At 71.5% G+C, this 57,671-nt stretch carries 41 protein-coding genes and 1 pseudogene (1 of these 42 running past the window's edge); 21 read left to right on the forward strand and 21 right to left on the reverse strand.

Translation table 11 applies throughout. The annotated features are described in order from the left end of the window. Window positions 1–4: 4 nt before the first annotated feature. From IE325_RS29745 to IE325_RS29765, 5 genes are read right to left on the reverse strand one after another with little or no spacing between them, the layout of a single operon-like run. Window positions 5–1,021, reverse strand: coding sequence for a serine hydrolase domain-containing protein (locus IE325_RS29745; RefSeq protein WP_190073179.1), 1,017 nt, complete (start codon window positions 1,019–1,021; stop codon window positions 5–7). Continuing rightward, window positions 1,018–1,938, reverse strand: coding sequence for a DUF6895 family protein (locus IE325_RS29750; RefSeq protein ID WP_190073180.1), 921 nt, complete (start codon window positions 1,936–1,938; stop codon window positions 1,018–1,020). Before IE325_RS29750 ends, IE325_RS29745 begins: the two co-directional genes overlap by 4 nt. Beyond that, window positions 1,935–2,885 (reverse strand): DUF6895 family protein, encoded by a 951-nt coding sequence (locus IE325_RS29755; protein WP_190073181.1) that lies wholly within the window; start codon window positions 2,883–2,885, stop codon window positions 1,935–1,937. The genes IE325_RS29750 and IE325_RS29755 overlap by 4 nt, the downstream gene beginning before the upstream one ends. Next, window positions 2,882–3,592, reverse strand: coding sequence for a hypothetical protein (locus IE325_RS29760; protein WP_190073182.1), 711 nt, complete (start codon window positions 3,590–3,592; stop codon window positions 2,882–2,884). The genes IE325_RS29755 and IE325_RS29760 overlap by 4 nt, the downstream gene beginning before the upstream one ends. Before the next feature lie 22 nt (window positions 3,593–3,614). Then, window positions 3,615–3,800 carry a hypothetical protein gene (locus tag IE325_RS29765; RefSeq protein ID WP_190073183.1) on the reverse strand — a complete coding sequence of 62 codons (186 nt, stop codon included), beginning with the start codon at window positions 3,798–3,800 and terminating at the stop codon, window positions 3,615–3,617. A 509-nt stretch (window positions 3,801–4,309) separates the two neighbouring features. On the opposite strand from IE325_RS29765, the gene IE325_RS29770 reads away from it, so the two are divergent. The 3 genes from IE325_RS29770 (at window position 4,310) to IE325_RS29780 (ending at window position 10,526) form a co-directional block, all read left to right on the forward strand. Beyond that, window positions 4,310–6,871 carry a helix-turn-helix transcriptional regulator gene (locus IE325_RS29770; RefSeq protein ID WP_190073184.1) on the forward strand — a complete coding sequence of 854 codons (2,562 nt, stop codon included), beginning with the start codon at window positions 4,310–4,312 and terminating at the stop codon, window positions 6,869–6,871. 3 nt (window positions 6,872–6,874) lie between these two features. Beyond that, on the forward strand, window positions 6,875–9,655 hold the full coding sequence (locus IE325_RS29775) for an AAA family ATPase (protein ID WP_190073185.1): 2,781 nt from the start codon (window positions 6,875–6,877) through the stop codon (window positions 9,653–9,655). Window positions 9,656–9,878: 223 nt separating this feature from the next. Further along, the gene (locus IE325_RS29780; protein ID WP_190073186.1) at window positions 9,879–10,526 is read left to right on the forward strand and encodes a helix-turn-helix transcriptional regulator; all 648 of its coding nucleotides are present in this window, start codon (window positions 9,879–9,881) and stop codon (window positions 10,524–10,526) included. 16 nt (window positions 10,527–10,542) lie between these two features. Here the strand turns inward: IE325_RS29780 and IE325_RS29785 are convergent, their stop codons facing one another. Together IE325_RS29785 and IE325_RS29790 are read right to left on the reverse strand one after the other, a co-directional pair. Next, window positions 10,543–13,407: an ATP-binding protein gene (locus tag IE325_RS29785; protein ID WP_229912105.1), complete on the reverse strand. Its 2,865-nt coding sequence runs from the start codon at window positions 13,405–13,407 to the stop codon at window positions 10,543–10,545. Between the two features lie 312 nt (window positions 13,408–13,719). Further along, the gene (locus tag IE325_RS29790; protein WP_190073187.1) at window positions 13,720–14,448 is read right to left on the reverse strand and encodes an alpha/beta fold hydrolase; all 729 of its coding nucleotides are present in this window, start codon (window positions 14,446–14,448) and stop codon (window positions 13,720–13,722) included. 187 nt (window positions 14,449–14,635) lie between these two features. Here IE325_RS29790 and IE325_RS29795 point away from each other — a divergent pair, with 187 nt between their 5' ends. Genes IE325_RS29795 through IE325_RS29815 form a run of 5 tightly spaced genes read left to right on the forward strand, consistent with a single transcriptional unit; the run spans window position 14,636 to window position 18,758 of the window. Further along, a complete protein-coding gene (locus IE325_RS29795; protein WP_190073188.1) occupies window positions 14,636–15,109 on the forward strand; it encodes a carboxymuconolactone decarboxylase family protein in 474 nt (157 codons plus the stop codon). Between the two features lie 51 nt (window positions 15,110–15,160). Continuing rightward, the gene (locus IE325_RS29800) at window positions 15,161–16,129 is read left to right on the forward strand and encodes a patatin-like phospholipase family protein (RefSeq protein ID WP_190073189.1); all 969 of its coding nucleotides are present in this window, start codon (window positions 15,161–15,163) and stop codon (window positions 16,127–16,129) included. Next, a complete protein-coding gene (locus IE325_RS29805) occupies window positions 16,126–17,349 on the forward strand; it encodes a macrolide family glycosyltransferase (RefSeq protein WP_190073190.1) in 1,224 nt (407 codons plus the stop codon). Before IE325_RS29800 ends, IE325_RS29805 begins: the two co-directional genes overlap by 4 nt. Window positions 17,350–17,352: 3 nt before the next feature. Next, window positions 17,353–17,841 carry a hypothetical protein gene (locus tag IE325_RS29810; protein ID WP_190073191.1) on the forward strand — a complete coding sequence of 163 codons (489 nt, stop codon included), beginning with the start codon at window positions 17,353–17,355 and terminating at the stop codon, window positions 17,839–17,841. Further along, the gene (locus IE325_RS29815; RefSeq protein ID WP_190073192.1) at window positions 17,838–18,758 is read left to right on the forward strand and encodes a hypothetical protein; all 921 of its coding nucleotides are present in this window, start codon (window positions 17,838–17,840) and stop codon (window positions 18,756–18,758) included. Before IE325_RS29810 ends, IE325_RS29815 begins: the two co-directional genes overlap by 4 nt. A gap of 9 nt (window positions 18,759–18,767) precedes the next feature. On the opposite strand, the gene IE325_RS29820 is transcribed toward IE325_RS29815, so the two are convergent. Then, complete coding sequence (locus IE325_RS29820) at window positions 18,768–19,670, reverse strand: UTP--glucose-1-phosphate uridylyltransferase (RefSeq protein ID WP_190073193.1); 903 nt, start codon at window positions 19,668–19,670, stop codon at window positions 18,768–18,770. Window positions 19,671–19,819: 149 nt separating this feature from the next. Between IE325_RS29820 and IE325_RS29825 the strand changes: the two genes are divergently transcribed. The 6 genes from IE325_RS29825 to IE325_RS29850 all read left to right on the forward strand — a co-directional run bounded on the left by IE325_RS29825 (window position 19,820) and on the right by IE325_RS29850 (window position 26,227). Next, on the forward strand, window positions 19,820–20,644 hold the full coding sequence (locus tag IE325_RS29825) for a class I SAM-dependent methyltransferase (protein WP_190073194.1): 825 nt from the start codon (window positions 19,820–19,822) through the stop codon (window positions 20,642–20,644). A 30-nt stretch (window positions 20,645–20,674) separates the two neighbouring features. Further along, window positions 20,675–21,571, forward strand: a complete 897-nt coding sequence (locus tag IE325_RS29830) for an RNA polymerase sigma-70 factor (RefSeq protein WP_190073195.1) — start codon at window positions 20,675–20,677, stop codon at window positions 21,569–21,571. 106 nt (window positions 21,572–21,677) lie between these two features. Then, window positions 21,678–22,175 carry an Ohr family peroxiredoxin gene (locus IE325_RS29835; RefSeq protein WP_190073196.1) on the forward strand — a complete coding sequence of 166 codons (498 nt, stop codon included), beginning with the start codon at window positions 21,678–21,680 and terminating at the stop codon, window positions 22,173–22,175. Between the two features lie 181 nt (window positions 22,176–22,356). Beyond that, complete coding sequence (locus tag IE325_RS29840) at window positions 22,357–23,580, forward strand: NAD(P)/FAD-dependent oxidoreductase (protein ID WP_190073197.1); 1,224 nt, start codon at window positions 22,357–22,359, stop codon at window positions 23,578–23,580. Between the two features lie 101 nt (window positions 23,581–23,681). Beyond that, window positions 23,682–25,382 (forward strand): FAD-dependent oxidoreductase, encoded by a 1,701-nt coding sequence (locus tag IE325_RS29845; RefSeq protein WP_190073349.1) that lies wholly within the window; start codon window positions 23,682–23,684, stop codon window positions 25,380–25,382. A 98-nt stretch (window positions 25,383–25,480) separates the two neighbouring features. Next, entirely contained in the window at window positions 25,481–26,227 is a 747-nt protein-coding gene (locus tag IE325_RS29850; RefSeq protein WP_190073198.1) for an SDR family oxidoreductase, read from the forward strand. A gap of 101 nt (window positions 26,228–26,328) precedes the next feature. On the opposite strand, the gene IE325_RS29855 is transcribed toward IE325_RS29850, so the two are convergent. Further along, window positions 26,329–26,994: a sigma-70 family RNA polymerase sigma factor gene (locus IE325_RS29855; protein ID WP_190073350.1), complete on the reverse strand. Its 666-nt coding sequence runs from the start codon at window positions 26,992–26,994 to the stop codon at window positions 26,329–26,331. Between the two features lie 196 nt (window positions 26,995–27,190). Here IE325_RS29855 and IE325_RS29860 point away from each other — a divergent pair, with 196 nt between their 5' ends. From IE325_RS29860 to IE325_RS29870, 3 genes are all read left to right on the forward strand, one after another. Beyond that, on the forward strand, window positions 27,191–28,039 hold the full coding sequence (locus IE325_RS29860) for a sigma-70 family RNA polymerase sigma factor family protein (RefSeq protein ID WP_190073199.1): 849 nt from the start codon (window positions 27,191–27,193) through the stop codon (window positions 28,037–28,039). Between the two features lie 74 nt (window positions 28,040–28,113). Beyond that, window positions 28,114–28,650 carry a sigma-70 family RNA polymerase sigma factor family protein gene (locus IE325_RS47110; protein ID WP_373315239.1) on the forward strand — a complete coding sequence of 179 codons (537 nt, stop codon included), beginning with the start codon at window positions 28,114–28,116 and terminating at the stop codon, window positions 28,648–28,650. Continuing rightward, on the forward strand, window positions 28,638–29,240 hold the full coding sequence (locus IE325_RS29870; protein ID WP_229912126.1) for an FMN-binding negative transcriptional regulator: 603 nt from the start codon (window positions 28,638–28,640) through the stop codon (window positions 29,238–29,240). The genes IE325_RS47110 and IE325_RS29870 overlap by 13 nt, the downstream gene beginning before the upstream one ends. 62 nt (window positions 29,241–29,302) lie before the next feature. Here the strand turns inward: IE325_RS29870 and IE325_RS29875 are convergent, their stop codons facing one another. Then, a complete protein-coding gene (locus IE325_RS29875; protein ID WP_229912108.1) occupies window positions 29,303–29,902 on the reverse strand; it encodes an LmbU family transcriptional regulator in 600 nt (199 codons plus the stop codon). A gap of 350 nt (window positions 29,903–30,252) precedes the next feature. Here IE325_RS29875 and IE325_RS29880 point away from each other — a divergent pair. Continuing rightward, window positions 30,253–31,380 (forward strand): annotated as a pseudogene (locus IE325_RS29880) (IS701 family transposase); the annotation flags it as partial. A gap of 14 nt (window positions 31,381–31,394) precedes the next feature. Here IE325_RS29880 and IE325_RS29885 read toward each other — a convergent pair. From IE325_RS29885 to IE325_RS29895, 3 genes are read right to left on the reverse strand one after another with little or no spacing between them, the layout of a single operon-like run. Beyond that, complete coding sequence (locus tag IE325_RS29885; RefSeq protein ID WP_190073202.1) at window positions 31,395–32,138, reverse strand: thioesterase II family protein; 744 nt, start codon at window positions 32,136–32,138, stop codon at window positions 31,395–31,397. Beyond that, window positions 32,135–33,385, reverse strand: coding sequence for a cytochrome P450 (locus IE325_RS29890; protein ID WP_190073203.1), 1,251 nt, complete (start codon window positions 33,383–33,385; stop codon window positions 32,135–32,137). Before IE325_RS29890 ends, IE325_RS29885 begins: the two co-directional genes overlap by 4 nt. Next, entirely contained in the window at window positions 33,382–33,693 is a 312-nt protein-coding gene (locus tag IE325_RS29895; protein ID WP_190073204.1) for a phosphopantetheine-binding protein, read from the reverse strand. Before IE325_RS29895 ends, IE325_RS29890 begins: the two co-directional genes overlap by 4 nt. Window positions 33,694–34,056: 363 nt before the next feature. Between IE325_RS29895 and IE325_RS29900 the strand changes: the two genes are divergently transcribed. From IE325_RS29900 to IE325_RS29910, 3 genes are all read left to right on the forward strand, one after another. Next, window positions 34,057–35,310, forward strand: a complete 1,254-nt coding sequence (locus IE325_RS29900) for a cytochrome P450 (RefSeq protein WP_190073205.1) — start codon at window positions 34,057–34,059, stop codon at window positions 35,308–35,310. A gap of 4 nt (window positions 35,311–35,314) precedes the next feature. Continuing rightward, on the forward strand, window positions 35,315–35,578 hold the full coding sequence (locus IE325_RS29905) for a ferredoxin (protein WP_308437692.1): 264 nt from the start codon (window positions 35,315–35,317) through the stop codon (window positions 35,576–35,578). Between the two features lie 183 nt (window positions 35,579–35,761). Beyond that, a complete protein-coding gene (locus IE325_RS29910; RefSeq protein WP_190073206.1) occupies window positions 35,762–36,604 on the forward strand; it encodes a DUF4097 family beta strand repeat-containing protein in 843 nt (280 codons plus the stop codon). Window positions 36,605–36,685: 81 nt separating this feature from the next. On the opposite strand, the gene IE325_RS29915 is transcribed toward IE325_RS29910, so the two are convergent. From IE325_RS29915 to IE325_RS29950, 8 genes are all read right to left on the reverse strand, one after another. Next, window positions 36,686–37,534, reverse strand: coding sequence for an ABC transporter permease (locus IE325_RS29915; RefSeq protein ID WP_229912112.1), 849 nt, complete (start codon window positions 37,532–37,534; stop codon window positions 36,686–36,688). Continuing rightward, window positions 37,531–38,475, reverse strand: a complete 945-nt coding sequence (locus IE325_RS29920) for an ABC transporter ATP-binding protein (protein ID WP_190073207.1) — start codon at window positions 38,473–38,475, stop codon at window positions 37,531–37,533. The genes IE325_RS29915 and IE325_RS29920 overlap by 4 nt, the downstream gene beginning before the upstream one ends. 126 nt (window positions 38,476–38,601) lie before the next feature. Next, the gene (locus IE325_RS29925; RefSeq protein WP_190073208.1) at window positions 38,602–39,453 is read right to left on the reverse strand and encodes a DUF4097 family beta strand repeat-containing protein; all 852 of its coding nucleotides are present in this window, start codon (window positions 39,451–39,453) and stop codon (window positions 38,602–38,604) included. Between the two features lie 37 nt (window positions 39,454–39,490). Further along, window positions 39,491–39,985 (reverse strand): hypothetical protein, encoded by a 495-nt coding sequence (locus tag IE325_RS29930; RefSeq protein ID WP_190073209.1) that lies wholly within the window; start codon window positions 39,983–39,985, stop codon window positions 39,491–39,493. 123 nt (window positions 39,986–40,108) lie between these two features. Further along, window positions 40,109–41,311, reverse strand: a complete 1,203-nt coding sequence (locus tag IE325_RS29935; protein ID WP_190073210.1) for a cytochrome P450 — start codon at window positions 41,309–41,311, stop codon at window positions 40,109–40,111. A gap of 14 nt (window positions 41,312–41,325) precedes the next feature. Then, complete coding sequence (locus tag IE325_RS29940) at window positions 41,326–41,550, reverse strand: MbtH family protein (protein WP_190073211.1); 225 nt, start codon at window positions 41,548–41,550, stop codon at window positions 41,326–41,328. Beyond that, entirely contained in the window at window positions 41,547–42,869 is a 1,323-nt protein-coding gene (locus IE325_RS29945; RefSeq protein WP_190073212.1) for a lysine N(6)-hydroxylase/L-ornithine N(5)-oxygenase family protein, read from the reverse strand. The genes IE325_RS29940 and IE325_RS29945 overlap by 4 nt, the downstream gene beginning before the upstream one ends. Before the next feature lie 42 nt (window positions 42,870–42,911). Continuing rightward, window positions 42,912–57,671 carry the 3' portion of a non-ribosomal peptide synthetase gene (locus tag IE325_RS29950; protein WP_190073213.1) on the reverse strand. It continues 93 nt past the right edge of the window, so 14,760 of the gene's 14,853 nt are visible here — the last part of the coding sequence; its start codon lies off the right edge, out of view; its stop codon occupies window positions 42,912–42,914.

A 57,671-nucleotide genomic window follows, 5' to 3' on the forward strand; every position in this document is an offset into this window, starting at 1 on the left:
CCGTTCAGTCGGCGGTGTCATCCGCGAGGAACGCGTACGCGGTGGCGATGAAGGCGTCGCGGGCGCGGAAGCGGCGGGTGCACAGGGCGGCCAGGGCCGTGCCGGTGTCGGGCCGGAAGCCCAGGAAGGCCTGCTGGCCGAGGGTGGCGCCGCTGTGGAAGTACATCGGTCCGCCGCTCGTGGGATGCCGGAACCACGCCGTCGTGTGAACGTGCCGGTGCCCGAGCCCCCGCCGCAGCACGGGCGTGCGCACCGACCGCAGTGCCCCGCCCAGCGGGGAGCCGGCCGGGTCGAGGTGGGCCTCCAGGAACGTGAGCAGATCGTGCGGGGTGGCGCGGACGGCGCCCGCCGCGGCGAAGCCTCCGGCGTCGAAGGCGAGCGTGGGTGTGCGCCCGTCCTTGCCGTGTCCGACGGCGTCCGTCTTCGGGTCCTCCGCCCGCAGGGCGGTTCCGGTCAGGCCGAGCGGACGCAGTACGTGTGCGCCGAGCAGTTCCTCCCAGGCCGTGCCGGACACGGCGGCGAGCGCGTGGCCGAGCACGGCGACGCCGAAGTTGGAGTACTGCCACCGGGTGCCTGGCCGGTGCCTCGGGCGGTGGCGCAGGAAGGCGCCGGTCACCCGTTCGGCGTCGTAGCGCCCGTAGGGGTTGGTCCGCCAGGCGGGCAGGGCGCGCGGATAGAAGCCGGGGGGCAGGGTCGGCAGTCCCGCCGTGTGGGTGACGAGGTGGGCAAGCGTCACCGGGGTCCTGTCGGTCCGGCGGCCCGGGTCCAGACAGGCGGCGGCCGGTTCGCCCCCGGTCAGCAGGCCGCGCTGGATGAGCTGGGCCAGCAGCAGTGCGGTGAACGTCTTCGAGGCCGAGCCGATCTCGTAGCGCAGGTCCTGCCGGTCGACCCGCGGGGGCGGGGCGGTGCCGCCGCAGTGCAGGGTGCGGTGCCCGGACCGGGAGACGGCGAAGACGACGTCGGGGGCGTCTACGGCGGCCACGGCACTCGCCAGCCGTTCCCGCACGGTGTCGTCGGTCATGGGGCCGCGTGGGTGAGTTCGCTGAGGGCGCGGGACGTGGCCAGTACGGATGCGAACGCGGCGACCAGCGTGGGGTGGTAGATCATGTCGAACACCTCGTCCGGCTCGCCCTCCGGCATTCCCCGTACGGCGGGCATCGCCCCGTCGGCCTGCTGTGCGGCGGCGAAGCCCTCCCAGGCGCGTTCGTCCAGGGTGGGGCGCGGCAGACAGGCGTCGATGACGAGGAGTTCGCCGAGGAGGTCCCAGCGCTTCAGGTCGAGCCAGTCGTCGATCCACACCGGCAGCCAGGTGGCGAGGTAGTCGGCGATGTCCGGCGGCAGGGCCTCGGGGTGCTCTCCCCAGTCGGTGAGGTGGAACACCGTGTGCGTCACGTCGTAGGCGATGTGCCCGCCGACCGTCCAGGGTTCGGGCCTGCGGGCCAGCCAGGTCGGCGCGACCAGGGCCGCCTCGGGCGGGCGGGGCGTGAGGCCGAAGCGGCGCTGGAACGCGGCAAGGCCGAGGCGTCGGGTCGGGTCCAGTTCGAGGGCCGACCAGCTTTCGAGCCGGTGGTAGAGGACGGTGGCGCGCTCCACCTCGGGCTCGCTGTAGCCGAGTTCCTTGTACGGCAGGTACACCTCGAAGGGGATGGGCGACATCGGCTCGATGCGCTGCCCGCGCACCAGCATGCGACCGCCGTCCAGGGTGTGCCGCCAGGTGTGGTCGAGGAGCTTGCGGGCGAGCTCGGCCTGCCGGGATCCGGCGACGCCCTCGCGGAACAGCACGCGGCAGATCAGGGCGAGTTCGCCGACCGGTTTGAAGCGCTCGAGGAAGCCCACTTCCGGATCGACGTCGGTCTCCAGGCGGAAGCCGTCGCGGTGGGCCCACAGCCACTCCAGGGCGCGGACGCCGACGGTGTGCATGAGACGGGTGTCGGTCATCCGGGCACTCCTTGGGGGCGGGCCGCCTCGGTGTCGTCGTCGGTCACGCCGGTGAGGCGTTTGAGGGTCTGTGCCGCGGCGAAGGCGGCCATCAGGGTGGAGTGGTAGCAGTACAGGAAGTCCGGCTCCACCGGGGCGTCCTCCTGGGGCAGCGCGCCGGAGTCGTGCTGCGCCCCCGCGATGCGGGCCCAGGGGCCCTGGAAGGTCGCGAGGTCCGGCGGCGTGGGCAGGCTCGCGGCCACGACCAGCAGTTCGCAGCCGAGGTCCAGCATCCCGGCGTCCAGGCAGGTGTCGAGCCAGGACGGCAGCCAGTGCGCCAGATAGGCGGCCACGTCGGTGGGGACGCCTTCGGGTGCGCGTCCCCAGTCGGTGAGGTGGAAGACGACGTGGGTGAGCGCGTACCCGGAGGAGCGCTCGAACGTCCACGGTTCCGGCAGCCCGCCCAGCCAGGTGCGCCGCAGCACCTGCGCCGACTCGTCCGGCCGGTGGATGCCGCTGCGCCGCTCGGCCTTGAGCACGCCGAGGCGGCGGGTGGGTTCCTGTTCGGTGAGCCGCCAGCCGCGGGTGCGGGCCGTCAGGGCGGCGGCGGCCTCGTACCCGGGATGGCGCAGTCCGGCGGCGGCGAAGACGGAGTAGACCTCCAGGGGGTACGTCGCGAACGGCTCCAACCCCTGGAGGCGGACGAAGAGTTCGCCCCGCCCGGTCTGCTGCCAGGCGAACCGCAGCAGGTCGGAGGCGTGGTCGTGCAGCGGGTCCGACGGCGCCAGGTGGGTCCGTACGCTCTGGCAGGTCTGGGCGAGTTCGCCGAGCGGCTTCCAGGTGGCGTCCACCTGGCCGTCGGCGGTGAACGCCTCCTCGTCCAGGGCGAAGTCGGCGCGGTGCGCGGACAGCCAGGCGAACGCGGCCGCGCCCACGTCACGGATCTCCTTGACGCCCATGGCCGTCATACGAGCGCTCCGGCGGCCCGCACGACCCGCGCCGCCTGGACCTGGAGGGCCACCCGGGGGTCGGTTCCGCCCATCAACTCCACGAAGTCCAGGCCCGTTTCGAGGCCGAGGGTGTCCGGCACCCCGTCGAGCAGGGTGAGCCAGCGTCCGGCTCCCGCCGCCTGCTGCCAGTCCCTGCGGCGGACCGCGCGTACGAAGCCCCGGGCCACGTCGACCGGGCGGCGCCGGGCCGCGAGGGCCACGGCACAGTCCTCGCCGGGCAGCGCGAGGGGCGTCAGGACGGCGAGTTGGTGGGTCAGTGTCTGCCAGGGCGCGTCGTCGAGCCAGCCGGCGTCGGGTTCGGGGTCCGCCGCCATGCCGGGCGGGCCGTTCAGGGGGGTGTCGAGCCGCAGCAGGGTGCGGCGCATGGCCCAGTGGCTCCACCTGACGGTGGGGGCCGCGTCGGGCCGTAGTGGGAAGGCCTCCACCGTCCTGCGGAAGACGGCAAGTACCTCCGGGGCGGGCGGAGTCGGGAAGAGGACGTGCGGAAGCAGGAGGTCCGCTCCCAACACCCGTACGGCCGCGAGGGCGAGGCCGCCCTCGATGTCGTCCGCCGCCATCGTGCCGGACATGCGCACGTGGTCTCCGCCCCGAAGGGCGGAGACCACGTCGGATGCGATGTCCTGCACAGCGCCCTGCAAGAGGGCCGAAGTGCCTGACTGCTCCATTCAGTCGCTCCCGTCGGTCCGCTCAGCCCTTCTTCGGGCGAGGGGTCGGCGGGGACAGCAGCAGCTTGGTGTCCGCGGAGAGCAGCGCCAGGGCGGCGCACTCGCGGCTGTCACGGAAGACGCCGTCGGGTTCTACGGGGTCGAGTGCCATCTCGAGGTCGGTCCGCACACTGGTCGTGTCGTGGATCGCCTTGTCAATGGAAGGCATATCACCATCTCCTCTGGGGTCAGCCATAGCCTCCACAACCAGAGCACCACACAGTCACAAAGCGCGCATCTTTTCGCACAGGGCGCGATAGGTCACTTGTTCAACATTCCGGGCGGCCGCAGCCCGGGGCCCCAACGGAGCCCCGTCCAGGGGGACGAGGCGGCCGCCGTCCGGGAAATTGCAATCGAGGTCGACCGAAAGAGCGTCAGGATCTATGCGCGTGGCGTTTGGATTCCCTTTCCCGACGCTGGGTAGAGATCGGCCCAACTATGCCCTGCGGCACGGGAATCGACTTTTCGCCACGCCCAAGTACATGGCCTGATCAGGCCGGTTGGTAGAAGGGGGGCCCGTCGACGGCCTTGTCGGCTTATCAACGCGTGTTGATTCCTCGGTAACCTCAAAAAAAGCTCAGGGATACCCGAGTGAGCCTGTAATGGCGGTGGCAGGATCGCTAATCTCCAATTCGAAGGTGGAGCCGGTCGCCTGCTGTCATCGGACGAGAGGTGCGCATGCGGAACCCCGCTCAACTCGTCGGCCGGCAGGCCGTGCTCGACACCCTCGACGTACTCGTGCACCGCCTCGAGGACGGTGTCTCCGACATCGCTGTCATCACCGGCCCGGTGGGCTCCGGCCGCAGCGCCGTCCTCGAATGGACCGTCGAGCGGGCCAGGGCCGCCGGTTTCGCGGTCGGGGTCGCCCGCTGCTCGCCGCGCGAGTCCCGGATCCCCTACGGCACCATCACCCAGCTGCTGGGCACGTTGTGCCGCCCGTCGCGGATCGGCGCCCTCGCGTCCGGCATCGGCCCCACGAGCCGGCCCACGGACACCGTCGCCCGTATGTGCGACACGCTGCTGGCGCTGTCGGCCGGCAGACCCGTGCTGCTGGCCGTCGACGACCTGCATCTCGCCGACCCCGACTCACTGCGCCGGCTCGTCGGCCTCGCCCACCGCGCCCTACAGGGCGCCGTCCTCGCCGTCTCCACCTCCCCCGTGCCCGTCCGTCAGGTCTTCGACGCGGCCGCGGCCGTCGCGGAGCACTCCTATCCGGCGCGCACCCTGACCCTCGATCCGCTCACCACCGCCGAGGCACGCGACCTGGTCGAAGCCCGGGTGGGCCACCCGGTGGAGCGGACCGTGCTCACCGTGGCCGGCATCGCAGGCTGGTCCCCCGCGGTCCTGCACGCCGTGGCCGACCGGATCACCGCGCTGGGCCGCCCCCTGGACACCGACGCCGTGCCGCAGCTCGTCGCCGCCGCCCGTACCGCGTGGTCCACCCGCGCCCTGACGACCGTGCAGGGCTTGCCGAAGAGTGCCCTGGCCCTGCTGCGCGCCACGGCCGTCGGCGGCCACCCCTCGGAGCCGACCCGGCTGGCGGCCCTGGCCGGCCTCGACGACGTCGCCTTCGCCGACGCCGTGGACATGCTGCGGGCCTGCGGGCTGCTCACCGACACCGACTTACCCCGGCTGCGTCATCCCTGGTTCGCCGATGACGTCCTGGCGGGCATGACCGGGCCCGAGCGTGACCGTCTGCTCCGCCGCGCGGCGGCACCGCACGGCGAGGAGGGCACCCGCGGCGACACCGCCGCCGAGCCGCACGGTGACGTCCCCTGCCTCGTCCACCCCTGGACCACGTCCGGTTCCGCCTGCTCCGTACGCCCGCGGCAGGCAGCGGACACCGACACGGCATCCCTGCGGAACGCGCTGTGCGAGCCGGGGACCGAGACCGAGCGGGCCCGGCGGCTGATCCGTCTCGCCGCCGCCGAGGCCGTCACCGCCCCGCAGGCCGCCGACGGCAGGCTGCGCCAGGTGATGCTGCGCCACCTCACCCGCGAGACATGGCCTCATGTGCTGTACGCCGCGGATCTGCTGCTCAGCCGCGGCGACGCGGAGACGGCCCGCTGGGCGATCGCCGACGCGCATCAGCGGGCGCTCACCACGATCCCCGACGACGAGCTGCGTCCGCTGCGCGCCCTCGGCAGGCTCGCCCACAAGGAGAAGGGCGGCCTGCCGCTCGTCGCGCCGCCGCCCGCGCACTCCGACCGCCCCGGTCACCCCGCCCAGTCCGCCGTACTGGCCTGGACCCTCGCCACCCGGGGCGACGACCGGCCCCGGGCCCTCGAACTCGCCCGCGCGGCGCTCGACGAGCCCGCGGCCGTGCCTTTCATGTGCCGTATCGCCGCGGCCCGGGCCCTGCTGTGCGCGGACGATGTCCCCGCCGCGCTCGGCCGACTGGCCGCCGTCGCCGCGGACGCCCGGCGCGACAACGCTGTCGCGGCGGCGGCCCAGGCTTTGCTGAGCCTCGCCGAGGCGGAGGTCCGGCTCGGCCGCGGCGAGGAGGCGCTGCGCGAACTGACCGCCGCCACCCGGGCCCTCCCGCTCGCTTCGTGGCACGGCCTCCTCGCGCCCCGGCTCGCGGCCGCCGAGATCCTCGCGCTGATCCGCTGCGACCGCCTGGAGGAGGCCCGGCGCGCCTCGGCGGAGGCGGCCGGGACCCGGCCCGAGGGCCACAGCGTCACCGCGGCCTTCCTGTTGTACGCCCGCGCCGAACTCGCCCTCATCGACGGGGACGCCGCCCGGGCCCTGCTGTTTCTTGAGGAGTGCGGGCGTGTGCTGCGGGCCAAGCGCTGGCGCAACCCCATGCTCCTTCCGTGGCGCGGCGTCGCGGCCGTCGCCCACCATCTGCTCGGCGCCCCCGCCACCGCGGACGACCTGCTCGCCAAGGAGCTGGGTGTCGCCGAACGCTGGGGGACGGTGGGTGCCTTCACGGAGCTGCGCGCCGGCACCCTTGCGGCACTGGCCCGAAACGGCGTCGAGATCCCGTGGACCGCAGGCCCCGGCCGCCTCCCGACCGCCGCCGAGGAATCCGGCCCCGAACCGGACCCGCTGACCCCGTCCGAGTGCGAGGTGACCGCCCTGGTGGTCGATGGTCTGGCCAACCGTGAGATAGCCCGCCGGCTCGGCCTGGCCACCCGTACCGTCGAGCTGCGGCTCACGCACGTCTACCGCAAGCTCGGCGTCAAGGGGCGCGCCGCCCTTGTCGCCCGGCTGCGCAGCGGGCGGGAGGACGGCTGATCCATGCTGCTGGAGCGCGACCGGGAGCTGACCGTCCTGGACGACGCGGTCGCCGACGCCCGTGCGGGCAGCGGTGTCCTCGTCCTCGTCGAGGGCGGCACCGGCAGCGGCACCACGGCGCTGCTGAACCGGCTGGCCGACCGGGCCGGCACGGCCGGTGCCCTGGTCCTGCGCTCGGCCGGCACCCCCGGTGAACGCGCCGTCCCGTTCGGCGTGCTGCGCCGGCTCGTGCTCCCGCTGGTCGCCGAACGCGACCTGCCCGCCGACCTGGTCGTCTCCGCTCCGCACCTGTCCCCTGGCGGCGGCCACACGGGCCCGGAAGGCGCCGCCGGGGCCGCCGTCCGGGCCGACACGCTGCACTGGCTGCACATCCTGTTCGCGGGTCTGAGCGCCGAGCGGACGGTGGTGCTCGCCGTCGACGACCTGGGCTGGGTCGACGCCGACTCCCTGGAGGCGCTCGCCCATCTCGCCGCCCGCCTGGCCGGTCTGCGCATGCTGCTGGCCGTGGTCCGCAAGGACGGACTCGGTGTTCATGACCCGCTGGTGCGCGAGATCTCCGCCGCCGCCACCCATCAGATCCGGGTCCGCGGACTGTCCCGCGACGGCACGGCGGCGCTGGTGGCCCGTCAGCTCGGGGCGGACTGCCCCGACGAGTTCGGCCGTACCTGTCACGACGTCACCGGAGGCCGGCCCAAGGACCTGCGGGTGCTGTGCGACCGGGCCAGGCTCAGGCGCCTGGGCGCACCCCACTGGCGCACCCAGCGGCTGCGGGAGCTCGGCGAGTCGCTGCGCCGCGAGCGGCTGTTGTCGCTGCTGCGCCGTGAGCCCGTCCTCGCCGTCTTCCTCAAGGCGACCGCCGTGCTCGCCGAGCAGGCCAGCGAGCCCCTCGTCGAACGGCTGGCGGGGCTGAGCCGGGGGCAGTGCGCTCACGCCCGTGAGGTGCTCGCCCATGGCTGGCCGCCGGTCGACGGCCAGGGCGAGGCCGCGCACACCGGCGCGGCATGTGCGGTCGTCCTCCAGGCCATGGGGGACGAGGAGAGTTCGCGCCGCCATCGGCAGGCCTCCGCGCTGCTCGACGCGTCCGGCGCCGGACCGGAGGAGGTGGCCCTCCCGCTGCTGCACGTCGGCCGGCTCGGCGACGCGTGGGAGATCCATCAGCTGCGTGCCGCGGCGGCGGCCGCCCGCCGCCGGGGCGCACCGGAGACGGCCGTGCGCTATCTCGGCCGCGCCCTCGTCGACGTGGCCGCCGCCAGCCATGTCCGCGCCGAGTTGCTCTATGAACTCGCGGTCACCGAGCTGGATCTCAACTCCCCGGCCGCGGGGCGCCACTTCGTGCAGGCGGCGCGGCTCATGCCCGGGCTGCGGCGGCGCGCCGAGGTCGTCTCCAGCGCCCCGATGGGCATCGTGCGCGGCGATCCCGAGGTCGCCGCGCTGGTCCGCGAGACGGCCGCGGCGGTCGGCACTCCCCGCGAGGACGATCAGCAGGGCAGATACCTCGCGATGCGGCTGGAGGCGCGGGCCCGCTACGCCGGTCTCCAGGACCCGGACCTGGTGCGCTCGGCGGCGGGCCGGCTGCGGGAGCTCGGCGAGCACGGCCACGACGCCTCGGCGGCCGAGCGTGAACTGCGTACGGTCCTGGTGTTCACGGCCGCCATGGACGGGCGGGTCGACCATCGCTTCGTGGCCGGTACGACCCGGCAGGTCCTGGAGGAGGAGCCCGCGCACACCGCGCTGGCCGGGCTGGCGCTCGAACTGCTGCCGCCGGTGCTCTACTGCACGGACACCCCGCACCTCGCCACGTCCTGGCTGGACGCCGCCGGGCTGCACGCCTCGCAGGAGGACGACCGGGTGACGACGTCCCGGATCGAGGCGGTGCGCGCGCTCATGCGGATCGCCCGGGGCGAGGTCGGCCCGGCCCGGGAGTACGGCGTCCGTGCCCTCGCGGCGGCCGGGGGCGCGACGCACGGGGACCGGGCGGAGCTCACCATGGTCCTGGGCTGTGTCGCCCTCGAACTCGACGACACCGAGATCGCCGAGCGGGTGCTCGATCCCGCCCGACCGCAAACCGACCTGTGGCTGTTCGCCAAGTACGGGGCGCTGAACGGCATGCTCGCGGAAACGCGCGGGGACCTGCCGGTGGCGCTCGCCCATTACCTCGACTGCGCCCGCGTCCTGGAGCGCGCCGGGTGGGTGAACCCGGCGTTCGCGCACTGGCAGGTGCGGGCCGCGCTGGTCCAGCACCGTATGGGCCGCACCGCGGAGGCCCTCGCCGCGGCCCTGACCCACCATGAGCGCGCCCGGATCTGGGGAGCGCCGAGCACGCTCGGCCGGGCGCTGCGGCTGCTCGGCGTCGTCACCGGCGGTCCGCGCGGCGTCGAACTGCTGCGGCAGGCCGTCGCCGTGGTCGAGACGGAGGGCAGCCGCCTCGAATTGGCGCGCGCCCTGATGGAGTTGGGCCGACGGCTTCAGGAGGCGTCGGCCCCGGAGGGCGACCGGCTGTTCCGGCGCGGTCGTCGGCTGGCCGCCGAATTGATCAACGCGTCGGCCGACGCCGGGACCGGCACCAACGCCCGCTCGGCACGGGCACTCGCGGCCGGACTGACGCCGGCCGAGACAAGGGTGGCGCAGCGGGCGGCACGCGGTCTGAGCAACCGGGAGATCGCGACGGAACTCGAAACGAGCCTACGGGCCGTGGAAAGACACCTGACGAGCTCCTACCGTAAATTACGTGTTACCGGCCGGGAACAACTCGCCCGAGCCATGGCAATGGACGAGTCCCGCTAGTCTGCCCAGGGCGGCTCCGCGTCATGCCGCGGACCTGCGCGGAATTTTGTTCATTAAGTTCATGGCACATACCGCAATGCGGACCGAACCACCGCCGGCGGGCACCGCAGTCTTAGCGGTGAATAGGGGTCGATGCACCCTGTATGTCTTGACATGCATTTTCTTCCGATGCCAATGTCGTGGGTGAAGGTCATGAACGCTGAGAGAGAGCGGCCCACCCCCCATGAACAATGCAGGCCTGGACTCGGCAGAGATCATCCATTTAGCACTTTTCGAGCAGTCTGTTGTCTGCATCGCAAATCTCGATCTGGAATTCCGGATAAGGGAGGCCAATCGATCCTTCGCCCGTCAATTCGACTGGGCTCCCGGGCAGGGTGTGGGCAGGGACTTCTGCGAACTGCTGCATCCCAGTGTCCAGGGAAAGCTGAAGCACGAGTTGATCCGTCTGGCGGATGGTCAAAGTCCCCGGTTCGCCGACCGCTTGATCGCGCTGGGCGCGAATGACACCGTATTCCAGGCGGAGCTGACCGGAGTCGCCGTCCGGAGCGGCGGCGGCCGGGTCGACCGCATCCTGGTGCTGGTCGACCCGGACGAGCCCGGGACCGAAGCGCAGCTCGCCCATGCCCGGCACAAACTGTTCAGTCCGATGCACGCCCGCATTCTGGAGGGTGTCGCATTGGGAGAGTCGACCGTCCAGCTCGCCACGAAGCTCTTCCTCAGCCGTGGCGGAGTGGAATACCACGTCTCCTCGCTGCTGCGGAAGATGAAGGTGACCAACCGTCCGGCGCTGATATCGAAGAGCTATTCCCTGGGCGTCTTCGCCATCGGCCAGTGGCCGCCGCGGGTACGGCCGGAGTTCGTCTCCGACTGACCGCGGCGTGACGGTTTCACCTGGCGGGTCCGCGTTCCGCGGCGAGGACGGCCGCGAGTTCGCGGCGCCCCCGGATGCCGAGCTTGCGGTACACGCTCGTCAGGTGGAATTCCACGGTGCGCTGGGTGAGGAACAGGGCTTCGGCGATCTCCCGGTTGGTGGCTCCGCCGGCGGCCCGCTCGGCGACCTGGCGTTCCGATCCGCTCAGCGCGTCGGTCGGTGACCCGGTGCCGCGCCGCAGTCTGCCCCCGGCCGCGCCGAGCGCGGGTACGGCCCGGTCGATGAGGAGCCGGTCGCCGCAGAGTACGGCGATGTCGATGGCGCGGCGCAGCCGTTCCCGCGCGCTCTCGGCGTCGCCGCGCTCCAGCAGCCGCCGGCCCAGCAGATACTCGGCGTGCGCGTGTTCCAGACGGCCGGGGGTGCCGTCGAGGAGCCGGGTGGCCTCGGTCAGTTCGTCGATGCCGGTGTCGCAGGTGGTGAGGACGCCGCGGGCGACGGCGAGCATGCCCCGGGCGCGGGGCGTGCCCCACCGTCGTACGGCCGGTGCGACGCGGTCGACGACGTCCAGCCCCTCGCCGTGCCGGCCCAGTTCGGCGAGGAGTTGAGCGGCGTCGTACCACCAGGGGGCCAGCACGGGGTTGCCGATGCCCGCCTCGGCGAGGCTGTCGCCGCATCGCAGGAGGTGGCCGAGGGCTCCCTCGGGGTCGCCGAGCGCGGCACGGGTGCGGGCCCGGCTCATCATGTAGGTGTGCGACTCCAGCGCGAACTGGTCCACGCGGGGCCGCCGGATCAGGTCGAGCACCTCCTGGGCGCGGACGGCGTCACCGCGGCGGACCAGAACGTCCGCGAGGGTGCAGTGCGGGCCGACGGCGCTCTTCACGCGCAGGTCGCGGTGGACGAGATCGAAGGCGAGCTGCGCGTCCGCCAGTGCCTGTGCGATGTTGCCGGCCCACATGTGCACCTGGGCGCGGGTGGTGGAGACGAGGGCGCTGTTCCAGGCCTGGCCACGGTTCTGGGCGTGCTCCAGCAGGGCGGTGAGGACGGACTCGACGGGCTCGATCACATCGGCGAGGTAGAGGGTGAGGCTGGCACCGAGGGCACCCCAGCCGCCGAGGGAGAAGTCCCCGAACCGCAGCACCCGCTCGGCCGCGGGGACGAGTCCGGCGGCGGGGCGGCCCTCCAGGGTGCCGAGCGCGCAGAGCATGCCGAGCAGCATGCGTTCCTCGGCGGTCTCGCCGGGCGGCGGCACATGGTCGCGGAAGCGTTCGCTGACCCGGCGCACGGTGGACTTCTCGTCGAGCCCTGAGACCAGGGCCATCGCCTCCATGAGGGTGCGCAGCGCCTGTTCGTCCGGGGAGTCGCCGAGTTCGGACTCGGCCAGGGGCAGTGTCTCGCCCACCAGCTCGAAGGCGCGCAGCGAGTTCTGGGCGCCGAGGGAGGTGATGACGTACTGCTGCACGAGGCGGCAGCGCAGGCGCGGGTCGGTGACGAGGGACAGCGCGTGTTCCAGCCGGCTGAGTGCGGTGGGGTGGTCGGAGTGGGCGAGGACCCGGGCCGAGGCGGACAGCAGCTCGATGTCGTCGAGGTCGTGGCGCAGGGCGCGGGAGAGGTACTGGCCCGCGGTGGCGGGTGCGCCGCGCTGTTCGGCGCCGAGGGCGGCGGATCTGAGGACGGTGACCATCCAGGGCTCGGGTACCTCGGGGAGATGCATCAGCTGGACGGCGACCTGGTCGCTGGGGCACCCGGAGTCGTTGAGCAGACGTGCGGCGCGCTCGCGCAGGGCGAGGCGTTCCTCGGCCGGGGTGGCATCGAGTACGGCCTGGCGCATGAGGTCGTGGCGGTAGGCGAGGGAGTCGGGGCGTAACAGGCCGGCGGCGCACAGGGCGTCCACGGCGCCGGCGGCGGGGCCGGGGGTGGTGCCGGCGAGGGCGGCGACGGACTCGATGTCGTCGGACTCAAGGACCGCCAGCGCGGTCGCCACGGCGAGCCGTTCGGGGCCGAGCCGGTCGAGGTGGAAGCGGGCCACGGCACCGTGTCCGAGGCCGTCGCGGAGCGCGTCGGCGTCGAGTCCGGCGTCCGGGCCGCGTTCCCTCAGTTCGCGGAGGACGAGCTGGACCAGGAAGGGGGTGCCGCCGGTGAGTTCCATGCAGCGGGCGACGAAGCAGGCGTCGGGCGTGACGGGGAGGGCCGCGGCGAGCATGTCGTGCACGGCGTCGTCGGTGAGCGGCTCGACGTCGACGGTGAGGCAGGAGGCGGAGTCGGTCATCTCGTCCAGCACATCGGGGTGGGCGTGCTCGACCTCGGTGCGCAGGGTGAGGAGCAGGGCGACCGGGAGGCCCTCGGCCCGCCGCAGCAGGAAGGCGAGCCAGCGCAGGGACGCCTCGTCGCACCACTGGAGGTCGTCGACGGCGAGGATCAGGGGCCGTTCGGCGGCGAGCGAGTTGGTGAGCCAGTACAGGCCGTGCATGACGCCGTAGGCGTCGACGGGCCCGCCGTCGGGGGCGCCGTCGGGGGCGCCGTCCGTCGTCAGGGCGGGCAGGGCGAGTGCGGCGCTGCCGGCCGCCACCGCGCCGCCGCCGAGCAGCGGGTGCCGTGCGGGGTCGTCGGCGGTGAGGCCGAGCGGGGCGAAGAGTCCGCGTACGGCCTCGTAGGCGGCGCCGCCGCTCTCCTGGCACTTGACGGTGAGGACGCGGGCGTCGGTGCCCGGTTCGTCGAGGGTCGCCGTCATCAGCCGGGTCTTGCCGATGCCGGCGGGCCCGCGCAGCAGAACCGCGTTTCCACCGTCCGTACCGTGAAGGTGTTCGTGGATCAGAGTGAGTTCCAGGTCTCGGCCTACGAGCGTGGGCTCGTCGTCCGCCTTCAGGCCGGGGGATAAAGCCACCGCGTCTCCTGTACTGCCCCCGCCCGCAAGGGAGTTGACGGAGAGCCACAAACCGAATGACCGACTTTTGTCTGATGATAGGCACCCATTGGGGCACCCTTCGGCCACACGCGAACCGGTCGCACAGGGGACTTGAAACCCTTCGCACCTTCACGATCGCCAACGCGAATCCAGCTCCCCGGGTCACGCCGCCGGTCAGAGGGGGCCTACGGGAGCAACTTCGTCGGATGCTCCGGACGTCCGCGGCGAGGAAGATGAACGGGCGTCACATTCAACTGTGGTGCACTGCACATGAGTTGCCAGGTGAGGCGCCTACGCGGACCGGCTCCAGTGCGCCTCCAGTGCCGCGGCCACCTCGGCTGGCTTCTCCAGCACCGTCCAGTGGTTGCAGTCGAGTTTCAGGATCCGGGACGCCCGCAGCGCGGTTCCCAGCCGCTCGCCGAACTCGGTGGGGACGGCCGGGTCGCGCACTCCCCAGAACACCAGGGCGGGTGCGGTCGCGTCCGCCAGTGCCGGTTCCCATTCCGCCCCGACCGTGAGCGCGGAGCGGTAGAGCCTGAGGATGCTGTCCTTCATCGGCCCGTCCACATGGCCGGCCATCGCCTCGGCCGCCTCGGCGGGTACGTCGAAGCCGGTCACCAGGTCCTTGGCGAGGGACGTGGGCTCCAGCTCGGCCATGAAGCGGTCCCCCGCGACCCCGTCCTGCCAGATCCTGGCGAGCGGATGCCAGACGTACCGGGCGCTGACGGGGCCGTTGCCGCCGGCCCAGGTGCGCACCAGGTCGGGCCGTAGGGATGCGATGCGGGCGGTGAGCATGCAGCCCCAGTCGTGGCCGACGAGGTCCACGGGCTCGCCGACGTGTTCCAGGCGCTCGACGAGCCAGTCGACGTACTCCTCCTTGGTGGATCCGAAGCCGGGCGGCAGGTCCCCGCCGAAGCCTGGGAGGTCCCAGGCCTCCACGTCGGTGCGGGTCAGGTGGCGGCGGACGCGGGACCAGACGCGGTGGGTGTCGGGGACGCCATGGATCAGGATCGCGGGCACGGGCGGGTCCTTCCTGATGATGCGGGCCCTCCTGGTGGAGGGGCGCAGACGGACGCGCTGTGAACCTGCTCCGCCGCCCTGGTGCCGAACCGTATGAGACGTGGTTCACATATGCCTTGGTGTCACAGCTTTCGGTCGCGTCCGGTCATTGGTGTGTAGCCCGTCTCAACGGCAAGGAGAGAACACCGTGGAACCGCGTCTCGACTACTTCGGCAACCCCCTCGCGGGAAAGGTGCTGCGGCACATCAACACGGCCAGCAAGATCGTCTCGGACTCGACGCTGCCTGCCACGGTCCAGGAGCTGGTGAAGATCCGCGCCAGCCAGATCAACGGCTGCGGCTTCTGCACCGACATGCACACCAAGGACGCCGCCCACGCCGGTGAGAGCGCGCAGCGTCTGCACCTGGTCGCGGCCTGGCGGGAGGCCAAGGTGTTCACGGAGGCCGAGCGTGCCGCCCTGGAGGTCGCGGAGCAGGCCACTCGGATCGCCGACGCGGCCGGTGGGGTCACCGACGAGGCGTGGGCCGATGCCGCCAAGCACTTCGACGAGGAGCAGTTGGTGGCGCTGATCTCCCTGCTCGCCGTCATCAACGCCTACAACCGCATCAACGTCATCAACCAGCAGCCCGCCGGGGACTACCAGCCCGGCCAGTTCGGCTGACGTCCACGCCGCCCCGCCGTACTTCACGCGGCAGGCCGAGAGAGGTGGATCATGACGGGTGCCGACCGGAAACGTCATCTGTCGCCGATCCCGTCGAGCGGTGACACCTCGGCGGGGTTGCGCGCACTCCCCCGTCCCGTCGCCGTGGTGGTCGGCGCCGGTGGAGTGCTCGGGGCGGCGCATGTCGGGGTGGGATACGCGCTGGAGCAGCGCGGATTCGTACCGGACATGATCATCGGAACGTCGGTGGGCGCTCTGAACGGCGCCATCGCCGCCGCCCACCCCGACCGGGCGGCGCCGTGGCTGGACCAGGTGTGGAGCCGGCTGCGCCGCCGTGAGGTGTATCCGCTCGGCCATCTCCCGTCGCGGGCCAGTGTGTTCACCGATCGCGGTCTGCGCCGGCTGATCGCCCGGTCCGGACTGCCGTCGCGGATCGAGGAGTTGGCGGTGCCGTTCACCGCGGTGGCCATGGACCTGGGCACCGGCGCTCCGGCACTGCTCGACCACGGGGACCTGGCGTCCGCACTGCTGGCCAGCGCGGCCATCCCGGGCATGCTGCCGCCGGTGGAGCGGGAGGGCCGCACGCTCGTCGACGGCGGAGTGATCGCGTATGTGCCGGTCCTCGCCGCCCTGAAGGCCGGGGCGGCGAGCGTGGTCGTGGTGGCGACCGGGCCGGAGAGTTCACCGCTGCGCCCCGTCGGTCCGCTCCGCCGGGCGGGCGCGGTCGCCGCCCGGGCCGGAATGCTGTTGCTGCACCATCAGATCGAGCGCGATCTGCGCGAGGTGTCCCGGCACATCCCGACCGTCGTGCTCCCCACCGGCATCGAGTCCTGGCCCGCCCCGTGGGACTTCGGTCATGCGCGGCGGCTGATCAGCACCGCGGAGCTGACCGCGGGGCGCTTCCTCGACGGACTGGGCGTCGACGGGCCGGGCCTGTACCGGGCCGAGGACCCCGCGGCGACGCCCGCCGGTCCCGGCGGGACATCGACTTCTCCTTCGGCAATGGAGGCCGGCCTGTGAGTACCATCGCGTTCCTCAACATCGGCATGCACGGGCACATCAATCCGACGCTGCCGATCGTGGCCGAGCTCGTCCGGCGCGGCCACACCGTCACGTACCACACCTCCCCGGCGTTCCGTCAGGAGATCGAGGCCACCGGCGCGACCGTTCGTCTCTACCCCGGCGGCGAGCAGCCGCTGCCCGATCCGCCGACGCCCCTCGGTCTGCTGGAGTCGCTGGCGAGCACCAGTCTGCGGCTGCTGCCCTCGGTGCTCGGCGATCTGCGCCAGGACCGGCCCGATCTGATCGTGCACGACAGTTCCTGTCTGTGGGGCGCGGTGGCCGCGCGTGAACTCGGGGTGCCGGCGGCATCGTCGTTCACCACGTTCGCGTTCAACCGGCAGGTCCCCAGCCCCACCCGCGGCTCGTGGGAGCTGTTGGCCGCGGCACGCAGCCAACCCCGCGCCTTCCTGGACTACTTGCAGGCCCGCGGTGAGCTGCACCGGCGGTTCGACGCGCATGGGCTGCCACTCTTCGACCTGCTGAACATCCGTCAGCCGCTCAATCTGGTCTACACGTCGCGGGCGTTCCAGCCCGCCGTGGAGACCTTCGAGGAGTCCTACCGTTTCGTCGGTCCGAGCATCGGCGCCCGCCCGGCCGATCCGTCGTTCCAGGCCGACCGGCTCAAGGATCCGGTGCTGTACGCCTCGCTCGGCACCGTATTCGGCGCCGACCCGCAAGTGCTGCGTACGTTCGCCACCGCGCTCGCCCCGCTGGGCGGCACCGTGATCGTCTCCACCGGGCAGACCGACCCCGACGCACTGGGGCCGTTGCCCGCCCATGTGCTCCCGCTGCGTTTCGTACCGCAGCTGGAGGTGCTGGACCGGGCGGCGCTGTTCATCACCCACGGTGGAATGAACAGTGTCAACGAGGCCCTGTACGCCGGGGTCCCGCTGCTGGTGGTCCCGCAGGGCGCCGACCAGCCGATGACCGCGAGGCGCGTCGTCGAACTGGGCGCGGGGCTGTCGATCCGTACCGAGGACGTGACCAAGGGCTCCGTACGGGCCCTCGCCCGGCGTCTGCTGCACGAGCCCGGGTTCCGGGACGCCGCGACCGCCCTGAAGACGGCCCAGCGCGACGCGGGCGGCTATCGCGGCGCCGCCGACGCCCTCGAAGGGTATGTGCGGTCGGCCGGCCGGGCCCGCCCCTCGGTGCCCGCCGATCCGGGACGGCGGGGCTGAGCCATGACCGCCCTCGTCGTGGTGCTGCTGTTGCTCGCCGGGCTGTCGGAGGCCGCCGGGCGCATCCTGCCCCTGCTGGCGCGCCGGCCCGGTATGCCCCGGACACTGGTGATCGGGCTGCTGCTCGGGGCCGGGCTGGTCGAGGCCGCGGTGTTCGCGCTCTGGCCGCTGACCGCCTGGACGCTGGCCGAGGTGGCGGGGTCCGCTCCCGCGGCGGGCGACGGGCTGGAGTGGACGCCGGGCCTGGCCGCGCCGCTGCTGCTGAGCGCCGTGCTCGCGTTCCCGCTGCTCGGACCCCTGCTCCATCTGCTGCTGTTCGTGGGCGTCGGTGCCTCTCTGGCCGGTCCGCTCGCGACGGCGACCGACCTCGGCTGGTGGGGCGCCGCCGGCTGTGTGGCCGCCGCCGGGGCCGGACTCGGCATCGCCGTGGAGGCCGTGCGCCGGCTGGTCGTGCGGCTCAGCACGCCCCGTACACCGGAGCCGGTGTCATGAACGACTTCCTGCTCTGGGCCTGCGTGCTGGGACCCGTCCTGCTCGCCGAAGGGCTGCTGGCCCGCTACGAGGTGCTGGCCTACGGCGCCGGATTCCGGCACCCCGTCACCGAGCTCCCCGAGGGTGTGCCCTACGCGCGGGGCGCCGCCGCCGACGCTCCCCCGGAGGCCTACCTGGTCTATCTGGACGGCATCGGCAAGCGCCGCGTCCGTGACACCCGGGACGGCGGCCAGCTGGTCAGGGCCGTGCTCGCCGGGGCGCCGGAGCTGCGGGTCCTCGGCCAGGTGCAGCCGTACTCACCACTGGCCGACCCGCTCGCCGACCGCCCGGTGTGGGCGTGGCTGCGCCGGCACATCGGTCTGCTGCTGTTCCTGCACAACGTCATGCAGGTCTTCGTCGCCGCCGACCACCGCTACCGCCCGCTGTACAACCGGGCCGTCGGCTCCCAGATCGCCACACAGTTGCAGCTGGCCGGTTATCGGCCCGACAGCGGTGTGCCGGTCGCGCTGCTCAGCTACAGCGGTGGCGCACAGGTCGCCACCGGCGCGGTCGACGAACTGCACGCCCGGCTGCGCTGCCCGCTCGTGGTGCTCACGCTGGGCGGGTTCCACAACGGCGCCAACGACGTCTCCCGGGCCGAGCGGGTGCACCAGCTCACCAGCGCCTACGACCGGATCGAGCGGGTCGGCACCTGGATCTTCCCGCAGCGCTGGCGGCTGTTCCGCGGCAGCGGCTGGAACCGCGCCCGGCGCGCCGGGAAGATCACCGTGCACCGGCTCGACCCGGCCACGCACCTCGGCCCGCGCAGCTACATCAGCCCGGAGCAGCGGCTGCCCGACGGGCGCAGTCATCTCGACCGCACGGCCGACACGGTGATCTCCCTCATCCGCGCCCGGCACGACGCGACGACGCCCTGAACGGCGAGGTCAGCCGCCGTTCTCGTCCAGTCCGGCGACCAGGCCGCGCAGGAGGGGGCCGTACTCGGGGTGGGCGAGGGCGGAGGCCATCTGGGCGACCAGGTAGTCGGCGGGGTTGCCCGTGTCGTACCAGCGGCCCTTGATGACCTGGCCGTAGACGGCGCGGGTGGCGGCGTAGGCGTTGATGGCGTCGGTCAGATAGACCTCGCCGGTGCGGTGCTCGTACCACCGGCGGGTCTGCTCGCGCAGTTCGTCGACGATGCCCGGGGTGATCACATAGCCGCCGATGGCCGCGTACGACGAGGGGGCGGCGGTGGGTTCGGGCTTCTCGACCAGACCGGTGATGCGCAGCTGGCCGTCGCCGAGGTCCTCCTTGACGATCGGCACGCCGTAGCGCTGCGACTCGGTGGGGTCCATCGGCAAGAGGGCCAGCACCGGGCAGCCGGTCTGCTCGTAGGCGCGGATCAGCTGCTGGGCGCGGGGCACCTCGGCCACGAAGACGTCGTCGGGCCATAGCACGAGCACGGGTTCGTCACCGAAGGAGCGGGCTGCGTTGAGCACCGGGGTGCCGTTGCCGTACGGGCCGTACTGGTCGAGGTAGGTGATGTGGCCCTTGCGGGCCAGCTCGGCTACCTCCTCGACGGCGTCGGCGTAGCCCGTCTTGCCGTCCGCGCGGAGCTGTTCGACGAGGGCGGGGTTGGGGCGGAAGTGCTCCTGGATGAGGCTCTTGCCGCCGGACACCACGATGGTGATGTCGGTGATGCCCGAGTCCACCAGCTCACGCACGGTGTGCTCGATGACCGGCTTGTCGCCGACCGGCAGCATCTCCTTCGGTGTCGCCTTGGTCAGGGGCAGCAGTCGGGAGCCGAGTCCGGCGGCGGGGATCACAGCCCTGCGGATCGTCGGGGACATGGCATCTCTCTCGGTCGGTCGGCGCACCGCACCGGCGGGCGCGGCACGCTCCGACGCTATCAACGCCTGTCGTAGCCCTGCCGATCGCCCGGTGGCCGTCACGGTGAACCCACTGTCACAACCGGACCGTCCGAGCGGTCTATATCTATATGCCCCCTTTCCCGCAAGACGTCACTGTTGACCCTCCGGGTCCGGAATCGCGGGACGCCTACGAGGTCAGTGCCGAGTTCTACGACATCCTCCAGGCGGACCAGGACCGGGCCCGGGTCCACCGGTTCTACGGCCGCGACGTCCGCGCCGCCCGCCGGGGCGTCCTGGACGTCGGCGCCGGCACCGGACGGGTCACGCTGATGAGCCTCGCCGAGTCGCGGGCCCCGGTGCATGCCGTCGAGCCCGCGCGGTCCATGCGGTCGCTGCTGATGACGCGGCTGGCGGCGCTGCCCGTGGACATGAGGACCCGCGTCACCGTGCATCCGCACGGGCTGGACGAGGCCGCGCTGCGGGCGGTGGCCGACGTGGCGATATGCCACAACACCATCGGCTGTCTGCCCCCGGCCTCGCGGCGCGCCCTGTGGTCCGCGGTCGCCCGCGCGCTCGTGCCCGGCGGGGTGCTCCTCGTCCACCTCCCGCCCGACCGGCTCCCCCGTGCCGAGTCGACGCATGTCCTGCCGGCCCAGAAGGTCGGGGAGCACGTGTACGGAGGGCGCATGGTGATGTCGGCCGACGCGGACCGGATCCGGACGCGGTTCGACTACTGGGTGCGGGGCGCGAAGGGCGTTCTACGCGAGTACACCGAGACGTTCTGGATGTGGCCGGCCTCCCGTGCGGAGGTGGCCGGGGAGCTCGCGGGGTCCGGGTTCGTCCCGCTGCCCGAGCGGGCCGATCCCGCCGTGCTGGCCGTGCGGCTCGGGCGGGCCCGACGGGCGCCTCGCGCGGACCGGCCCGGCGGGGTGCGCCGGGGTGCCCGCTTGTAGCCTGGTCGCCCAGGACCGGAGGGAGCGTCGATGCGCGCCGAGGACGACACGAGCTCCCTCGACCGGGCGGCAGAGCTGTTCATCGCGGCCCGCCCCCAGCTCTTCGGCATCGCCTACCGCATCCTCGGCAGTGCCGTGGAGGCCGAGGACATCGTCCAGGAGGCGTGGCTGCGGTGGCAGAACACCGACCGCGCCGAGGTCAGGGAAACGGCCGCCTTCCTGACGACCGTCACCTCCCGGCTGGCGATCAACCTCGCCCAGTCCGCCAGGATGCGACGCGAGTCGTACACCGGGCCCTGGCTTCCGGAACCGGTCGACACCCGTGCCGATCCGCAGCTCGGTGCGGAGCGGGCCGAGGCGCTCGACATGGCGGTGCTCCTGCTCCTGGAGAAGCTCAACCCCGTGGAACGGGCGGCCTATGTGCTGCGGGAGGCCTTCGACTACCCGTACCGGCGGATCGCGGAGATCCTGGAGACGAACGAGGCGCACACGCGCCAGCTGGTGACCCGGGCCAGGAAGCACCTGGCTGCGGAACGCAGGAAGCCGGTTGACTCCACCGCGCACCGGCGCCTGCTCGAGGTCTTCCTCGACGCGGCCCGCACCGGCAGCCTCTCGGTGCTGGAGGACGTCCTCGCGCAGGACGTGGTCAGCTACTCCGACGGCGGCGGGATCCGCGGGGCGTCCAGGATCCCGGTCGTGGGACGTCTGCGGGTCTCCAAGTACCTCGCCGCCTTCGCCCCTCGGTTCTGGCCCCCGACGGAGGTCCGCTGGGTCGAGGCCAACGGCAGGCCGGCCGTCCTCGTGTCGGCCGGGGGGAACCCGGTGGCCCTGCTCTGCGTCGACGCGTCCGAGCGGGGTATCGAACGCGTCATGTGGGTCATGAACCCGGCCAAGCTGGAGCCCTACGTGGAGTCGCTGACCGATTGACGCCGGTCATGCCGGTGCCGGCGGTTGTCACAGCCTCGGTGACTAGTCGGTCAACCAGTTGTCCCGACCGACGGGAACCCCGCTACGAGGCAAAGGTGCATCGAACATGAGCGAGCCGTTCCGGTTGCCCGATCTGTCCACCGAGAAGGACTACGTCGGAGAGTCCTTCGCCCCCATCTACACCACCACGGTGACGGTGAGCGGCGGACCGGCGAGTCACGGACGGGCCTCGGGCCGGGCGCGCTCGGCGGACGGAGTCCTCGACCTCGATCTGCGCATGCCCGCCGAACTGGGCGGCGACGGCCGGGGGACGAACCCCGAGCAGCTGTTCGCGGCCGGTTTCGCCGCGTGTTTCCACGGCGCGCTGAGCCTGGTCGCCCGCCAGGAGGAGCTCGACCCCGCCCCGGTCACCGTGGAGGCGACGGTGGCCTTCGGGCGGGACCCGGACGACGGCGGCTATCTGCTGCACATCGACCTGGTGGTCAGGTGGCCGGACATCGACCCCGAGATCGCCGCCCCACTGCTGGAGAAGGCCGACTCGCTGTGCCCGTACGCGAGGATGGCCTGGCGGGGGACGCCGACGACCATCACCCTGGCGTCCTGACGGGCAGCGTCGCGTATCTCAGCGGTGGAGTTCGATCCGCAGGGGCAGATCGTCAAGGAAGTCCGTCCCGGGCGCCCGCGTCGTCGCCGGGGCGGTGTCACAGAAGCGGGAGCTGCGCGGTCTGACGGGTGACCCCCGGACATCCGACTCGCCCCGCGCGAGCTTCTGAGACGAGGACCCCATGAGCACTTTCGTGATCGTCGGCGGCGGTCTCGCCGCGGGCAAGGCCGCGGAGGCACTGCGGGAGCACGGCCACGGCGGCCGGATCGTCATCATCGGGGACGAGCGGGAGAAGCCATATGTGCGGCCGCCGCTCTCCAAGGGCTATCTGCTGGGCAAGGAGGAGCGCGACTCGATCTTCGTGCACCCCGACGACTGGTACCGGGAGCACGAGGTCGACCTGCTGCTCGGCACCCGCGCGGGCGCGATCGACCCGCGCGCACGGCAGGTGGCGCTGGAGGACGACAGCCGGCTCTCCTACGACAAGCTGCTCCTGGCCACCGGCTCCTCCCCGCGACGGCTGACCGTACCGGGAGCCGACCTCGACAACGTGCTGTATCTGCGCCGGGTGGAGGACAGCGAGCGGCTCAAGTCCGCCTTCGCGGCGGGCCGAAGGATCGTCGTGATCGGCGCCGGCTGGATCGGGCTCGAAACCGCGGCGGCCGCCAGGACGGCCGGTGCCGAGGTCACGGTCCTCGAACACTCCGCGCTGCCGCTGCTGAAGGTGCTGGGGCGGGAGGCGGCCGAGGTGTTCGCCGCGCTGCACACCGACCACGGCGTCGAGCTGCTGCCCGAGGTGCGGGTGGACTCGCTGACCGGGACCGACAGCCGGGTGACGGGCGTACGGCTCACCGACGGCAGACAGCTGCCCGCGGACGCCGTGGTCGTCGGCATCGGCATCACGCCCAATGTGGGGCTCGCCGAGCACGCGGGGCTCGAGGTGCGCGACGGCATCGTCACCGACGAGCGTCTGCGGACCTCGGTGGCCGACATCCACGCCGCCGGCGACGTCGCCAACGCCTATCACCCGCTGCTCGGCCGCCATCTCCGGGTCGAGCACTGGGCCAACGCCCTCAACCAGCCCGAGGTGGCCGCGCAGAGCATGCTCGGCAAGGACGCCGTCTACGACCGGCTGCCGTACTTCTACACCGACCAGTACGACCTCGGCATGGAATACACGGGATACGCGGAGCCGGGCGGCTACGACCGCGTCGTGTTCCGGGGAGACGTGGCGGGGCGCCGCTTCGTCGCGTTCTGGATGGCGGGCCGGCGGGTGCTGGCCGGGATGAACGTCAATGTGTGGGACGTCATCGACCGGATCCGCGCGCTCGTGCTCTCCGGCGCCGACGTCGACGACGCGCTGCTGGCCGACCCTGACGTGCCGCTGGACCGCGTCCTGCCGTGACGCCGTGGGTGTCACAGAAACACCGGCTGCCCTGTCGTAGTGAGTGACAACCTTGGCGATCGGAGTGGACCGTGGCTATCACCGAACAACGTCTTTCCACCATGGTGCTGGTGATCGGCACCGGCGGTGCCGGGCTGCGCGCGGCGATCGAGCTGGCCGAGGCCGGTGTGGACGTCCTCGCCGTCGGCAAGCGCCCCAAGGACGACGCCCATACGGCACTCGCCGCCGGAGGCATCAACGCCGCCCTGGCCACCATGGATCCCGAGGACAGCTGGCAGCAGCACGCCGCGGACACGATCAAGGAGAGCTATCTGCTCGCCGACCCCCGCACGGTCGAGATCGTCACCCAGGGCGCCGCCCGGGGCATCGACGACCTGGAGCGGTACGGCATGGACTTCGCCCGTGAGGAGGACGGCCGTATCTCCCAGCGGTTCTTCGGGGCGCACAAGTTCCGTCGGACCGCGTTCGCCGGGGACTACACGGGGCTGGAGATCCAGCGCACCCTCATCCGGCGCGCCCAGCAGCTCGACATCCCGGTGCTGGAGGGCGTCTACATCACCCGGCTGCTGGTGCACGACGGCGCCGTGTTCGGTGCCTACGGCTTCGACCTCGCGAGCGGGCGGCGCTATCTGATCCAGGCGGACGCAGTCATCCTCGCCGCGGGCGGCCACACCCGCATCTGGCGGCGCACCTCCTCACGCCGCGACGAGAACACCGGCGACTCCTTCCGACTGGCCGTGGACGCCGGGGCCCGGCTGCGTGACGCCGAGCTGGTCCAGTTCCACCCCTCCGGGATCATCGAGCCGGAGAACGCCGCCGGAACCCTGGTCAGCGAGGCCGCCCGGGGTGAGGGCGGGATCCTGCGCAACGCCCTCGGGGAACGGTTCATGGCCCGCTACGACCCCGAGCGGATGGAGCTGTCCACCCGCGACCGCGTCGCCCTCGCCTCCTACACGGAGATCAAGGAGGGGCGGGGCACCCCCAAGGGCGCCGTATGGCTCGATGTCTCCCACCTCCCCCGGCACACGATCATGAGCCGCCTCCCCCGCGTCTATCAGACGATGCTCGACCTGCAGATGCTGGACATCACCCGCGAACCCATCGAGATCGCGCCCACCGCCCACTACTCGATGGGCGGCGTATGGGTACGCCCCGAGGACCACAGCACCGACGTACGGGGCCTGTACGCCATCGGTGAGGCGTCCAGCGGGCTGCACGGCGCCAATCGCCTCGGCGGGAACAGCCTGATCGAGCTGCTGGTGTTCGGCCGTATCACCGGGCAGGCGGCGGCCGCCTACTCACAGTCCCTGACCACGCAGCACCGCTCGGCGGCGGCCATCGCCGAGGCCCGCGCGGAGATCGACGATCTGCTCGCCGCCGACGGGCCGGAGAACGTACGCGCGCTGCAACGCGCCATCCGCAACACCATGACGGAGCACGCGGGCGTCGTACGGGACGAGGAGGGCCTGCGCGCCGGGCTGGCGGAGCTCGCCGTGATCGAGAAGCGGATGGCGGACGTCGGCGTGCACCCGGACATCGCCGGCTATCAGGACCTCGCGCACGCCTTCGACCTCAAGGCCGCCGCCCTGGCCGCACGGGCCACGCTCGAATCGGCCCTGGAGCGCCGTGAGACCCGTGGCTGCCACAACCGCAGCGATTACCCGGACCTGGATCCGGCCCTGCGCGTCAATCTGGTGTGGTCCCCGACGGCCGGAGTGACCCATGAGGAAATCCCGGATGTGGCGGACGAGATCTCCGCTCTGATGCAGGAGGTCTCGACCGAGGGAAAACTCGTCGAATAGGACCTGTCACAAACAGCACCCCTGCCCTGTCTCTCCTAAAGCAGAGCGAATGAATCTCTGATCTCCGCAATCTCCGCAATCTCCGAGAGGAATCCGTCATGAAGGTCCTAGTGATCGGTGGTACCGGGCTCATCGGCTCGAAGCTGGTCGGCAAGCTGGCCGAGCACGGGCACGAGGCGGTCGCGGCCGCGCCCAACACCGGCGTCAACACCCTGACGGGCGAGGGCCTCGCCGAGGTCCTGAAGGACGCGTCGGTCGTGGTCGACGTCTCCAACTCCCCGTCGTGGGAGGACGAGGCCGTCATGGACTTCTTCCGGACCTCCACCACCAACCTTCTCAAGGCGGAGGCCGAGGCCGGTGTGACGCACCATGTCGCGCTGTCCGTGGTCGGCACCGACCGGCTCCAGGAGAGCGGGTACTTCCGGGCCAAGCAGGCGCAGGAAGAGCTGATCAAGGCGTCCGGCATGCCCTACTCGATCGTCCACGCCACCCAGTTCTTCGAGTTCATCAAGGGGATCGCGGACATCTCGACCGACGGTGACACCGTGCGCCTGGCCCCGGCCAAGTTCCAGCCGATGTACTCCGACGACGTGGCCGCGGCCGTCGGCCGTACCGCGGTCGGCACGCCGGTCAACGGCCTGGTGGAGATCGCGGGCCCCGAGGTGTTCCAGCTGGACGAGCTGATCCGCGAGACGCTCGCCGCCAAGAACGACCCCCGCACGGTCGTCACGGACCCGAAGGCCCCGTACTCCGGTGCCCAGCTGCAGGAGACCACGCTGCTGCCGGGACCGGACGCGCAGATCGGGGACACCAAGCTGTCCGACTGGCTCGCGCGGCAGCAGTAGAAAGCAATGAGACGGCCCCCGTCCGCGGACGGGGGCCGTCTCATTGGCTCATTCATCAATTCCGTCTCATTCGCGCGGGAAATTCAGTTCGACGGAAATCGCTATACGCTCACTCCGCGCGCCGCGTCCGTGGAGAGCACCGCTTCCAGGGGCGCGAGGTGCCCGTACTGGGCCGCCGCGAGGAAGGCCTGCACCAGCCGCCGATGCGCGACGGAGTCCACGGGCTGCCGGGGACGGTTCCCGGCCAGCCGCTCCTGAGCCCGTACGACCTGCTGTCTGGTGTTGGCGACGCCGATGCCGAGCAGCTCGGAGATCCGGCCGTACGGATAGCCGAAGCCCTCCCGCAGCACGTACGCCGCACGCTGTCTCGGCGTCAGCGTCTCCATCAGCAGCAGCACGGCGCCCTCGGCGGCGTCGTGCCGCTCCGCCACCGCTTCCGGTGTGGCGTCGAGGTCCGCCGGCTCCGGCAGCCAGGGACCGGCGCAGGACTCCCGGCGCTTCCAGGCGGACTGCACGAGGTTGATGGCCAGCCGGGCGGTGGTCGTCCTGAGCAGCGCCGACGGATTGCGTACGACCGTGCGGTCCAGCCGCTGCCAGCGCAGCCAGGCCTCCTGGATGACGTCCTCGGCCTCGCCCGGGTCCCCGACGATCCGATGGGCGATCTTGAGCATCCCGGGTCTGGCCTGGACGAACACCGACGTCGCCTCGTCCGGTACGGCCGTGGTACCGGTCCTCTCCCGGCTCGGCCCGGCTTTGACACCTTGCATGTCCACGACCGGCTCCTCGACTCGGTGGGCCAGCGGCTCCACAGCGGGCTGACTCCAACATCCCGCCATCGGCCGCGGTCCGCACCTCGCCGGGGGCCCGCCTCGGTGTGCGCCGTGATCCGGGCCGTTGTCACAGGTGCCGGGCCTGTCCGGTCTCACCTGGCAGGCGGACGCATCACGAGAGGGAGGTCGGGTCGTGGCGGGTGCGGATGATGCGGTGTCGCTGGTGGAGTTGCTGGATGAGCGGCGTCATCTGCTGGATGTGGCGTTCTGGATGGTGGGCGGTGCCCGTGAGGCCGAGCGTGTGATCGACGACGCGTACCGGCAGTGGTTCGAGATGTCGGACGCGGAGCGGGCCGGGATCGCCGATCCGCGGTCGTGGCTGGCCCGGGCGGTGGGGAGCATCTGTCTGGCCCGGTTGGCATCGCCCGGACGGGGCACAACCGCGGACGCTAGGGGGCGGGGGGTGACGGAGGAGGTCAGTGGTGTGCTGCTGGAGGCCCTGGACTCGCTGTCCCCGGCGGAGCGGGCCGCGTTCGTACTGAACGACGTGTTCGGGATGGCGCCTGGGGCGGTCGCCGACATCGTCCGGCAGAGCGAGCCGCGGTGCGCGGAGTTGGCGGAGCGCGCCCGGCGAAGTCTTCGGGAGCGGCGGGGCCGGCCGACGACGGTCGCGGAGCACGACGCGGTGGTGCGGGCGATGCGTGAGGCGTGTGCGGCCGAGGACGAGGGGACGTTGGCGTCGTTGCTCGCGGGCGACGCGACGGCGTTCTTCGACGGCGGCGGGAAGGTGCGGGCACTGGTCCGGCCGGTGCAGGGGGACGTCGGGGTGGCCCGGAGTCTGATGACCCTGCTCGCGCGGCATCCGCGGACCACGTTGGACACGCACTCGGTCAACGGGAGGACCGGGCTGGTGGTGCGGTACGGACGTCAGGTCGCCGCCGTCATCAGTCTCGATGTCGCCGGCCCACGGGTGGTGCAGGTCTGGGTCACGCTCAATCCCGACAAGCTCCGCGCCTGGAACCAGACCGACGACTTCGGCTGACCTGTCACAGAACGGGTCGCCGCCGGTCAGTTGAAGCGTCGGCACCCGGAGGAACGGAGACAGCGGGATGACGCATGTTGGACGTGGTGCAGGAGGTCTGGCTGCGGTGGCAGAAGACCGTACGCAAGATCGTGAGCCGGGCCCGTAAGCATCTCGGGGCCGACCAGCGGGAGACGGTGGACACCGTTGCCCACCGGCAGTTGCTCGACGCCTTCGTGTCGGCGGCGCGGAACGGCGATGTCGCTTCCCTCGAAGCCATTCTCACGCCGGACGCCGTCAGTCTGTCCGACGGCAACGGCGAGGCCAACGGCCGCGGCGGGGGTACTGCTCTACCGGGACGGCCGGCCCTGTACGTTCCAGGGCGCTCGCCGCCTGATCTTCGGCGACCGCCCGCCCCTTTCCCGCGAATTCCCTTCACTGCCGTATGGCAATTTCTCGCGCCCCGAACTCGGCTCTTCTTCTTTTCATTGCGTCCGGCGACATCGGCGAGCCATGATGAAAACAAAGCCGTCCTGTCGACAGGACACGATTGTCATACGACGAAGGTGAGTGCCGTATGTTCGTCCCCAAACACTACCGGGAACCGGACGTTTCCTGGATGGTCGACGTGATTCGCGGGAATCCGCTGGCACTGATGGTCAGTAATGGCGCGCCCGCTGACGGACCGTTCGCCACGCACCTTCCGGTCATCACGGCCCCGGACTGGGACGGAGCACCCGCCGCGGATCTGACCGATCTGCCCTTGCTGGGCCATATGAACCGGGCGAATCCGCACTGGAAGGCGCTCGAATCGGGATCGGTGATCCTGCTGACGTTCACGGGTCCGCATGCCTATGTCTCGCCCACCGTGTACGACATTACGCCGGCCGCCCCCACCTGGAACTTCACCTCCGTGCATGTGCACGGAGTGGTGGAGAAGATCGATTCCACGGAGGAGACGCTGGGCGTCGTGCAGGCCACGGTGCAGGAATTCGAGAAGGAATTCGGCTTCAACTGGGACATGAGCGAGTCCGTCGACTACTTCCGGAAGATAGTGCCCGGTGTGGGCGCTTTCCGGGTCCGGGTGACCGGGGCCGAGGGAATGTTCAAGCTCAGCCAGGAGCAGAGCCCCGAGGTCCGTGAGCGGGTGGTGCGGTCGTTCGCCGAGCGCGGCTGCACCCGGCACGCGCAGACCGCGGACCTCATGGACCGTCTGGCGTAACGGACCTGCCCGTGGGCGGGGTCCCACCTCGTGGGATGCGGACCCCGCCGGTGGCGATCAGGTCACTCGAAGGGCAGTTGCCGGTCGTCGTCGTCCCGCAGCACCTGGCTGGCGGCGGCGTCGAGGGTGGCCGTCACCCACTCCCCCAACTCGGTGCCGGCATGGTCCGCCGCCTTGTGCCACCACTGGAGCCTGCTGTCGGGCACGGCGAGCCGGCGCGTCGCCGCCACGGCACCCGTGTGCTGTGCGGCGTCCTCGCGCTCGGCCCGGATGGCCTGGCGCAGCTGCTTGGTCGTCCACCTCATGCGCTCGGCGCGGTCGAGCCAGGTCTCCTGCTCGCCGACGGGCAGGGACGCCAGTTCGGCGTGGTGCTGGAAGCTGAGCGCGGAACGCCGCCTGTGCTGCTCGAACCGCCGGGACACCCAGGCGTAGTTGCGCAGCGTCTGATAGCGCAGTCCCGCCGCGCGAATTCCGCGTTCATATCGGTCGGCGTAGTGGTCCTTGCCGTATACGAGCCAGTCGCCCAGCCACCAGGACGATGAATTGAGCAGCCCGGAGAGCTGACGCCCGGCCCGCTCCCACTCGTCGAAGGCGATTCCCGTGGGTATGTGCAGCCCCACGTTCGTGGTGAGGACCTGATTGCGTCGCGGTGCCTCGACCACTCTGCCGAACAAAGGTGTCTTGGGGTTTTTGACCTGATCAATCATCATGCCTCCGTGTCAACGCTCGCGGCGACCGCGCGCGTTCATGATGGTTGTCCATGTGTACGCGGCAGGCATTCACCCCTTTTTTATTCACCTTTCTTGCGGAATTCAGGGTGGCCGACCGGCTCGCTTCCGAGTAGATCTCGACGCTGGCGCCAGTGCAAGGATCTTGGCGCCATCGAACGATACTTTGCGGAGTTCACAGAGTTCGCCGTCCGGCGGACCCGCACGGAGTGGCGCCACCGGGATGGCTGGATTTAGGGTTTACAACCAGTAACGCACCACGCACCTCGGGGGAGTCATGCGACATGGACGCAGCCAACTCGGCATTCCATCTCGATCATTTCAGTCGAACGATCTTCAGTAGTCTGCGCCGGACCGATCAGCGCAAGTGGGCGTACGCCTATCTGAACGGACTGCTCGTCACTCAGGGCAAGAAGTCGATCCGCCGGCTCGCCGCCACGATCCCGTCGGATCCGACCGCGGCCCAGTCGCTGCGCTGGTTCGTCAGTCTCAGCCCATGGGACTTCGACCTGGTCATGGAGGAGCTCACCCACTGGGTGGCGCACCACCGGCATCACCGGCACCGGACCGAATCCGTCTGGACCGTCGGCCGGGCCATCCTGCCCAAGCGCGGTGACCGGTCGGTGGGCGTGCATCGCTACTTCGATCTGTCCTCGGGCCGTACGGTCAACTGCCAGTTGGGACTGGGCTCGTTCCTGTGTGTGGGCACCGCCCGGGTTCCCGTCGACTGGTGCCTGTATCTGTCGCCGTCCTGGACGGAGGACCGTGACCAGCGCAGGGAGGCCCGCATACCGGATTCCGAGGTGTACCGGCCGCTGTGGGCGCACGCGCTCCGCCTGGTCGACCGGCTGTCGGCCCGTACGGATTCGTCGTCCGCGGTCGTGCTGTCCGACATGGGTGACGAACCCGATGTGGGGCACCTCCTGAACGGCCTCGCCAGGCGCCGGCGCGATTTCGTGATCGCGATACCGCCGCATCTGCCGGTGCTTCCCGTCGGCGATGGCGTCATGGGTGGCGCCGCACCGGGCAGTGCCAAGGCGCTGCTCTCCTCGGGGAGTCCGGAGGACACTGTGGTCACCCTGTCGGACGGACGGCAGCGCGTCGCCCGGCTGCAGACCTCGCTCATCCATCTGCCGGGGGTCCGCAAGGGCCCGCCCTACCGGCTGTTCGCCGAAGTGGACGACGACGGCGCCCCGGGGCCGGTATGGCTCACCAGCCTCGCCCACAGCAGCCTGGCGCGGGTCGCCTCGATCGTCGCGCTGAACGCCGAGACGCAGGCCGTGATCGGCTGCATGGAGCGGGACTTCGGGCTGCTGGACTTCGAAGGGCGCTCGCTGCCGGGCTGGTACCACCACATGGCCCTGGTCTCCGCCGCGTACACCTACCACCGGCTCAGCGGGCTCACGCAGGTGTCATCGCACGACGGTCACCGGGGTCGCCAGTCGGTCAGCGACTTGCGCAGTTCGTCGGGCGCGTCCATGAAGTCGTACCGGCCGCCGTCGAGCGTCCGGAAGTCGACCGAGTCCGAGTACTGACGCCACCCCTGGAGGGCGTCGAGGTCCACGTCGGGGTCGTCCCGCCAGTGCAGTACGACGATGGGGCACCGGATCGCGACGGGCTCCGGGCGCCGGTAGGCGCGCGCGGCGGCGTGATCGCGGAGCAGCACGGACAGACCCATGTCGATCATGTCCGGCCGCGGTTCGATGCCGCGGCTGCGGACGAACGACTCGACCTCGCCGCGCAGTTGGGCCTCGGTCATGGCGAGCATCGGGTCGCTCGCGGCGTCGTGCGGTGCGGGCTGGCCCGAGACGATGAGGCATTCGGGTCCGGGCAGGCCGAGTTCGGCGAGCCGCAGCACGGTCTCGTAGGCGGGCAGCGCACCCGAGCAGTGCCCGAAGAACGCGTACGGCCGGTCGAGCAGCGGCTGAAGCGGTTCGGCCAGGCCGGCGGCGAGGTCCTCGAAGGTGCCGTAATGGGGATGGCCCAGGCGGTTCTCGCGGCCGGGGAACTGCACCGGGCAGACCTCGACGTCGTCGAGCGCGGCCGGCCAGGCGCTGAAGGCCGAGGCCCCGGACCCGGAGAAGGGGAAGCCGAAGATCCGGGCGGGGTGAAGGGTGGTGTGCGGCCGGACGAACCACGGCGACACGGCGGCGGTGGAGCCCGAGGTCATGGCGTCTTTCGTTTCTGGGCGACGATGGGGAGATGGGTCATCCCGGCGATGAAGTACGACCGCAGGTGCTGCGGTTCGCCGGCGAGCTCGATCGATCCGAACCGCTGGAGGAGTTCCTCGAAGAAGACGCGCAGGGTCATCCGGGCCAGCGGCGCTCCGATGCAGAAGTGCGGCCCGAACCCGAACGCGATCTGGCGCTTGGCGCCGTTCCGCGTGATGTCGAAGGTGTGCGGATCGGCGAACTGTGACGCGTCCCGGTTGGCCGACCCGATCCACGCCACGACCGCCCCGCCGGCCGGAATCGTGCCGCCGCCGATCTCGGTGTCCTTCACCGCGTAGCGCATGAAATTGCAGGCGGCCGATGTCCAGCGCAGCCCTTCCTCGACCAGGTTCGGGATCAGCGACGGGTCGGCCTGCGCCTTCTCGAACTGCTCGGGCCGCTCGATGAGGGCGTGCACCGTGCCCGACACGGTGTGCGGTGTCGTCACATTGGCGCCCAGGAGAATGCTGTAGCCGTCGAGGGCGATCTCCTCGTCGGTCAGGGGCGCGCCGCCCGGGAGGACGCTCATGATGTGGTCGAGGAGACTGCCGTCCTCACCGCCGTCGGAACGCCGCTGTTTGACCCACTGGGTGACGTAGGTGACGAGTTCGTGGTGGGAGATGGCCAGCGTCGCCGCTTCGCTGCCGAGTTGGAAGTGCGGATCCGAGGGGGCCGTCACCATCGCGGTCAGCTTGACGAGTTCGTCCCAGTCCCGCTCCGGGATCCCCAGCAGCGGGCCCGTGACCATCGCCGGGAGGCGCAGCGCCTGCTCGGCCAGGTCGAAGGTGCCGCCGTCCAGCGCCGGTTCGAGAAAGCGCACGATCGCCCGCCGGATCGTGTCCTCCCAGGACTTCACGGCCCGCGCGGTGAGCTTGGAGCCGATCGACCTGCGGACCTCGGTGTGCCGGGGCGGGTCGGTGGACGTCATCAGCACGCCCGCGGCGACATCGTCCACCCCGAGGTGGGTGACCACGGTGCCGCGTTCCGAGGTGAACTCCCGGTGGTCGCCGAGCACGCGGCACACGTCGTCGTAGCGGGTGACCGACCAGAACTCCCTGCCGTCCGGGAGGACTTGGTGGTGCAGGGGTGCCTTCGCCCGCATCACGTCCCAGATCGGGTGCGGATCGCCCGAGGTGTAGAGGTCCAGGTCGAACAGATCGACGTCGGCGAGGTCGATGGCGCGGGCGGCCCCCGGGGTCAGCCTCACCGCAACGCCCTCCCGTGCTCGATGAGCCCGGCGACCCGGGCCGGGGTCAGCGCCAGGTAGAAGTCCCGCACGGAGAGCTGGACGCCGTAGTCCTCGGTCACCCGGTCGATGATCTGGATCCCGATCAGCGAATTGCCGCCGAGCGCGAAGAAGTCGTCGTCCGCCCCGACCTCACGACCGCCCAGGCATTGCGACCACAATGCCGAGATCTCCTGTACGAGTGGTGCCGGTGCGCTCGAAGGTCCGTCCTGTCGCTCCGACGTCTCGTCGTGCCCACCTCGCTGGTGGACCTGCGGTCCCGATTCCATTGCGAGTATTTCCTTTCTCCGCCGACTCTCCACCGACAAGACAAATCCGTTGACTGCGTGCGGCTTTCGCCGGAGCGCCCAGGAACGGTCGCGACGCCAAGGTAAATTGCCCGGGAAAGCCAAGGCAAGAGATGTCTGCGCGAACCCCTCGACGGGCGTTGGTTGTCCCGCCGACAGGACAGTAATTTGCGAAACTCCCGGCCTCCACCATAAGTCTCACCCACGTGTACGGTGTGAAGTCGGCACTTCCCTGTCACGCGGCCGGTATTGAGTCCGGTGCCGCCGAGTTGCCCTCTTTCTCGCCTTGAAATCGTTCCGCACCACAACGCACGTTCGCCACCTGCTATTCGCTCTGGAGGTCACATGCAGAACGAACCGACGACCTGCCCGGCCGGGCACACCTCCCCCACGAACGACGGGGAGGCGGACCGTCGTGAGCCGGTGACCCTCCCCATGGGGCGCGCCGCGAGCAAACCCTTCGATCCCCCCGCCGGGCTGGACGAGTTGCGCGAGAAGGATCCGCTGGTGCGGATGCGGTACCCCGATGGCCACATCGGCTGGCTGGCCACCGGGTACTCCACGGTACGGTCCATATTCGCCGACCAGCGATTCAGCGCCCGGCACGAGCTCGTCCACTACCCGCTCGCCGACGTCGGCCAGTTGCCGCCCGCACCGGTGGGGGACATGACCGGGCTCGACGCCCCCGAGCACACCCGCTTCCGGAAGCTGCTGATCAGCAAGTTCACCGTCCGCCGGATGCGTGAACTGACCAAGCGGGTCGAGGAGATCACCACCGACTGCCTGGACGCCATGGAACGCAAGGGCGGCCCGGTCGATCTGGTGGAGGCGTTCGCCCAGCCGATCCCCTCGCTGATGATCTGCGAGCTGCTGGGCGTCCCGAGCGCCGACCGGGACAGGTTCCAGCAGTGGGCGAAGATGATGACGAGCGAACTCTCCGACCAGCAGGCACAGGAGGACGCGGTGGTCGCGTTCGAGGCGTACATGGCCGAACTGGTCGCCTCCAAGCGCGCCCACCCCACCGACGACCTGCTCGGTGACATCACGGCGTCCGACCTGACGGAGGAGGAGCTCACCGGGGTCAGTGTCCTGCTGCTCGCCGCCGGCCTGGAGACCGTGGCGAACATGCTGTCCCTCGGTACGTTCGCCCTGTTCAGCCACCCCGAGCAGCTCGCCGCCCTGCGCGCGGACCCGGAGCTCGCCCCGCAGGCCGTGGAGGAGCTGATGCGCTATCTGACCATCGCTCACACCACCGTCAAGGCGGCCCTGGAGGACGTCGAACTGGACGGCAAGCTCATCAAGGCCGGGGACTCCGTCACCATCTCCACGGAGGCCGCCAACCGCGATCCGCTGCGCTTCCCCGACCCGGACACCCTCGACCTGCGCCGCAAGGCCACCGGCCAGCTGGGCTTCGGTCATGGCATCCACCAGTGTCTGGGACAGCAGCTGGCCCGCGTGGAGATGCAGGTGGCGCTGCCCGCACTGCTCAACCGCTTCCCCACCCTCCGCCTTGCCGTGCCCGTCGGTGACGTCGCGCACCGCGCCAACCCGAACATCCACGGGCTGCACAGCCTCCCGGTGACCTGGGACGAGGCCTGATCCGATGACCACGGAAGATCTCGCGGGTGTCGAGGACCGCGAACCGAACGGATCCGGTGCGGAGTCGGAGGTGGAGGTACGGGTCGACCGGGAGCTCTGCATCGGCGCCGGGATGTGCACCCTGACCGCGCCCGAGGTGTTCGACCAGGACGACGAGGACGGCCTCGTCCAGCTGTTGCGCACCCGGCTGCCGCGCACCGACCCGGACTCCGAGGCCGCTCATGACGCCGCCGGCCTGTGCCCCGCCGAGGCCATCTCCATCGGGTGACTCGGCGCCGTACCGCGGCAGCGTGCGACACGCCCATGACAGTGAGCGATGTGTGCTCGGCGTGGGGGTGGGACAGAATCCGTGCGTTCCCCAGCGGCGTGCCTTCCGCGCCTCGCGCCCCGGGGTCGAAGCCTGCCGCCTCCACCGCATCGACGGCCGCAGACATACCGAAGGCGGCCCGCCATGCCGACGTTCGACACTCCCGCACCGGTCCGTGTGGTGCTCAACGTGATGTTCGGCCAGGTCCGGATCCTCGCGAGCGACCGCGCCGAGACGACGGTGGAGGCGTTTCCGCGCGACCGTGACGACCACGACGACGTGCGGGCCGCCGAGCAGTTGCACATCGACTACACCGAGGGCCGACTGCTGGTGAACGTCCCGGAGTCCGGCCAGGGCGGCGGTGCCGTCATCGTGGCGGTGACCGTGCCCACGGGATCGAGTCTGCACGGCCGGGGTACGGCCGCGGACTTCCTCGGTGTGGGAGAGCTGGGCGAGTGTCAGCTCAGCACGGGGCTGGGGCACATCACCCTCGACCGCACCGGCCCACTGCAACTGGCCGCCTCCCTCGGTGACATCACGGTCGGCCGTGCGGCCGGCGGCGTCGAGGCCACGGCCGACCGGGGCGACGTCCATCTCGCGCAGGTCGACGGCGGGGCCACGATCCGGGCGATGGGCGCCGGCAATGCCACGGTGGGGGAAGTGCGCGGCGTCGCCCGCATCCACACCGAGCAGGGCAGCATCAGGATCAGCCGCGCCCATACCGATGTGGAGGCCCTGACGACGCAGGGCGGCATAGACATCGACGAGGTGGTGCGGGGCTCCGTCCTCGCCGCCACCACGTTCGGCAGCATCCGGGTCGGTGTCGCCGAGCACACCGGCACCTGTCTGTCCCTCGACTCGTCCGCGGGCACCGTCTACACCGCCCTCTCCCTTCTGGAGGCCTGGACGCGGGTGGACGCGTTCGTGTACGTCCAGGCCCGGACGGTGATCGGCGACATCGTGGTGGAGCGTGCCTGCGCGCGGTGAGTCCGCCCGCACGCCGAAGGCCCTGACGGGGAACGGGCGATGGTCGGTCCCACCGCCGGCTCCCCGCCAGGGCCCGCTCGCTCAGCCGACCCGCTGCAGCGCCTTCTCGCGCCGCTCCGCGACCGTGGACCCCGACTCCCGGCGGGCCATACGGCGCAGCACGAACGGGGCGATGGCCAGGCCGAGCACGGCCCAGGCGCCGAGCACGGCCACGGTCTCCAGATGGCGCCAGGACTCGCCGATCTCGACGGCCACCGCACTGTCCGGCAGCAGCGCCGAGCGCATGCCGAGGCCGAGCCAGTAGACGGGGAAGATCTGGGCGATCACCTGCACCCAGTCCGGCAGCGAGGAGACCGGGTAGAAGATGCCGGAACTGGCGATCATGGCCATCATCGGCATCATGATCAGCCCCTGGCTGCGGGTGCTGGTGAACGCCGAGCCCAGCACCGCCCCGATCGGCAGGGTGGCGATCAGTCCCAGGGCCAGCACCCACAGCAGCGTCAGCCAGGCGTCCGCGCTGCCGATCGAGAGCCCGGGGACGATCAGCAGGCCCGGGATCAGGAAGATCGCGAGGTCGACGATCAGCCCCAGCGTGACGAAGACGATCTTGCCGGTGAGATAGCCGGCGACTCCGTTCGGCGTGGCCTTCGCGCGCAGCAGGGTGCCGTCCTCGCGTTCCATCGTCAGCAGCTGGCTCATGGTGATCATGGCCATCGCGGAGTTCATGCCGAGAATGCTGGGGAGGACGAGTGTGCCGAGGTCGAAGCCGGTGTCGCCGAAGGAGACGTCCCGTACGAAGTAGGTGACGAGCAGCATCAGTACGGGCCACAGGAAGTGGTTGAGGAGGTCACCGGCGTTGGTGAGGGACTGCCGCAGTTCGATCAGTCCGCTGGACCAGCCGGCCCGCAGCGCGCTCATGGTCGGGCTCATCGGACCACCTCGTACGACTCGTTGTCGGATTCCGCCGCGTGGGCGTCGGTGCTCTCGCCGGACTCGGCACGGCGCACCAGGGTGAGATAGGTGTCCTCGAGTGAGGCCCGGCGGACTTCGAGATCACTGATGCCATCGCCGTGCCGCTCGAAGAGCTCACGGACGAACCGGGTGGACTCCGTGGTGGTGTGCTCGTGGCGGCGGCCCTCCAGGGTCCACCGCACCTGGTCCTCGCCGGCGATCCGGCGGGCCAGGTCCGCCGCGGTGCCGTCGGCGATGATGCGGCCGCCGTCGAGCACCATGATGCGGTTGGCGAGCTTCTCGGCCTCGGACAGGTCGTGGGTGGTGAGCACGATCGTGGTGTGCCGCTGGGCGGCGAGGCCCTCCACCAGTTCGTGGAACTCTCGCCGGGCCACCGGGTCGAGGCCGGCGGTCGGCTCGTCGAGGAACAGCAGCTCGGGGCGGCCGACGAGGCCGATGGCCACGTCCAGCCTGCGGCGCTGCCCGCCGGACAGCATCCGTACCTTCTTCTGGGCGTGCGGTGTCAGGCCGACGGCCGCGATGAGCTCGTCGGCGTCCCAGGGGCGGCTGATCTCACCGCTGCTGTAGGGGGCGTAGTAGCGGCCGAGGTGGGTGAGCAGTTCACGGACCCGCCACCGGCCGTGGTCGCGCCACGATTGCAGGACGACCCCGATCCGGGCCCGCCACCGCTCGTCGGCGTGTGCCGGGTCGGTGCCGAGGACCTCGACCCGGCCGGCCGACCGCATACGGAAGCCTTCCAGGATCTCCAGGGTCGTCGTCTTGCCGGCGCCGTTCGGGCCCAGGAGGCAGACCACTTCGCCGTGGTGCACCCGCAGGGTCACATCGCGCAGGACTTCCGTGCTGCCGTAGCGCATGCGCAAGCCCTCGACATCGAGTACGGCCTCTTCGCGCGCTGTCATGGTTGATTCCCCAGTCTTCAGACGCGCACGCCCGTCCGGGCGTGCGGATGGGAGGTGCGGTCCGGAGAGCGCCGGGGGATACGCTCCGGACCGCGGCTCGGCAGCCCGCGGGGATCTACCTGGTGGTCACCAGGCGCGACGGACGACGATGTCCCCGTCGAAGGTGCGGGCACGCACCGACACGACGTCGTCGTTGTCGGCGGGACCCGCGACCTCTTCCAGCCGGCTGTGCACACTGCCGGCCACGGTGCTGACGTCGAGCTTGGCCGCGCTGCCCTCGCGGATACCGATCTCGATCTCCGCGGAGGCGGCGGTGACCTGCACCGAGCCACGCCTGACCTCGGCGAGCCGGACGGTGCCGTGGGCCGTCTTGACCTGGACGCCGTCGTGCGCCCGGTCGACCTGGAAGTCGCCGGTCATGCCGGTCAGTTTGGCGCTGCCGGTGATCTCGCCGATCCAGGTCTCCCCCATGTCGTTGCCGATCTCGGCGGTGCCATGGATCTCGTCGGCCCGGATCGCACCGGAGCCGTTCGCGATCTTGGCGTGGCCCTCGACGCCGGCCACGGTGATCTCCCCGCGGGACGTGGCCAGGCGCACCGGCCCCGTCCGGTCGAGGCGGATGTCGCCCTCGGCGGCGTTGAACCGGCATTCGCCGAGCTGTCCGGTGGAGCGCACCGTCCCCCAGCCGATGCTGCCCCGCAGCTGCGAGCCCGCGGGCAGCTGCACGGTCACGTCGATCGATCCTGCGGACTGCGGGCCGCCCGAACCGCGGCGCGGCGAGGGCCCCTTGACCGTCAGCTTGCCGCGGCCGAAGTCCACCCGGGTCTGCTCGGCGGCCCGTACGTCGGCGGGGTTGCCGTCGTCCGCGGGCCGGATCTCCACGACGGTGTCGACGCGTTTGCCCGCGATGAGCTGCACCTCGCCCGCGCTGATCTCGATCCGGACCGAGATCGGTTCGGGGGTGTCGTACGTGGCCATGCCGGAGCTCCCTGGTCAACTGGTGCGGTCGCGCCGCCTACCGCACCCAACCCGTGACATGCCGCTGCCCGGACGACGGGCGCCGCTGCGGGTGACTCGGGGCGGTGTGCAGTGTGTCGTTGACGGCCCGTACGAGCCAGGCGTTGACCGAGAGTCCGCTCTGCCTCGCCGCCTCTTCGATCCGGGTCTTGAGCGGGCCGGGCACGCGGAAGTTGATGCGTGCCGGAACGCCCTCGCCCTGCGGATCCGTGGCGGACGGGGCAGGCATGTCCTCGGGGACGGCTTCGGCGGGTGCCTGAGTCACCACGAAGCTCGGGTCCAGGCCCTGCAGCCGGATGTCGACCGATCCCGGGGCGAACTCCCGGGAGATCTCGTCCGTGGCCGCCGACAGCACCTCCAGGAGGGTCAGCCGGACGGACGCGTCGAGCGAGGCGAGCAACCGCTCCGCGAGAGCGTGCGGCTCCTCACCTGTCGCCGCCGCCGTGGCGAGGAACTCGCGGCGGAGGTTGTCGACATACGGCGTCAACTTCATGGCGCTATCGTGGCACACATATGGCGCCACCCACAAGGCGCCGCCTCACGACCTGCACCTACCGCCGGTCATCGATTGCGCCATCACGGCGCTACCGTGACCGGCCCAGGGAGCCGGCCGGTCTCAGGCCGGTACGACGCGCACCGGCAGACTGTTCACCCCCGTCGTGTCGAAGCCGAGCGAGAACTTGGGCGCGGCGTCCGGGTCCGTGCGCAGCTCCGCGTAGCGGTCGAACAGCAGGTTCATGGCGACCCTGCCCTCCATCCGGGCCAGTGGCGCGCCCAGGCAGAAGTGGATGCCGCGGCCGAAGCCGAGGTGCTTGTTGGGGGTGCGGCCGGCGTCGAAGGAGTGCGGGTCGGTGAACTGGCGCGGGTCGCGGTTGGCGGAGCCGTACCAGACCAGCACCATCTTGCCCTTCTCCATGCGCTGCCCGGCGACCTCCACCTCACGGGTGGTGGCCCGGTAGGTGGCGGCGACGGGGCTGAGGTAGCGCATCGACTCCTCCAGCAGGCTCGGCACCAGCGTGCGGTCGCCGCGCACCCGCACCGCCTGGTCGGCGTAGTGGTCGAGGCACATCACGGTGTTGCCGATCAGCATGGTCGTCGTCAGATAGCCCGCGATCAGCAGCATCTTGCCGAAGTTGACGATGTGGTTGTCCGTCAGCCGCTGCCCGCCCACCTCGGCCTCGATGAGCCGTCCCATCAGGTCGTCCTGGCGGGTCCGCAGGCGGCTCTGCGCGGTGTGCTCGCGCAGGTACTCCAGCATCTCCCGCATCGGGCCCATGGATTCGGCGAAGACGCGCTCCTGTTCCTCGACGTCGTCGGACATCGACAGATCGCCGAGGCTCTCGGTCATGCCCCGCATCCACTTCTCCACCAGATGCTGGTCGGCGCGGGGGATGCTCAGCAGTTCGGCGACCACGGTCACCGGCAGCGGATAGGCGAGGCTCGCCATCAGGTCGAACCTCTCCTCCCCCTCGATCGCGTCGAGCAGTTCGTGGGTGAGTGCGGTGATCCGCGGTTCGAGGTCGGCGACCACCTTCGGGGTGAAGGCATGGCTGACCAGCTTGCGCAGCTCACGGTGGTCCGGCGGGTCGGTCTGCAGCAGGTCGCCCTCGGTGAACGACTCGTCGACGCCCATCGGCACCAGGCTGGAGGTCTCGGACGAGAAGGTGCCCGGGTCGCTGAGGATCTCGACGGCCTCCGGGTAGCCGTAGACGATGTAGGCGTCCATCTGCTCGTCGTACGTGACCTGTTGTTCGGGTCTACGTCCGTAGAGCCAGAAGTGCTCCGGGTGGATGCCCCACCGATCGGCGAGAGATGTCATTGCGGTCGTTCTCCTTACGATGCCTGGTCGGCGGCCATCGCCTCGCGCAGTGAGCGCGGACGCATGTCGGTCCAGTTCTCCTCGACGTGGGCGAGGGCCTTCTCGCGGCTCTCGTCGCGCAGCACGACGCGCCAGCCGTCCGGCACCTCGGCGAACGTGGGCCACAGCGAGTGCTGTCCCTCGTCGTTGACGAGGACGTGGAAGCGGCCTTCGGCGTCGTCGAACGGGTTGGTGCTCATGCGGGAACTCCCCTTTCCTGGGCGGCGGTGCGCCCGGTCACGATCGAGTGCGCGATCTCGCCGCTGCGTACGGCGATGTTGGACAGCAGCGACGACGACAGTCCGTGGGTGTGCTCCGCGCCGCCCTGCAGATAGATGCCGCAGGTGAGGTCGTCCGCACCGAGCAGGCGGTAGTCGCGGGCGATGCGGTAGCGGCCGTCGTCGTCCTGGCTCAGACGGCCTTCGAGGCCGGTCAGGATTCCGGCGGGGTCCATCGGGTCGTATCCGGTGGCGCACACCAGGACGTCGACGTCGAGGTCGTAGGTGTCGTCGTCGATCAGCGAGTGGACGGTGACACGGGTGTGCTGGGCGACCCGTTTGGCGTCGACGACCCGGGACAGCCGCGCGAACCGCAGCCGCTGCCGGCCCTCGGTCTCGTCGTCGCTGGCCCGCCGGTACAGGTCGCGGATCACCTCGTCGTCCACGACCGAGTAGTTGGTGTTCTTGTGGTAGCGCCAGATGGCGTCCTTGGCGCGCTGGGTGCCGCGGTAGAAGTCGTCGACGGCCGCCGGGTCGAACACCTCGTTGGCGAAGGGGGTGTTGTCCGCGATGGCGTACCCGTACGACGGGAGGATGGCGTGCACCGTCGCGTCGGGCACCGTGTCGTACAGGAACCGGACGATCTCGGCGGCGCTCTGGCCCGCGCCGACGACGGCCACCCGCTTCAGCCCGCCCTTCTTCCAGGCGCGGAAGTTGTGCAGGAAGGCCGAGCTGTGCCAGACGTGCTCGTCGCGTTCCAGGCCGACCGGCATCCTCGGGACCAGGCCGGTGGAGACGACGACGTTGCGTGCCTCGACCTGGCGCGTGCCGGCCTCGTCACGCAGCACGACGCGCAGCCGGTCCACGGCGCCGGTGCCGGGGTCCGTCACCGGCTCGATGGCGCTGACCTCCGTGCCGTACGAGACACGGTGGCGCACCTTGGACTCGGCCCACTCCAGGTAGGAGTGGAACTCGCGCCGGGTCGGGAAGAAGTCGCAGTTGTTGACGAACTGCGCCAGCCGGCCGGTGTCGTGCAGATAGGCCACGAAGGAGAAGGCCGAGGTCGGGTTCCGGAAGGTGGCGAGGTCCTTGAGGAAGGAGACCTGCATCTTCGCGGACGGCATCAGCATGCCCTGGTGCCAGCGCAGCGACGGCTGGCGCTCGAAGAACCTGGCCGTCACCGGTTCCGGTCCCTCCTCCAGCGCGATCGCGAGCGACAGGTTGGAGGGCCCGAAGCCGATGCCGACCACGTCGTACGTCTCCGTCTCCGGTGCGCGCGGCTCGGATTCCTTGGTGTCCACAGAGTTGTGATCCACAGAGTTGGCGTCCACAGAGTTGTCCCCTCAACTTCCGGCCAGGTCCTGGCTGATGAGCGTGCAGATTTCGGTGGCCGGGCGCGGCAGGTACATGTCCTCGTGGGCGCTGTGGATGTCGTGCCCGTGCACGGCACCCTGGATGTACGGCTGCCACAGGTCCGCGAACGAACCCTCCGGTTTCGGTACGGCGTTGAAGAACAGCGCGTCGCCGCGGTAGACCGGGGCGGCGTACTGCCTCATGAGTGCGACGAAGTTGAGGCCGACGCCGACCGCGCGGTCGATGAAGCCACGGTGGTCCGCGGTGTCCTGCGCACCGGCCAGATGCGCGGCGAAGTAGTCGCGGACCTCGCTCTCGGCGGGCGCCGCATGCCCCGCGAGATGGTCGCTGGGCACACTGTCCAGCAGGGCGAGCAGCCCCACCTCGTGTCCCCGGCGCTGCAGTTCGGCCGCCACGGCGTGCGCGAGGGTGCCGCCGGTGGAGTGGCCCAGCAGATGGTAGGGCCCCTCCGGCTGGCGGGCCAGCACCCGGTCGGTGTAGTCGGTGACGATCTCCTCCATGGAGCCGGGCAGCGGCGTGGTGCCGTCGAGGCCGGCCGCCTGGATGCCGTACACCGGGCGGTCCTCGGGCAGCAGTTGGCCGAACCCGAAGTACGGCCAGCACAGGCCGCCGCCGGGGTGGAACAGCCACAGCGGCTCGCGGTCGCCGTCCTTCTTGACGGTCAGCACCGGGGCGTACGGGTCGATGGACTCGTCCGGGCCGCCGTCCGCGTCCATGTGCACGAGGAGTTCGGCGACCGTGGGCGCCTCGAACAGCAGCCGGAGCGGCAGGTCCACGCCGAGCACCACGCGGATCCGGCCGGCCAGTCGGGCGGCCAGCAGGGAGTGCCCGCCCAGGGCGAAGAATCCGTCGTCGATGCCCACCCGGCCGAGCCCGAGCACCTCGGCGAACAGCCCGCACAGAATCGTCTCGCGCGGGGTGCGCGGGGCCCGGCCCACGGCGGCCCTCGCCCGGTCGGGGGCGGGCAGCGCGGCCCGGTCCAGCTTGCCGCTGGCGGTCAGCGGCACCGACTCGATCGGGGTGATCACCGCGGGCATCATGTGCTCCGGCAGCCGTGCGCGCAGATGCTCGCGCAGCGCGTCCGGTTCGGCACCGTCCGGGCCCGGCACGACATACGCGGCGAGCCGCCGGCCGTCGACCACGACGACGGCCTGCGCCACGGCGGGATGGGCGCGCAGCGCGGCCTCGACCTCGCCGAGTTCGACGCGGAAGCCGCGGACCTTCACCTGGTCGTCGGCACGCCCGCGGAACACCAGCTCGCCGTCCTGCGTCCACGCGGCGAGGTCGCCCGTGCGGTACATCCGCTCGCCCGGTCCTCCGAACGGTGAGGCGACGAAGCGGTCGGCGGTCATGCCGGGCCGCCCCGCGTAGCCACGGGCCAGGCCCGCACCGGAGAGGTACAGGTCGCCGGTCACACCGGGCGGGACCGGGCGCAGTGCCGCGTCGAGCACATGGGCGCGGGTGTTCTCGATGGGCCGGCCGATGGTGAGGGTGGAGCCGTCGCCGGTCAGCGGTTCGCCCATGGTGGCGCACACCGTCGACTCGGTCGGGCCGTAGACGTTCAGCATGCGCCGGTCCGCGGACCACTGGGCGATCAGTTCCGCCGATGTCGACTCGCCGCCGACCACCAGGCATTCCACGCCGGTGAGCGCGTCGTGCGGCAGGGTCGTGAGCATCGACGGCGTCATCATCACGTGGGTCACGCCGTGTTCGTCGATGGTCTCCGCGAGCGGGGTGCCGGGGGCCAGCCGTTCGGTGTCGGCGAGGACCGCGCTCGCGCCCGACAGCAGCGCCGTGAACAGCTCGCACAGCGACACGTCGAAGCTCGGCGAGGCCAGTTGCAGCATCCGGCTGCCCGCAGTGATCCCCATGCGCCGCACATGGGCGGTGACCAGGCTCGCCACGCCCCGGTGGGTGACCTCGACGCCCTTCGGCGTGCCCGTCGAACCGGAGGTGTAGATGACGTAGGCGAGATCGTCCAAGGTGCCGGGCACGTCGAGCGGTTCGGGGGCGGGCGCCGACAGGGTGTCGTAGCGGAGGGTGTCGATGTCCGCCGCGGACAGGGCGGGGGCCGTCGTGTCATCGGTCACCGCGAGTCGGGCACCGGAGTCGTCCAGCATGTAGGCGATCCGGTCGGCCGGGTAGGCGGCGTCGACGGGCAGATAGGCGCCGCCAGCTCGAAGCACGGCCAGCAGGGCCACGACCATGCCGGGCGACCGCCGCAGCGCCACGGCCACCACGGAGCCGCGCCGGACGCCACGCCGGACGAGTTCACCGGCCAACCGCCCGGCGCGGGCGTCGAGTTCGCGGTAGGTCAGGGTCTCCTCGGCACTGATGACCGCCGGTGCGTCCGGTGTGGCCGCGGCCTGCCGGGCGAACTGCTCGGCGACCGTGCCACCGGCCACGGGTGTGACCGTGGGAGCCGCGGACTCGACCGGCCCCCGTGCGTCCAGGCGTCCGACCGGCAGGTCGGGATCGGCCGCGAACCGCTCCAGGGTGCGGGCGAGACGGGCCGCGATGTCGTGCGCCGCGACCTCGTCAAACGCGCCGTGCCGGTAGTGCACGTCCACGCGCAGATCCGGGGCGAGCGTCGCGGACACGCCCAGCGGGTAGTGGGTGCCGCTCGTGGAGTCGAACCCGTCGATGGCGAAGCCGGTGGCGTCCCGGGCGTCGCTGAGCCCCTCCTGGTCCACGGGGTAGGACTCGAAGACGACGGCGGTGTCGAAGAGGGCGGGCAGCCCCGTGGACCGCTGGATGTCGGCCAGTGAGTGGTGGTGATGGTCCAGCAGGGCGGTCTGCCGCTCCTGGAGTGCGGTCAGCATCTGCCGCAGGGACTCCCAGGGCGACAACCGGACGCGTACGGGCAGGGTGTTGATGAACAGGCCCACGATCGAGTCGGCGCCCGGCAGCGCGGGCGGCCGGCCCGACACGGTCGCTCCGAACACCACGTCCTGGCGTCCCGCCAACTGGCTCAGCAGCACGGCCCACGCACCCTGCACAAGGGTGTTCATCGTCACGCCGGCTTCGGCGGCGCACCGGGCGAGCCCTGCGACGACGTCCGCGGACAGCGGGACCTCGACCTGCCCGGTGCCGCCCGCCTCGGCGTCGGGGGCGAGCAGGGTGGGTTCGTCGAGACCGTCGAGCTCACGGGCCCAGGCGTCGGCGGCCGCACTGGGATCCTGGTCCGAGAGCCAGGCCAGGAAGTCGCGGTAGCCACGCACGGCGGGCAGGTCGGAGGCGTCGCCGCCCGAGCCGTACAGAAGCAGCAGGTCCTGGAGCAGGAGCGGCATGGACCAGCCGTCGAACAGCACATGGTGCGCGGTCAGGACCAGCTCGGACCGGTCCTCGTCCAGGGTGATCAGCGCCAGGCGCAGCAACGGGGGCCGGGCCGGGTCGAAGTGGGCGGCACGGTCCTCGGCCAGGAAACGATCGACCGCTTCCCGCTGCTCCCCCACCTCTGTGAAGTCCATGTCCTGCCACGGCAGTTCGACTTCGTCGAGGACGAGCTGGACGTGGTCCCCGGTGGCGTCGGCCACGAACGCGGTCCGCAGCGAGGCATATCGGTCCAGCAGCGCCTGCCCGGCCGCCCGCATCCGCTGCGGGTCCACCGCGCCGGACAGGTGGTACACCATCTGCATGTGGTACGCGTCGAACGAAGCGTCCGCCATCAACGCGTGGAACAGCAGACCCGACTGCAACGGCGCCAGCGGCCACACATCCCGCAGACCCGGATACGTCCGCTCCCACGCGGCCAGTTCGCCCTGACCCACCGTCACCAGGGGTACGTCGGACGGCGTCAGGCCGCCCGCACCGGGTGTGGCGACATGCTGGGCGAGTGCGCTCAGGGCCTCGCACCAGGCATCGGCGAGTTCCTGCACCTCCGCACTCGTCAGCACACCCGTCGGGTATGCGAACCGCGCGCTCAGCTGCGGCTGTCCGTCCACTTCCTCGACGAGGGCGTTCACGTCCAGGACCGCCAGTGCGGGCAGGGCCGGGTCGAGCGTGGGCAGTGCATGGACCTGCGTCGACTGGTTCCAGCCGAGACCGCGCAGGTGTTCCGGCAGGTCGGCTGAGGAGAAGTGCCCGAGGTAGTTGAAGGAGATCTGTCCGGTGGAGTGGGCGGCGAGGGCCGGTCCGGTCTCGTCGTTGAGGTAGCGCAGCAGGCCGTAGCCCAGGCCCTTGTCGGGGATGGCGAGCATCTGCTCCTTCACCGCCTTCACGACCGCGCCCGCAGCCGGGCCGCCCGCGAAGGCGTCGTCGAGATCGGCGCCCGAGGTGTCCAGGCGTACCGGGAACATCGTGGTGAACCAGCCGACGGTGCGGGACAGGTCGGCGCCGGTCACGGCGCTCTCCTCGCGCCCGTGTCCCTCCAGCCGCAGCAGGGTCGAGGACTCCCCCACACCCCGCGCACGCCGCCAGCGAGCCACCGCCAGCGCCAGCCCCGCGAGCAGCCCGTCGTTCACGCCGCCACGGAAAGCCGCCGGCACCGCCGTCAGCAGCGCCTCCGTCACCGTCGTGGGCAACCGCACCCACACGGAATCGACGTCCGCCTGCACATCCACGGCGGGATCCAGCGCACGCGCCCCCAGCAGCGGGTCCGGGCCGTCCACGACCCCTTGCCAGTACGGCAGTTCGGCGAGCCTCTCCTCCGACATCGCCTGGTCGGCCAGGGCGTGCGCCCAGCGCCGTACCGACGTCGCCACGGGAGCGAGCTCGGGCTGCTTGCCTTCCCGTACGCGGCTCCAGGCCTCCGCCAGGTCCGGCAGCAGAATCCGCCAGGACACGCCGTCCACGACCAGGTGATGCAGCGCGATGATCAGCCGGCCGGGCGCGAGCCACACGAACTGCGCCATCACGCCCGCCGCCGGGTCGAGCCTGCTCACCGCGGCGTCCAACTCCCGCTGGAGATCGGCCTGTTCGTCGGTGACGCGCAGGAGTGCGGCCGCGTCGAGCGAGCCGGGCGGCAGTACCTCCAGTACGCCGTCGCCCAACCGCGACCGCAGTACGTCATGGCGGTCCAGGACCGCGCCCAACGTGGCGATCAGGCCCGGCTCGTCGATGTCGGACGGCAGGTCGAGCACCGTGCTCATCGGGAAGCGGTCGCTGCCGGAACCCTGCCCCAGCAGATATCTGGCGATGGGCAGCAGCGGCATGCTCCCCACCCCGCCGCCGTCCAGTTCGGTGAGGACGGACGACGGGTCCCCGGTGCCCGCCCGGCCCGCGACCAGCTCCGCAAGGCCGGCCACCGTGCGGCGCTCGAAGACGTCACGGGGCTTGATCTCGATGCCGTGGGCGCGGGCACGGGAGACCACCTGGATGGAACGGATGCTGTCGCCGCCGAGGAGGAAGTAGTCGTCGTCGACGCCGACCCGCTCCAGGCCGAGCACATCGGCGAACACCTCGGCGAGGGCCCGTTCCCCGTCGGTGCCGGGAGCCCGGTAGTCGCCGCCGGTGAACGTCGGCTCGGGCAGCGCGGCCAGGTCCGGCTCGCCGTCGGGGGTGAGGGGAAGGGTGTCGAGGAGCACGAACAGGGACGGGACCTGGTCCTCGGGCAGCCGGTCGGCGACGAAGGCCCGCAGCTCCGCGACGGCGATACGGTCTGCCGCGTCGGAGGTCGGCAGGACATAGCCGACCAGTCGGCGGCCGGCGCCGCGGCCGGCGCGGGTGTCCGCCACGGCGCGGGCCACGTCCGGGTGCGCGGTCAGGGCTGCCTCGACCGCGTCGAGGTCGATCCGGACCCCGCCGAGCGTCGTCTCCCGCGCGCTGTCCGGACGTACCGGATCGGGCGCGGCGAGGGGTGCCTCGGGGCGGGTGACGAGCTCCCGCAGGGTCGCCGTGAACCGGCCGATGAGGTCTTCGGCCGTGGAGCGGTCGAAGAGGTCGGTGGCGTACTCCAGGAAGCCCGTCACGCCCTGGTCGGGTGCGTCGGCCATGGTGAGGAACAGGTCGAACTTCGACGTACCGGTGGCGGCCACGCGCGGCAGGGCGCGTACGGTGCCCAGCCGGAAGTCGTCGGCCATGTGCTGCCAGCCGAACATCACCTGGAACAGCGGGTGGTAGGCGGTGGACCGCTCGGGGTTCAGCAGCTCCACCAGCCGCTCGAACGGGACGTCCTGGTGGTCGTAGGCGGCCAGGGCCTTGTCCCGTACCTGGTCGACGACCTGGCCGAACGTGGGCCGGTCCGGCATCCGCACCCGCAGCACCCAGGTGTTGACGAAGAAGCCCACCAGGTCGGAGAGCGCCTCGTCGGTGCGGCCGGCGATGGGCGAGCCGATCGTGAGATCGTCGCCCGCTCCCAGGTCGCGCAGCAGCACGGCGAACGCGGCCTGAAGGACCATGGAGGTCGTCGCGCCGCGCGAGCGCGCCAACTCCCGTACGGCTTCGGCGAGTTCGGCGTCGATGTGGAAGCCCGCGGTGTCGCCGCGGTGGCTGGGGTTCGACGGCCGGGGGCGGTCGGTGGGCAGCCGCAGTGGCTCCGGCACCCCCGCCAGTTCCGTCGTCCAGTACGCGTACTGCCGGGCGGCCAGGCTGGCGGGGTCGTCCTCGTCGCCGAGGAGATCGCGCTGCCACAGCGTGTAGTCCACGTACTGCACCGGCAGCGCGGGCACGGCGGGCGCGGCACCCTCGGTGCGGGCGGCGTAGGCGGTGGCCAGATCCCGGGTCAGTGGTGCGACCGACTCGCCGTCACCGGCGATGTGGTGCAGCACCAGCACCAGGGTGTGGTCGTCCGGGCCGCAGCGCAGCAGCCGTGCCCGGACCGGGATGTCGCCGCCGAGGCCGAAGGGGCGGGCCAGTTCGTCGGCCACGGCGGTGTCCAGGTCGCCGGGGTCGGTGTCGACGACGGGCAGGTCAGCGGTGACCTCGTCGGTCGGCAGGACGCGCTGGTAGGGCACACCGTCGGGTCCGTCCTCGATCAGGGTCCGCAGGCTCTCGTGCCGGGCGATCAGATCGTGCAGGGCCGCTCGCAGCGCGGCGACGTCCAGGGTCCCCTCCAGCCGCAGCACGACGGGCACGTTGTAGGTGGCGGAGGGTCCCTCGAAGCGGTCCACGAACCACAGCCGTCGCTGTGCGGACGACAGCGGGATCGGTTCCGGCCGCTGTCCGGCCGGCTTCAGGACCGGGCGGGTGGAGGCGCCGCCGTCCAGGCGCAGGGCGAGACGGGCCACGGTGGGCGTCTCGAAGACATGCCGGATGGGCACGTCGGCGCCGAGGACACCACGGATACGGCTGACGAGTCGCGTGGCCAGCAGGGAGTGCCCGCCGAGGGCGAAGAAGTCGTCGTCGACGCCGACCGTCTCCAGGCCCAGCACCTCGGCGACGAGCCCGCACAGGATCTCCTCCTGCGGGGTGCGGGGCTGCCGTGTCCCGGCGCCGCCGAACTCGGGTTCCGGCAGTGCGGCGCGGTCCAGCTTGCCGTTGGCGGTCACGGGCAGCGTGTCGAGGACGACGAACGCGGGCGGGACCATGTGGGCCGGCAGCCGTTCCTCGGCCCGTGCGCGCAGCTCCGGGACCAGGTCCTCATGGCCTTCACCGGCGGGCACCACGTACGCCGCGAGCTGCCGCCCGCCCGTGGCCGACTCGCGGGCGATCACCACGGCCCGGTCGACGTCCGGGTGGGAGCCCAGCACGTTCTCGATCTCGCCGAGTTCGATCCGGAAGCCACGGATCTTGACCTGGTCGTCGGCGCGTCCGGCGTATTCCAGTGTGCCGTCGGGCCGGCGCCGGGCCAGGTCGCCGGAGCGGTACATGCGGCTGCCGCGCGGGCCGTACGGATCGGCGACGAACCGCTCGGCGGTCAGCCCGGACCGCCCGTGGTAGCCGCGGGCCAGGTGCGGCCCCGCGATGTAGAGGTCGCCGGTGACCAGGTCGGGCACCGGTCGCAGGGCACCGTCCAGGACGTACACCCGGGTGTGGGGCAGCGGCGACCCGATGGGCGGCGCGCTGTCCCCGCTGAGCGGCTCGCTCATGGTGGCCACGACGGTGGTCTCGGTCGGGCCGTACGCGTTGACGAGGCGTCGGCCCGGGGCCCAGCGGGCCACCAGTTCGGCGGAGGACGCCTCGCCGCCCACGGCGAGCCCGCGGAAGGTCTCCAGTCCCTCGGGGTGGAGCGTGGCGACGACGGACGGCACCAGCAGGCTGTGGGTGACTCGGCGTTCGCGCAGGAAGCGGTGGAGGGCGTCACCGACAAGGGGGCCGTGCGGGGGCAGTACGACGGTCGCCCCGGCGGGCAGGGCCATCAGGATGTCCATCAGGGCGCCGTCGAAGCTGGCCGAGGCGAACTGCAGGACCCGGCTGCCGGGTGTGACGTCGAGCCGCTCGGCCAGCGCGGCGGCGAGGTTGGCGATGCCGGTGTGCGGGACGAGGACGCCCTTGGGCAGACCGGTGGAGCCGGAGGTGTAGATGATGTAGGCCAGGTCGCCGGTGCGGGGGCGGGGCTCGGGCACGGTCGCGGGCCGGGCGTCGATCGCCTCGCGGTCCTCGACGAGGTCCACGACCACGGCGTCACCGTCGGCGATCCCGTCGCGGGCGCGGGGTGCGGTGACCACCAGGCGGACGCCCGAGTCACGCAGCATGAACGCCAGCCGGTCGGCCGGGTAGTCCGGGTCGAGCGGGACGTACGCGGCACCGGCCTTGGTGATGGCCAGCAGACCGATGACGAGGTCCGCGCCGCGCTGGACGCACAGGCCGACCTTGGTCTCCGGGCCGGCGCCGAGCGACCGCAGATGGTGGGCGAGCCGGTTGGCGCGCTCGTCCAGTTCGCGGAAGGTGAGGGTGGTCCGGGCGTCCTCGACGGCGATCGCGTCGGGGCGGGCGGCCACCTGCGCCTCGAACAGGGCGGGCAGGGTGGCCACCGGGAGCGGCGCGTCGGTCGTGCCGCCACTCGTCAGGATGTGCCGCCGCTCGGCGGGGTCGAGGACATCGACCCGCCCGGCCGACAGGTCGGGGTCGGCGGCCAGTTGCTCCAGCACGCGCCGGTAGCGGGCGGCGATCGCGGTCACCGTCTCGGCGTCGAACACATGGTGCTGGTACTGGAGGGCCAGCCGCAGGTGCGGGTCGGCGTCGGCGGTGACCACCAGCGGATAGTGGCTGCCCGTGTAGGGCCGGATACCGGTGACGGTCACGCCGGCCGCCGAATGCGCCTCGGTCAGACCGGTGCGGTCCACGGGGTAGGACTCGAAGACCACGGCGGTGTCGAACAGGGCGGTCAGTCCGATGGACTGCTGGATCTCGGCCAGTCCGTGGTGGTGATGGTCCAGCAGGGCGGCCTGCCGCTCCTGCAGCCCGGTCAGCATCTGACCCAGCGATTCCCGCGGCGACACCGGGACGCGTACGGGCAGGGTGTTGATGAACAGGCCGACCATGGAGTCGACTTCGGGGACCGCGGGCGGCCGTCCGGACACGGTGGCGCCGAAGACGACCTCGTGGCGGCCGGTGAGCGCCCCGAGTACGACGGCCCAGGTGCCCTGCACCAGGGTGCTGAGGGTGATGCCGAGTTCGGCGGCGCGCCGGGCCAGGGCACGGGAGAGGTCGGCGGTCAGCGAGACATCGACCTGTCCCACCTCCGCGTCCTGTTCCGCCGTGGCGTCGGGGGCGAGGAGGGTGGGTTCGTCGAGACCGTCGAGCTCACGGGCCCAGACGTCGGCGGCCGCGGCACGGTCCTGCGCCGACAGCCAGGCCAGGAAGTCTCGGTAGCCGCGCACCGGGGGCAGGTCGGAGGCGTCGCCGCCGGAACCGTACAGCCGCAGCAGATCCTGGAGCAGCAGCGGCATGGACCAGCCGTCGAACAGCATGTGGTGCGCGGTCAGGACCAGTTCGGACCGGTCCTCGTCGAGGGTGATCAGCGCCAGGCGCAGCAACGGGGGCCGGGCCGGGTCGAAGTGGGCGGCACGGTCCTCGGTGAGGAAGCGATCCACTGCCGCCTGCTGGTCTCCTGTCCCCGTCAAGTCCATGTCCTGCCAGGGCAGTTCGACCCGGTCCAGGACGAGCTGGACGTGGTCCCCGGTGGCGTCGGCCACGAACGCGGTACGCAGGGAGGCGTACCGGTCCAGCAGCGCCTGCCCGGCCGCCCGCATCCGCTGCGGGTCCACCGCGCCGGACAGGTGGTACACCATCTGCATGTGGTACGCGTCGAACGAAGCGTCCGCCATCAACGCGTGGAACAGCAGACCCGACTGCAACGGCGCCAGCGGCCAGACGTCCCGCAGACCCGGATACGTCCGCTCCCACGCGGCCAGTTCGCCCTGACCCACCGTCACCAGTGGTACGTCGGACGGCGTCAGGCCGCCCGCACCGGGTGTGGCGACATGCTGGGCGAGTGCACTCAGGGCCTCGCACCAGGCGTCGGCCAGTTCCTGCGCCTGCTCACGGGTCAGGATGCCGGTGGGGAAGGCGAAGCGGGCGTTCAGTCGCGGTCCGTCCTCGGCGTCCTCGACGAGGGCGTTGACGTCCAGCACCGCCAGTGCGGGCATCGCCGGGTCGAGCGCGGGCATGGTGCTGGCCGCCGCCGATCGGCTCCAGCCGAGGTCGCGCAGGTGTTCCGGCAGGTCGGCGGAGGAAAAGTGCCCGAGGTAGTTGAAGGCGATCTGCCCCGTGGAGTGGGCGCCGAGGACCGGTCCGGTCTCGTCGTTGAGGTAGCGCAGCAGGCCGTAGCCCAGGCCCTTGTCGGGGATGGCGAGCATCTGCTCCTTGACGGCCTTGATCACGGCGGCGGCCGCCGGTCCGCCCGCGAAGGCCTCGTCCAGGTCGGCGCCCGAGGTGTCCAGGCGTACCGGGAACATCGTGGTGAACCAGCCGACCGTACGGGACAGATCGGCGCCCGGGACGGCCTCCTCCTCACGCCCGTGGCCCTCCAGACGGAGCAGGGTGGAGGGTTCGGTCACGCCCTGGTCGCGGCGCCATCGGGCCACCGCCAGCGCCAGCCCCGCGAGCAGCCCGTCGTTCACGCCGCCACGGAAAGCGGCCGGCACGGCCGTCAGCAGCGTCTCCGTGACCGTCGCGGGCAGCCGCACCCAGATGCTGTCGACGGTTGCCTGGACGTCGACGGCGGGATCCAGCGCACGCGCGCCCAGGAGCGGGTCCGGTCCCTCCACCACTCCCTGCCAGTACGGCAGTTCGGCGACCCGTTCCTCCGACACCGCCTGGTCGGCCAGGGCATGGGCCCAGCGCCGCACCGACGTCGCCACCGGAGCGAGCTCGGGCTGCTTGCCCTCCCGTACCCGGCTCCATGCCTCGGCCAGGTCCGGCAGCAGGATCCGCCAGGACACGCCGTCCACGACCAGGTGATGCAGCGCGATGATCAGCCGGCCGGGCGCGAGCCACACGAACTGCGCCATGACACCCGCAGCCGGATCCAACCTGCTGACCGCTGCGTCCAACTCCCGCTGCACATCGACCTGTTCATCCCTGATACGCAGCAACGGACGCACATCGACCGACCCCGGCGGCAGCACCTCCAGCGCACCATCGGTCAGCCGCGACCGCAGCACATCATGGCGGTCCAGCACCGCACCCAACGTCGCCACCAGGCCCGCCACGTCCATACCGGACGGCAGGTCCAGCACCGAACTCATCGGGAAGCTGTCGATCCCGGCGCCCTGCTCCAGCAGGAAGTGGCCGATCGGCAGCAGCGGCATCCGCCCGACGCCGCCACCGTCCAGTTCCGCCAGCACGGTCGGTTCCCCGGTCCCCGCCCGGCCCTCGACCAGCTCCGCCAGGCCGGCGACCGTCCGGCGCTCGAAGATCTCGCGGGGGCTCACCTCGATGCCGCGGGCGCGAGCGCGGGAGACCACCTGGATGGAGCGGATGCTGTCGCCGCCGACCGCGAAGAAGTCGTCGTCGACGCCGACCCGGTCGAGGCCGAGGACATCGGCGAAGACATCGGCGAGGGCGTGCTCGTGGGCGGCACGCGGTGCCCGGTAGGTCTCGGCGATGATCTCGGGGGCGGGGAGGGCGGAGCGGTCCAGCTTGCCGTTCGGTGCGAGCGGCATGTGGTCGAGCATCACGAAGGCGGACGGCACCATGAACTCCGGCAGCCGTTCGGCGGCGTAGCGGCGCAGTTCGGCGGCGGACACGCCCGCGGTCAGGTCGACGGCCAGGTCGCCGAGGCTCTCGACGGTGCCGCCGCTCGCTCCCGTGGCCACCACGTGGGCCACCAGTTGCCGGCTGCCGGTGCGGCCATGGATGCCGACGACGGCCTGCTCGACCGCGGGGTGGGAGGTCAGTACGGCCTCGACCTCGCCGGGCTCGATCCGGAAGCCGCGCAGCTTCATCTGGTGGTCGTCGCGGCCGGCGAACTCCAGCTGTCCGGCGGCGTTCCAGCGGGCGAGGTCGCCGGTGCGGTACATGCGCTCGCCGGGCGGACCGAACGGGTCGGCGACGAAGCGCTCCGCGGTCAGCGGGGCCTGGCCGAGGTAGCCGCGGCCCACGGCGCCCGCCACGTACAGCTCGCCGACCACACCGGGCGGCACGGGGGTGAGCCCCGGGCCGAGGACGTAGGCGCGCATGTTGGCCAGCGGCACACCGACCGGGGCGCTGCCGGAGACGTCGGGGACGGCCGGTTCGGTGACGTCGCAGACGGAGGCGTAGAAGCTCTCGCTCTGCCCGTAGGCGTTGATGACCCGCACCCCGGGGAAGGCGTCCCGCACCCGCCGTACGAGTGAGGTGGGCAGTGCCTCGCCGGCGAAGACGAGGGTGTCGACCGTCGTCTTCCCTGCGATGTCGTCGATCAGTTCGCTGAAGACGGAGGGCACCGTGCTGATGACGCTGCCGGTCCAGCCGCCCCGCTCGCCGAGGGTGAGGACGTCGCGGACGACCTCGACGGTGCCGCCGGTGCTCAGGGTGGTGATGGTCTCGAACACCGACACGTCGAAGTTGATCGACGTACCGGCGAGCATCCGAGCGCCCGGGCCGAGGCCGACCGCCGGTGCCAGCCGGGTGACGCCGTTGACGACGCCGTGGTGGGTGATGGCGACGCCCTTCGGGGTGCCCGTGGAGCCCGAGGTGTACATGACGTAGGCGAGGTTGTCCGGTCGCGGCGCGACGTCGGGGGCGCCGCCGGGGCCGTCCTCCAGGTCGATGTCGTCCAGGTGGAGGCGGGGCGTGCCGTCGTCCGGGAGCACGCTCGCGGTGGCCCGGTCGGTCAGGACGAGGCAGGGCCGGGCCTGGGACAGGATGAGGTCGAGGCGGGCGCTGGGATAGCGCGGGTCGATCGGGACGTAGGCGGCGCCGGACTTGAGGATGCCGAGCAGGGCCACGACCAGGTCGGCGGACCGGGGCAGCGCCAGGCCGACCAGGGTCTCGGGGGCGGCGCCGTGCCGGGCCAGCGCGTGGGCGACGCGGTCGGCGCGGGCGTCGAGTTCCCGGTAGGTGAGTTCCTCGGTGCCGAAGACCACGGCGAGCGCGTCCGGGGTCGCGGCGACCTGCCGCTCGACGAGGCCGGGCACGGTGACGCCGGGGGTCGGCGCGGAGGTGCCGGCGTAGCGGTCGAGGAGTGCGCGCTCGGCGGGTTCGAGGACGTCGACGTCGCCGACGCGGGTGGCGGGGCCGGCGACGAGCCGCTCCAGGACCCGGATGAAGCGCCGGCCCATCCGCTCGACGGTGGACCGCTCGAACAGGTCGGTGGCGTATTCCAGGGTGCAGCGGATGCCGCCGTCGGTGGCGGTGAGGTTGAACTCCAGGTCGAACTTGGCGGTTGCCGTGGGTACGGCCTCCAGCTGTGCGGTCGCGCCGGGGAGTTCGAGGTCGATCCGGGCCTCGGTCTGCCAGCTGAACATGACCTGGAAGAAGGGGTGGTAGGCGGTGGACCGCTCGGGGCTGAGGGCCTCCACCAGCCGTTCGAAGGGCACGGCCTGGTTCTCGTAGGCGCCGATGGCCTTGTCCCGCACCTGGTCCAGCACCTGGTCCAGCGGTGGATTGCCGGACAGGTCCGTGCGCAGCACCCAGGTGTTGACGAAGAAGCCGACCAGGTCCGTCAGTTCCTCTTCGGTGCGTCCGGCGATGGTGGAGCCGAGGGTGATGTCGTCCCCGGCGCCGAGCCGGTGCAGCAGGACGGTGAGCGCGGCTTGCATCGCCATCGACAGGGTCAGGCCACGCCGCTGGGCCAACTCCGTGACGGCTGCCGTCAGTTCAGGGGTGACGGTGAACTCGACCGCGTCGCCGCGGTGGCTGGCCCGGGCGGGACGCGGGTGGTCGGTGGGCAGCCGGGTCTGCTGGGGGGCGTCGGCCAGTTCGGTCCGCCAGTGGCGCAGTTGGGTGGCGAGCACGCTGGCGGGGTCCTCGGTGTCGCCGAGGAGTTCACGCTGCCACAGCGTGTAGTCGCCGTACTGGACGGGCAGTTCGTCCCACTCCGGTGCCGTGGCGCGGACCCGGGCCGTGTAGGCGGTGGCGAGGTCCCGGGCCAGCGGGGCCATCGACTCACCGTCGGCGGCGGCGTGGTGGACCACCAGGACGAGCACGTGGTCCTCGGGTCCGCGGCGCAGCAGGGTGGCCCGCAGCGGGATCTCCGTGGCCAGGTCGAAGGTGTGCGCCGCCGCGTCGGCGAGGAGTGCGGGCACGTCGTCGGGTGCCGCGTCGACGACCGGGACGTGGAGCCGCGTCTCGTCCTCGGGCATGACCCACTGGCCGGGCATGCCGTCCGTCTCCTCGACGAAGAGGGTGCGCAGGCTCTCGTGCCTGACCACCACGTCCCGGACCGCCGAGGCGAGCGCACCGGTGTCGATCGCCCCGCGCAG

Origin of the sequence: Streptomyces lanatus, from assembly GCF_014655715.1 — a bacterium.
GTDB lineage: Bacteria > Actinomycetota > Actinomycetes > Streptomycetales > Streptomycetaceae > Streptomyces > Streptomyces lanatus.

What these genes read in the sequence shown, in the direction of transcription:
- IE325_RS29745 (WP_190073179.1), bottom strand. Translation starts at nt 1,021, where the DNA reads ATGACCGACGACACCGTGCGGGAACGGCTGGCGAGTGCCGTGGCCGCC.
- IE325_RS29750 (WP_190073180.1), bottom strand. Translation starts at nt 1,938, where the DNA reads ATGACCGACACCCGTCTCATGCACACCGTCGGCGTCCGCGCCCTGGAG.
- IE325_RS29755 (WP_190073181.1), bottom strand. Translation starts at nt 2,885, where the DNA reads ATGACGGCCATGGGCGTCAAGGAGATCCGTGACGTGGGCGCGGCCGCG.
- IE325_RS29760 (WP_190073182.1), bottom strand. Translation starts at nt 3,592, where the DNA reads ATGGAGCAGTCAGGCACTTCGGCCCTCTTGCAGGGCGCTGTGCAGGAC.
- IE325_RS29765 (WP_190073183.1), bottom strand. Translation starts at nt 3,800, where the DNA reads ATGCCTTCCATTGACAAGGCGATCCACGACACGACCAGTGTGCGGACC.
- IE325_RS29770 (WP_190073184.1), top strand. Translation starts at nt 4,310, where the DNA reads ATGCGGAACCCCGCTCAACTCGTCGGCCGGCAGGCCGTGCTCGACACC.
- IE325_RS29775 (WP_190073185.1), top strand. Translation starts at nt 6,875, where the DNA reads ATGCTGCTGGAGCGCGACCGGGAGCTGACCGTCCTGGACGACGCGGTC.
- IE325_RS29780 (WP_190073186.1), top strand. Translation starts at nt 9,879, where the DNA reads ATGAACAATGCAGGCCTGGACTCGGCAGAGATCATCCATTTAGCACTT.
- IE325_RS29800 (WP_190073189.1), top strand. Translation starts at nt 15,161, where the DNA reads ATGACGGGTGCCGACCGGAAACGTCATCTGTCGCCGATCCCGTCGAGC.
- IE325_RS29810 (WP_190073191.1), top strand. Translation starts at nt 17,353, where the DNA reads ATGACCGCCCTCGTCGTGGTGCTGCTGTTGCTCGCCGGGCTGTCGGAG.
- IE325_RS29815 (WP_190073192.1), top strand. Translation starts at nt 17,838, where the DNA reads ATGAACGACTTCCTGCTCTGGGCCTGCGTGCTGGGACCCGTCCTGCTC.
- IE325_RS29820 (WP_190073193.1), bottom strand. Translation starts at nt 19,670, where the DNA reads ATGTCCCCGACGATCCGCAGGGCTGTGATCCCCGCCGCCGGACTCGGC.
- IE325_RS29825 (WP_190073194.1), top strand. Translation starts at nt 19,820, where the DNA reads ATGCCCCCTTTCCCGCAAGACGTCACTGTTGACCCTCCGGGTCCGGAA.
- IE325_RS29830 (WP_190073195.1), top strand. Translation starts at nt 20,675, where the DNA reads ATGCGCGCCGAGGACGACACGAGCTCCCTCGACCGGGCGGCAGAGCTG.
- IE325_RS29835 (WP_190073196.1), top strand. Translation starts at nt 21,678, where the DNA reads ATGAGCGAGCCGTTCCGGTTGCCCGATCTGTCCACCGAGAAGGACTAC.
- IE325_RS29840 (WP_190073197.1), top strand. Translation starts at nt 22,357, where the DNA reads ATGAGCACTTTCGTGATCGTCGGCGGCGGTCTCGCCGCGGGCAAGGCC.
- IE325_RS29845 (WP_190073349.1), top strand. Translation starts at nt 23,682, where the DNA reads ATGGTGCTGGTGATCGGCACCGGCGGTGCCGGGCTGCGCGCGGCGATC.
- IE325_RS29850 (WP_190073198.1), top strand. Translation starts at nt 25,481, where the DNA reads ATGAAGGTCCTAGTGATCGGTGGTACCGGGCTCATCGGCTCGAAGCTG.
- IE325_RS29855 (WP_190073350.1), bottom strand. Translation starts at nt 26,994, where the DNA reads ATGCAAGGTGTCAAAGCCGGGCCGAGCCGGGAGAGGACCGGTACCACG.
- IE325_RS47110 (WP_373315239.1), top strand. Translation starts at nt 28,114, where the DNA reads ATGTTGGACGTGGTGCAGGAGGTCTGGCTGCGGTGGCAGAAGACCGTA.
- IE325_RS29870 (WP_229912126.1), top strand. Translation starts at nt 28,638, where the DNA reads ATGGTCGACGTGATTCGCGGGAATCCGCTGGCACTGATGGTCAGTAAT.
- IE325_RS29885 (WP_190073202.1), bottom strand. Translation starts at nt 32,138, where the DNA reads ATGACCTCGGGCTCCACCGCCGCCGTGTCGCCGTGGTTCGTCCGGCCG.
- IE325_RS29895 (WP_190073204.1), bottom strand. Translation starts at nt 33,693, where the DNA reads ATGGAATCGGGACCGCAGGTCCACCAGCGAGGTGGGCACGACGAGACG.
- IE325_RS29900 (WP_190073205.1), top strand. Translation starts at nt 34,057, where the DNA reads ATGCAGAACGAACCGACGACCTGCCCGGCCGGGCACACCTCCCCCACG.
- IE325_RS29905 (WP_308437692.1), top strand. Translation starts at nt 35,315, where the DNA reads ATGACCACGGAAGATCTCGCGGGTGTCGAGGACCGCGAACCGAACGGA.
- IE325_RS29910 (WP_190073206.1), top strand. Translation starts at nt 35,762, where the DNA reads ATGCCGACGTTCGACACTCCCGCACCGGTCCGTGTGGTGCTCAACGTG.
- IE325_RS29915 (WP_229912112.1), bottom strand. Translation starts at nt 37,534, where the DNA reads ATGAGCCCGACCATGAGCGCGCTGCGGGCCGGCTGGTCCAGCGGACTG.
- IE325_RS29920 (WP_190073207.1), bottom strand. Translation starts at nt 38,475, where the DNA reads ATGACAGCGCGCGAAGAGGCCGTACTCGATGTCGAGGGCTTGCGCATG.
- IE325_RS29925 (WP_190073208.1), bottom strand. Translation starts at nt 39,453, where the DNA reads ATGGCCACGTACGACACCCCCGAACCGATCTCGGTCCGGATCGAGATC.
- IE325_RS29930 (WP_190073209.1), bottom strand. Translation starts at nt 39,985, where the DNA reads ATGAAGTTGACGCCGTATGTCGACAACCTCCGCCGCGAGTTCCTCGCC.
- IE325_RS29935 (WP_190073210.1), bottom strand. Translation starts at nt 41,311, where the DNA reads ATGACATCTCTCGCCGATCGGTGGGGCATCCACCCGGAGCACTTCTGG.
- IE325_RS29940 (WP_190073211.1), bottom strand. Translation starts at nt 41,550, where the DNA reads ATGAGCACCAACCCGTTCGACGACGCCGAAGGCCGCTTCCACGTCCTC.